Source organism: Photobacterium makurazakiensis, assembly GCF_050336715.1.
GTDB classification, from domain to species: domain Bacteria; phylum Pseudomonadota; class Gammaproteobacteria; order Enterobacterales; family Vibrionaceae; genus Photobacterium; species Photobacterium makurazakiensis.
The window spans coordinates 57,672-115,342 of the sequence record NZ_JAKJSJ010000016.1 but is presented as its reverse complement, the minus strand read 5'-3'; the positions used below and the strand labels follow the sequence as shown (position 1 = coordinate 115,342).

The following is a 57,671-nucleotide window of genomic DNA, read 5'->3' as shown; positions in this document are numbered from 1 at the left end:
CATCTTCAACAAGCGGCTTAAAGCGGGTATCAACCCCGTGCTCAGGCAAACGGCCAAACGCTACAGGGAGACTAATTTTCTGGCCTGCAGACAAAGATTGGGATTGTTTAATAATCTCTTGAAGTTGATTTTTGCGGATCCCTTTTACGATATGATTATCTTTAAGGGCTTCCAATAAAGCGGGGCCTGTTATCTTTTTACCACCGAAAGGGGCGATTACTGTTAACGAAGCTTTCATTAAATCAGCTTCAGTTTTAACGACATAAATCGCATCGCGCCGCTCGGCAACAATGATAGGTTTTAGGGTTTCAATAACATCGGTTTGGCCAGCGTTTATCTGGTTAATGACAGCAAGCGCCGAATCAATCGCACCTTCAAATAAATAAAACTGCGACGCACCTAACTTATCTAATTCAGAAAGAATAGAGTCACGTGACAAGTCATTTCCGCAAAAATCGGATACTGCGAGTAAAACAGACTGGCAATCGTCAGAGATTCGCAAAAATGGTGCTGTCATATCGACTCCTTTCGATACAAAACAAAACAATAATTACTCAGTAAAATAGAGCTAATTACAGCAAAATCAAAGCTATTGCTACAATAGAGCATTGTATCTTAGGCATGGTGAAAATTAATGACAGAACACTCAAATCTAAGAATTACGGTAATATAAAGCGATTAATCCAACACTAATGAATGCAGTTGATCCACAGACAGCCAGTTATTGGTAAGGAAACGGTACTGATAGTACTCTGGATTCTTCTTATTCACCGATGTATTATCCACTAAAAGCCCTCCCTCAAGTATCCCCAAAGGCTGAACAATAAGTTGGCAAGATGCGGTTATCGGTAGAACCTGCGTTGACTCTAAATACAAACAATGGCGTTTCAAGCGGTTGATTGACACTTTAATGCCCACTTCATGCATATCTATAGTTTTCGCTTCTTCTGTCTGCTGATAATACAGCCGCCCAGCAATTCCACCTCGTCCGACAGAAAAGCTACAATCATCATCTGAGTAATCTGCGGTTGTTTTGCTCAAATCGCGTTGAAAAAGCACTTGTGTCCGAATTAACGCCATTACTTCCCCTTAGCCAGTGTAACCAGCCTCAGAGACTAGGTGCTGGTGTTATACTCATAAAAACTATTGATTATACTTAACTTTAGTCGAGTTAAATTATTTGTCCAAACCATCAAATAGAATGCTATTCCGTATAATTATTTAATGCTCTTTTACATCGCTATTAGACAATAAATTTCGATTTACAGTGTAAATATTCGTTTAGGTGTGTATAGAAGAGAGGTAGGTAATGCTTTTTAATCCCCTACGCTAGACTAGCCATAGGGGAAGTAAGAAGAGCGAATACGTGAATTTACAGTGTAAATGTTAAAGGGCAGAAAAAGCATCCAAGTTTGAATTATTGCGTAGCTTAAGAAACTCAACAAATCGATTCGCGTTTGTTGTAACCACTCTCTCTTCCGGAAATTGTATTTTACTTAGTAATTCGGAAACTTGATCAAACTTACCCACATCATGAGCGAAATGCGCATCCGATCCTGTCGTCAACATCGCTCCAACTTCTTTCGCAACCAATGCGATTTGTTCACAGCGCGGCTTGCTACCAGCTCGTGAACCGACAAGCGATGAATTATTTATTTCGATTAATACATTAGCCTCAGCAGCAGCCGTAATAACCGTTTCAAAATCAAAGTCAAAATTAGGATTACCCAAATGACCAAGTGCATGAACCCGCCCAGAGGCAATTACATTTAATAATGCCTTTGTATGAGTTTGACGATCTGACGGACGAAAAACAGGCTCATGAAGACTAGCAAGCACCCAGTCTAATTGTTCAGAAATATGTGGTTGAAGATCTATCTCTCCATCTGAATTCATGATGTTCACCTCGACTCCTCGCAAAATACCAACACCGTGTAAAAATCGGGGCAAGATTCGTTGATTTGCAAAATGCCAGAAATGAGGAGAGCCCGGCATAGATGGCGCATGATCGGTTACACACATTAATGTAAGACCATGCTCAGCGGCCGATTGGGCATTTTCAAGTAACGTACTATAAGCATGCCCACTCGATACAGTATGCGTATGCGTATCAACGACAAATTTCATTTGATGCTCCTTGCTAAAAAACCGAAATTAAAAATGTTTGAAAAACCACTGACGCAGATGCTGCTCCGCTTCTTTATGGCTAGACAAATTAAACTCTTCACTAATATCACACCAAGATTTTCGTTGAATTACCTTGGCTACAACTAAATGAATCATTGGATCTGGTTTAACTGTTGCCGTTTTTAAATATCTCATTAACGCTAACGTTAACGAAGGCAATGCCAATTCATAGCCCAACCCACCTTGGCAATACAAAGACAACTGCTGGGACCAAACAGACTCTGGTAACGATAATTGCGTATCAAGATCTCGCGCGACAAGCTGATAAAGAGGCATAAAGAACGTGGTCGGTAACACCCCAAAACACTCATTAGCGTTATAATGAAAATTAACCGCAAATAAGTTTTCTGCTATTTCTGCCCACACTTTACTTTGGGCATTTAACGCTAAGATACATTGCAACGACTGATAGCCACTTGAAGCATCTTTCTTAATACCAAGTCGAACTGGCTGGTAACCCGCCTTGAGCCAAAAAAGGAATAATTCGGGAACATAGCCAAAACTGGTACCTAGATAATCAAAATTATCTTTAGCCCATGCGGCAGTATATTGAAGCAGACTAACACCGATACCTTGTTGCTGTAATTGCGGGTGAACCGCAATTCGCATAATTCGACCACAACGCTGAGTCGCACCTTGCTTTATACCTAAATGTGCAGCAACAGATTGGGCAAGTAAATGCCCCTTAATACGTCGTGTACCAAGTTGAACTTGCTCAACCAAGACCCCATCAAGCCCTCCCTCAGCCACGACAATACAACAGCCAACAACTATCTCGCCGTGAAACGCAGCAATAATACTTAACGCTTCATCATCGAGAATATTAACCAGATCAGCAGGGGATGTTTGGTAATGCGCATTAACCAAAAGACTAAATATTTGTTTAAGTAATGGTTCACAAGAAATCAGTAACTGTTTATCTACCAGCTTAAAAGCCAATTCTTGTTCAACGTTACAACAGAATTTTTCATCAAGTTCAATTAGGTCAGCATCAAACAACAACGCTTTAAACGTCCAATCTTCCAGCGGATCATTGTCAGCCCAGCGGATAGGCTGGTTTAATTCAATGCTACGCCATTGTGGCATTTTACTATCAAGTAACTGACGAAACTTAATAGCAAACCCCCGGCCTGTACCTTCATAACCATGAACCGTACTCGAAAAAACAATCCGATTAAATCGAGAAAGCATTGCTGACAGTAAAGGAGCCGGTATGGCAGCGGCTTCGTCAACAATAACGAAGTCTGCAACAATATCATTTGCTAACAATTGATCAGGTGAAACAAAAGTGATTTGACCTGAGCCAAGTGCTAAATGATTCTGCTTAGTAAAGGGGACATTAAAACGAGCAACAACATGCCTAAATAACGTTTCCGCACAACCATAAGAAGGGGCAGTAACCACAATCCGAATGTTGCGTTCTTCTAATAAGCTGGCTGCCGCTAACCCCATCGCTGCAGATTTACCACGCCCTCTATCAGCAGTAATGACAACAGGCCGTTTTCGATGACCCGTTACAACTCGGCGAACTGCAGTAATAGCGGCAGACTGACAAGCTGTTAATGAGCCGTAATTATCCCCAGAAAATTCAATTAAACTCTGTTTAGGTAAAGCTGGCAGCGTAGGTAAATCTTCATTTTGCTTCAGATAGACAACATTCTTATCTGAAAAAAGTTTACTCAGGCGATTGCGAAAAGCAGAACATTGAGTAGCGTTGAACTCATCGCCGACCATCAACAATAGAATTCCCCCACCAATAATGGTGCCAGATAACGCACCAAAAGCTTCTGCATCAAAGCCATTATGCATATTAAATATTAAGCATTGACATTCTTGACCCAGTTTTTGTTTGGCTTTTTTAGTGGGTATAAAAGGTATCTGATCAATAGCTTCACCACCACAGACGAGACTATTTGGTAATAACGACGCAAAGTGACGGGAAAGCTCAATCCCCCATTCTTGGTTACCTTGTGCAATAACAAGGTAGCGAATATTAGCGGTGGTCGCTTGATGAATTAACTGAGAGCAATAATGATGGATAGGGCTCATGGGATCACTCGAAAAAACAAGACTTGCGAATAATACCAATTTGACGGGGATGATGGCGAAAAAAAACCACGCTAAATAGCGTGGTTTAGAGGGTTACTTAAGATAATCAGCGAGGTACGCCAGAATTTCATCGGCTTGACGCTCAGATAACTTCTTCAGCTTAAGCTGGAGCTTATCACCATCTCGAGTATAGGAAATTTTCCCTTTAACTAACTCTTGCGATTTTGGCTTCTCTATTTCAACCTTAGGCTGAAGTGTTTCTCCCATTTGCTCCAACTTATTGGTCACTTCACGAGTAATACGTGTAATGCCTGAAGCATTGATGGATTTCCACATTGCTTCATCAGTATTAACCAAATCAGTAACAAATGTTTGCTGCAATTCTGGCGGTAAACCGAAAAATAAACGGTGGAGTTTTACAATCGTTGGGCGACCCAATTCACCAACGCTCGGGTAAGCCATCAACACTTCCATTGGTAATGCAGCGGCTTTTAACGCGCCGCTAACCAAAGCTTCACTGCACTGACAGTATTTAGCCAGCTCTTTTTGGTCAGATACTTTGCCAGATTCAAGCAATGCCTGCATTTCTTTACCACGCTCAAATAATGAAAGTGGCTTGTGTGCATTCGCAACATCAGAAAGAAACTTCGCGTGCTCGCTATTAATCCCTTTACCGACGTAGATTAAAAAATCTTTCTCGGCCAAGATACAAGACATGCGACGACGGCTACCGTCTAGTACCTCGATTTTGCCATCGTCTAGCCAGCGACCTACAGCAGGGTATTGCTGCCCACGATCTTTTAATGTTGTTAAAATATCGGCTAGAGCATGTTCATTTAGGAAGGCTTGCTCACGGGCATTTTCAGCAAATACTCGTGTTTTTCCCGAGACGTCACCGGCTTTTATTTTAACCAATTCAAAAGCGACGGTATCTTCACCTGCAACAGCAAGTTCAATGACAGAGGCCTTATCTTTTGCCGCCGTTTGCGCTTCTGCAGGGGTTGTAGCACGGCGTTTATCAGCCTTGCCGAACAGACGTGCATTAAGATCTGTTGTTTTTATTGCCATCTGTTTTTACTCCCGATTAAGGTTAGCCCAGTGGCTGTGCATCACTCGCTCAAGCTCTAGACCAACGCGTTGTATAGCTTCTTGTGCCGTTGATAGGGTTTTTTTACCCCCTTCAAATTCGGCTGCCGTAAGATCGAACACTGTACTATAAGTATCAGCACAAGTTTCAAAAGCACGGCTACGTGGAACGGTAGCCATCATAACTTGCTCACGTAACAAATAATTCATTTCCGTTAAAACAGAAACCTGCTTTTTATTATCATCTTCAAACATAGTTGGCATTAAACGAATAAACTCTAAGCCATGCCAGTTTTCAGGGAACATTTCGTAGACTGTCGGTAAATGCTGGAAGAAGTTAACCGTTGATGCCCAGTCTAATCGCTTCGCGGCACAAGGAATAATAAGCGCATTTGACGCGTACATTGCGTTCCAAACAAGCGGATCAATGTGCGGACCGGTATCTATCATAATGACATCAAATTCATCAGAGATAGCGTCAATAACACGCTCTTTTAGCAAGCGGACTATATCTAAATCTTGATTTACCGCTAAATCTTGCCAAGCATCGGCGTTAAACATTGCATCTTCAGGGAATGCAGAAATCGTTTTAAGATTAGGATATTGTGTTGGCATAACCACATTACCCATCAAGAAATCTTTATCAATTTCCTGGCCTTCCGGCACATTTCCCAACATAACATCGACAGCAGAATAGATATTTTCCTGCACACCGACACTAATTTGTGGGTTCAAAAATAGACGTAAAGAACCTTGAGGATCAAGGTCAATAAGACAAATACGGTAGCGTTTATCAAGATCCAACGCCAAACATGCCGCCAAATGTACCGCAGTCATCGACTTACCAGTACCGCCTTTTTGGTTTTGAACATTAACGACCCAAGGCTTTCGACCCGCCCCTTCACGTTCATAAAACGCGGGCTTTTTCGCCGCATCCATTAACTGATGCGCTTCATCCAAAGTGATCGAGTAGTGGTTGGCATTGTTTTTTGTGAATTGATGCCCAGTGGCTTCCATGCGAGAAATAGCATCATCAAGTTTGCGTCGAGTTAAACCAGATCGCGTTTCCATTAATGCTTTAGACATAGGAGGAAAAAGTTCCTCACGACGTTCTTCAAGAACTATCTCAATACGATCAGCCTGTACCTGCTTGGTTTGCTCTGCGATATTGAGCAAATTTTCAATCGTCTGTTCCCTATTCATTATATTTATTCGCCATTAAATAATTTACTCACAATTGTACAGCATAAAAACACTATAACAATAAAAAGCTGAACAAATCGATAAAAATTGAATCCACATCAATCCGTGTAAAACATACGTGTTTTATTACGCCATAGATTCAAACGTAATTCCAAGTAATGATAACGACAGCCCACTAAGCCGTGCTTAAATTTATCCGCAAATAAAAAGAAGAGAAGAGAAAAAAGTCCAAGCGTTAAACCAAAAATCAGACCAGAATTCGTTTATTTTTAGCCTCTATTTACCTTAATCAGGCCACAGATTTAAAGTGTTACAGCGTCACTATTTTACAATGTAAATTTCAATCCAGCCTTAAATCCTCGGAAGCGTGAAAAAAACGGATAGATTACGGGTTGTGTATTTTCAATAAAACAACGCTAGATCAATCAAAAAAAACAAAAGTAGGGTGAAAACCAATTTTTCATCAATTTCACTATGATCGAGCAACGATGATATCTTAATCATTTCAAAGATCAGCCTGAAACTAGTTAAACAACCATAAAATAATCGTTTTTCATTGAATAGAGCCAACAGTAGCTTGATCATTGTTCTGGGCACTACACAGAAACATCGAAACAATGATCAAGGTAATTATCAATGTAAATGGCGGATAGTCAGACTCAATAGAATCGAAAAATGAAAGGAAGAATGATCAAGGTGATGATCTGAATTCTAATTTTAAACCTGATCCTCACGGAAGCATGATGAAAAGCTGATAAATTACAGAGAATGCAGGTTCAATAAGGCTTTAGGCTGATTAAAAAGATAAAAAAATCACTGAAATCGACGATTCCAGGCCCCATAGTCAAAATATCAATCCTACAATCAATCACTTGATCATTGTTCCAAACCGGACACATGATAATAAGCCCTCGATATACGGGCAGTGTCATTCTCACTAAGATTAAAAAACAAACAATACTAGAAACTTAAATTAGTGCTTTTTGCCGAAAACGAGCGAAATAGAATGAAAAGTCACAATCATGATCATCGTTCTGGGAGAAAAAAGGCCAAATAACAGTTAAAACATCACCAAACATGAAGAAAAACGAATGATTTCACATACGCCTGTGGATAACTCTGTGATTAAACCGTGCATCAACCATGATCATGCTTTCAATCTTTCAATGATCATGGTTTCAGAGAATTGATGATCATGTTTCCAATGTGCTAATGATCATAGTTTCGGATGCGTTATGATCATCGTTCCTTGCTTTTCTTGATCATACTTCCGTTTACCTCTATTTTTATTTCTTTTATAATTAGTAACTTACACGATTATTTTCAACCAGATCATTAGATCAGTTAATCATATAGATCACTTTAATCAAAAAGATCAGTTAATAAAATCAATAACAAAAAGAGCTTTCTTTCTTGATCTTTTTCTATTAATCTTTCTCGGAAAAATGATGCATCTACGGCTAATGACAAATGAATTCAGCAATCATGCCCAATAAAAAACTGACAGAAAAAATACTGATCTCAGCGCCACGATCACACAAAGACGGGCACCTTTTTGCGATCCCTGCAAATTTGATTGATTGGTTACCCCAGTACCAGCATTTCAAAGGGGTAACGAAAAGTATTATTGAATTGCTGAATTTAATTTCATTACGAGGCCTTTCTTGCCAAGACGGCATGGTATCAACCACAGAGCTAGTAGAAGCGACTGAAGGTCAGCTCACTCGTGCTGCAATTCAGCAACGACTTCGCGCTGCGGTTGGTGTTGGGTTATTCCAGCAACAGCCTGTACGCTTTGAACATGGCTTAGCAGGCAAGACGATGCTGCATCACTTTATTAATCCAGCGTTGCTCATTTCGCAGTTAGGTACTGGTAGCCTCAACTCAGAACAAAGCAAAGCCAAAGAAAAACAAAAGCGTTCCAAAGCATTAGCTCAAAACCATGTTAACCGGCAATTGCTAAACGAATATGGTTTGGGTACGCCACCAACAATGCCTGATGAAGCGGATCAAATTGTTGTTTCTCCCACTAGCTGGGCTGGGATCATTGATCAAGCTTTAGCACCACCACGTACCAAGAAAAGCTACCAAAAATCAATGGTGGCGATCAGTGGCACAAAAGCGATCATTGAAACACGATCATCAAAGTCGATCATGACTGTTGATGATCTGATGACCTTATTCGCGTTATTTACCCTGACTGTGCAATATCATGATCATCATATTGCTGATTATGAAATTCAGACCCGTAGTATGACCAATAAAACCCCGGTCTATATCACCGATATTCTGGCGCTTCGGGGGAAAAAAGACAGTGGCCCTGCTCGTGATTCAATTCGAGAAAGTATTGATCGTATTGAATTTACAGACTTCCAACTGCATGAACTGACTGGTCGTTGGATGAGTGAGAACATGCCTGAAGGGTTTAAAAGTGATCGTTTTCGTTTTCTTGCGAGAACGATCACCGCTTCTGAAGAAGCACCGAAAGAAGGGGATGATGGTGAGATCCGGATCAAACCGAATCTTTATATTTTGGTATGGGAGCCGTCATTTTTTGATGAGCTACTTACTCGTGACTATTTCTTCTTGTTCCCACCAGAGATTTTGCGCCAGCATACGTTGGTCTTCCAACTTTACACGTTCTTCAGAAGCCGAATGTCTCGTCGTGTAAATGACTCAATGTTATTGAGTGAGCTAAACCAAAAGCTGGCGCGTAATATTGAATGGCGCCGCTTTTCTAGCGATTTGATCCGAGAGCTGCGTAAGCTAGCAGAAGGGAAACTTACCGATAATATATTCGCGGTAAACTTATGGGGTTATCACTTAACGATCGCGCCCCATGAGGAAGATAAGCGTTATTGTGATTACCAAATAGACATCAAGTGTGATGCAGATGAAGTGATCCGCTACTCGCGCGCTAAAACGACCAATGAAGGCAAGCGTTCGATGGCACCGACCATGCCTAACCCTCTTCGTAATGAAATTATGCCGAAGCGAGAGCTTGATCAGCTTTCCGAGATCATTGATGGTGAGTTCGAACCCATTCAACGCAAAGAAGGGCGAACGAAAGGCCGATTAGGCCGTCGGGTAAAGCTGCGTAAGCACTTGGTTGAGATCAATGCCGATGAATTAACAATAACATTATCAAAATATACCTCACCAGAGGCTCTACAACGCAGTATCACGGCGTTATCGGCCATGACGGGCCATTCTGTCGCAGCAATCAACGATGAGTGCCAAGCGCTGTTAGAGAAGCTTGATTGGCTTCGAGTGAGTGGCGAAGTTTTATCTTATGATACGTTGAGTAAAACCATTGAACTCTATAACAGCCAGCACGAAGAGCGTCATCTTTCTATTGAGCGCTTAATTTCGGGTCTCGCAGTACGCCGCAAAGTGTGTAAATTGGTGTTTGAAGGCCATATCAACGAACAAGTAATGAATGCATTAGACGATGTTGCTCGCGGTATATAATCACACCGAATTCTAATGATAATGAAGCTGATCTTGGTTAATACCGGGTTCAGCTTTTTTTATGCTTAGTGATTAATTGTTTACCATTTTTTGCTTCGCTGTGTCTGTTATTATCTTGCTAGTTTGCTTTGTTTTTTCTAAAGGAATAGTCATGAATAGCTCTGCGCTTTGGCACAAGTTTTCCTGTGTGATTGTGTTTACCACACTTTGTTTCCCGCTAACTAATGTGCAGGCTAAGACCGTCGATAGGCCCCAAATTGGGGTTGTGCTTAGCGGCGGTGGTGCCAAGGGGGCAGCGCATATTGGCGTGTTGTCAGTCCTTGAGGAATATCGCATCCCCGTTGATGTTATTACCGGTACCAGTATGGGCGCTTATGTCGGTGGAATGTATGCGATGGGATTTTCAGCACAAGAAGTCCACCAGCGGACACTACAAGCTAATTGGCAAAGCGGTTATAACGACAGGGTTGGGCGTAATGATCTTGTTTTACGGCGTAAAAAACAAAACGATAACTATCAAATCTATTCTGATATCGGCATCAGCCTTGAAGGAGAATACCAATCTAAACCGGGGGCGTTTCAAGGGCAAGGGATGGCGACCTTACTGGGACAATTAACTGACAACCTTCCAACGCTTAACAGTTTTGACGATCTGGCTATTCCATATCGCTCGGTGGCAACAGACATTGTATCTGTACAACCTGCGGTATTGTCCTCTGGGCACCTTGCCACTGCAATGCAAGCTTCCATGACTGTGCCGGGGGCGTTGCAGCCTGTACGGATCAATGATCAAGTATTAGTCGATGGCGGGGTAGTTAATAACATGCCTGTTGACGCCGCGCAGGCATTGGGGGCCGATGTTATTATTGCGGTTGACCTTCGTGATGCGTTGTTTCAAGAAGAGGAGCTAAATAGTGCGTTGAATATTATCGGTCAGCTCACCACATTTATGACCAATAGCAGTGCTGATCAGCAAAAAGGGTTAATGGGGGAGGGGGATATTTACCTTCAGCCAGATGTTTCTTTCATGCTAGCGCCTGATTTTGGCAAAATGGATCAAGCTTATGTCGCAGGGCGTAAAGTGGCGCTGGATGCGTTACCAAAACTGCTTCATTATCAGTTATCGGAAGACGCTTATCGACAATATCTCACTGCCAAACTCGACCGCCGTAGCCAATTGCTTGCTAGCTCTGCTTATTACATTGACCGTATTGAGATAGAGAATAATACTCGGCGACCCGATCAAGCCTTACTCGCGTTGTTGGAACTCGAGACCAAAAAAGTGATCACTAATTCAGAGTTGGATGAGGCGGTAAAGCGGTTAAACAGCCAAGATATCTTTGAGCGTGTTACGTATCAAATCGACAACCAAGATACTGAAAATGTGCTGAAGGTGGAAGTCCGAGAAAAAAGCTGGGGGCCTGGTTACTTAAATTTAAAGTTTTCGTTTGAAGATGATTTTGCCAATCGCTCAGACTTTTCGTTTGGTGCGCAGTATATCTATACCGATCTCACGGAAAAAGGTGGGGAATGGCAATTTGAATGGTTACTGGGAAGCTGGAAACAGGTTAATACGAGTTTCTATATTCCGCTGGATTACAAAAAAGAGATTTTTGTTTCAACCGGGGTTGGCTGGAGTCGAGAAGTGCGTGAATTTCAACTATCCCAAGAGCAGGCTGATTTGGTTGATCTCCCGAAAGGCTCAGTCGTTGAAACTGAGTATGAACAATTTAATGGGTTTGCCGAATTGGGTTGGAATTTACAGCCGTGGAGTGCCATCGCCATGGGCTACAAAGTGGATAGCGGGCAAGTAAACGAAATTAATGGAGCAAGTGATAGCAACGGGCAAGACTATACCGCTCATGGTCCCTATATTTCTTTTGCTTACGATAACCTAGATAACTTCTATTTTCCGCGAGAAGGCTTTCTGTTTGATGCCGAACTCGGCTTTGGTATGAGCAAAAGTAAGTTTAATGACGAAGAGAAAATATCCAATGAAAATCTATTCTATAGCATGGAGTTGATGAAGCCATTAAGTTATGAAAACCACACGGTAACGGCAGTGGCAAAAGTCTCGGGTGATGATTCCGATGATTTATTGCCTATCTATGTTCAGGATCTCGGTGGTTTATTTAATATGTCAGGCTACCACCGCTATGAGTTAAATGGTCGATATCGCTTGTTTGGCGCGTTGGTATATAGCTACCGATTGATGGAAAATAATTTTGGCGCGGTTTCTGTGCCTGTTTATATCGGTGGATCGCTAGAGCGTGGCAATGTATGGGATCAAAAGTCCGATGTGAGCTGGGGAAGCAGTATGGGAGCGGCAAGTGTCTTTATTGGGCTTGATACACCCGTCGGCCCTGCTTATTTGGCTTACGGACAAGCTGAAGGCGGACAAAGCTCGTTTTATCTGACACTGGGTAGCTCATTTAATTGACAGTAAATGGAACGATGAGCACGATCTCTGTCGATGTTATTCCTTTTTGACATAGCCCTGACAAAGCGTTGTTTTGTTTGGGCAATATTGGAGACGGATATAACCTTTGTCCCCTTTCGATGAGAGAGGCCACTCTCCGCCATGGATGTCGGGAATGGTCTTGTCACCCTCTCGAAATGCAATATATGAGTTTTCGCGAGCCATCGACTGGCTCGCTTTTTTTTGCCTAAAATTTGGCATTTACCCCCGCTATTTTTCGACACGCTTCCTTGCCGTGTTTTCTCCCTTAGTTCCTAACCGCTACCTATACTGACAATATTGCTGTGGATTGATGTGGCTCGGTTTTAGCTAGGAGCAATTTGTGCAAATAAAAGGACGCTTGATCATTGTTGCCATTTTTTCCGCTTTGGCTGCCGGCATTTGGTACAAGGAGTTTTTGGGTGATGTGGCAAAAGTATTTCCACGTCAGGGGGTAATGACTGTTGTGGTGTCAGCCGTTGAACGTAAATCTGTTCGCTGGGAAATCGAAGCGTTAGGGACGGTAAAATCACGAGAGTCGGTTGTGCTTACCGCCAAAGTAACCGAAAAAGTGGAGCAGGTACATTTTACGGATGGACAAGAGATAAAAGCAGGGCAAATACTAATCTCGCTGGCTTCCGACGAACAAAAAGCAAAAGTGCGAGCAGCCAAAGCAAACCTAAAAGAGCAACAGCGAGAACATAAGCGGATTGAAGGCTTGGTTAGGCGTAATACGATTGCCAGCTCAGAACTCGATAAACTATTTACCGATATCGAGGTCGCACGTGCTGTACTGGCGCAAAATCAAGCCGAACTAGATGCCCGTGCTATTCATGCGCCGTTCACTGGACTACTTGGCTTTCGACAAATCAGCCCCGGCGCCTTGATAACACCAGGCACTGTGATCACGACCTTAGATGATATTGCTCGAGTAAAGCTGGATTTTTCTATTCCTGAATCTTTTATTGGCTACCTCAAAAAAAACACCACGATTGAAGGCCAAGTTGCCGCTTTTCCTGAATACCTGTTTTCTGGTGTCGTTACCAGTATTGATAGCCGTGTTGACCCAGAAACGCGGACTATTTTGGTACGAGCTGAGATAGACAACCAACAATACCAACTTCGCCCCGGCATGCTAATGACTGTCCGGCTCATTGTGCGAGAAAGATTAGGACTGGTTGTGCCGGAAGAAGCTTTGGTACCACGTCAGCGTGATAATTATTTGTTTGTGGTCAATGCCGAAGGTGTTGTTGAACAACGCTTGGTTAAAACGGGATTTAGTCGTCGTGGAGAGATCGAGATCTTAACGGGGGTTGAGGAAGGAGAGTTTGTTATCAGCCGCGGTATTCAACGTGTCCGCCCTGGGCAACACGTAGAAACTCAAAGGAGTGAGCGTTTTACACACCGGGAGGTTAACTGATGTGGCTATCCGATATTTCTGTAAAGCGCCCAGTTTTAGGGGCGGTGATCAGCATGTTGCTAATTGTTTTTGGCTTAGTTGCATTGGAACGGCTACCACTCCGAGAGTACCCAGATATTGATCCCCCTGTGGTAACCATTTCGACAAGCTATCGAGGTGCATCTGCTGCGATTGTGGAATCAAGGATCACTCAGCTTATCGAGGACAGGGTGTCTGGGCTCGAAGGGATCAGAAATATTCGCTCACAAAGCCGTGATGGCCGTTCAAGTGTGACACTTGAGTTTGGTATTAGCCGAGATATAGATGCAGCAGCGAATGATGTTAGAGACCGCATAGCTGGGATTGCTAATAACCTTCCTGAAGAAGCTGAACCTCCTGAAGTACAGAAAGCATCTGGTAGCTCTGAAGTGATCATGTGGCTGAATCTGGTGTCAGACAGAATGGACACATTAGCCCTTACCGATTATGCACGTCGGTATTTGGTCGATCGTTTTTCGGTTATTGATGGTGTTGCCAATATTCGCCTTGGTGGTGGTAAGGAATATGCGCTACGTATCTGGATTGATAGGCAAAAACTCGCCGCCAGGGGTTTAACGGTGACTGATGTCGAAGATGCACTGCGTGATGATAATGTTGAATTGCCCGCAGGCTCCGTCGAATCGAAAAACCGCCAGTTTACCGTTCGAACTCAAAGGTCGTTTGTGAGCCCTGCTGATTTTTCATCGTTGGTTGTCGGGTCTGGACGTGATGGTTATTTGATCCGGCTGGGGGATGTGGCAAACGTTGAGCTGGCTGCAGAAGAAGAGCGGATCACCTTTCGAGGTAATACGCAGGACATGATTGGGTTGGGGATCTCTCGGCAATCAACTGCTAACACGTTAGCGGTTGCCAATGCGGTGAATGACTTAGTTGATGAGCTTAATCCAACTTTGCCACAGGGGATGGAAATTAAGCGCTCTTATGATTCTTCTGTATTTATTCAAGCTTCTATCAAGGAAGTCTATAAAACGTTGTCGATAGCCCTGCTGCTTGTTGTCATGGTTATCTATGTGTTCCTTGGTAGCATGCGTACCATGTTGATCCCTGCTCTCACTTTACCGGTGTCGCTAATTGGCTCGTTTATTGTTCTGTATGCGCTGGGGTTCAGTATTAACTTACTTACCTTATTGGCGCTGATCTTGGCCATTGGTATTGTGGTTGATGATGCGATAGTGATGCTGGAAAACATTCACCGCCGTATCGCCTTGGGGGAGCCGCCATTGAAAGCGGCCTTTCTGGGGGCAAAGCAGGTGAGCTTTGCCATTATTGCGACGACGGTAGTCTTGGTGGCTGTATTTTTACCCGTAGGGTTTCTTGATGGCGATCTTGGTAAATTGTTCCGTGAGTTTTCAATAGCCATTAGTGCCGCAGTGATCCTGTCATCGTTAGTGGCATTGACGCTCAGCCCAATGCTGGCCTCTAAGCTAATGAAACCAGCAGCGGCCGAGTCTTTACCTTGGCTGGCGAAAAAAATGGGCCGGTGGTTGTCTGCCTGTACCCAGCACTACGTAAACATATTGAAAGTATGGGTTAATCATCCGGCATGGGTGGTTGCTTTGTTGCTAGTCACCTTACTGGGCAGTAGTTGGTTAATGACTCGGATCCCGTCAGAATTTGCACCAAAAGAAGATCGCGGTGTAATGTTCCTTATTGTTAATGGGCCGCAAGGTGCAAGCTTTGAATTCATGCAGCCTTATATGGACGAAATTGAGCACCGGTTGATGCCTTTGGTGGCGACTGGTGAAATCAAACGTCTACTTATTCGAGCACCTCGTGGATGGGGGCGTATCTCCAATTTTTCGAATGGTTTTGCTATCGTCGTCTTAGAAGACTGGTCATCCCGTCGTGGCGCCAATGCCATTATTGGTGATATTCACGGTCGCTTGTCTGACTTGGCAGGGATCACTGCTTTTCCTGTTATGCGGCAACCATTTGGCCGCGGCGTCGGGAAGCCGGTGCAGTTTGTGCTTGGTGGGGGCAGCTATGAAGAGTTAGCACAATGGCGTGATGTCATTCTTGAGGCTGTTGCTGAGAATCCCCGTCTTACGGGAGTTGATCATGACTACAAAGAAACTAAGCCACAATACCGGGTTGTCATTGATCGCGATAGGGCGGGTGATCTTGGCGTTTCAGTTAAAGAGATAGGTCAGACGTTAGAATCAATGTTGGGTTCACGGCAAGTTACCACTTATACGTGGCGTGGCGAAGAATACGATGTGGTGATTGAGGGGCAGCGAGAGCATCAGAATACGCCTGCGGATCTGGCTAATTTATATGTGCGCTCCGATACCGACCATCATTTAATTCCACTCTCAAGCCTAATCCAGGTTGATGAGTATGCTGGTGCCCCGCAGCTTAATCGTTACAACCGAGTACGTTCAATTACGATTGAAGCGAATTTGGCCGAAGGATATACATTGGGAGAGGCGTTAGCCTACCTCAATGGTTTGGTTCGTGACAACTTACCCCCTGATGCTGTCGTGAATTACAAAGGGGCATCACAAGACTACCAAGATTCGAGCGCATCAATCTTGTTCGTTTTTGTACTCGCATTGCTGGTGGTCTATTTGGTTTTGGCGGCGCAGTTTGAAAGCTATATTCACCCGTTTGTGATTATGCTTACAGTGCCATTAGCCAGTTTTGGCGCATTGCTTGGGCTGTACTTTACCGATCAGAGTCTAAATATATATTCTCAGATAGGTGGGATCATGCTCATTGGGCTCGCGGCAAAAAATGGTATTTTGATTGTTGAATTTGCCAATCAGTTACGCGATCAAGGGCGGTCATTTGATGATGCCATACTGGAAGCATCAGCAGAGCGTTTTCGACCTATCCTGATGACGGCAATAACGACGATTGTTGGGGCGGTGCCTCTCATTCTGGCGAGTGGCGCTGGGGCTGAAACACGAATGGTTATAGGGATTGTTGTATTATGCGGTATTGCGGTCGCGACCCTATTCACCTTGTTAGTGATCCCTGTGATGTATCGGTTGCTGGCGCTACACACGAAAAGTCCGGAATTTGTTGCCAATCAATTGACCGAACAGCTTGCTGAAGAGCCAAGTAAGAAAATGAGCCAACGTTAGCTCAAGTACTCAAGTAAAAAAGAAGAGCTGAATTTGTGGTAAGTGAATGCTGTAACACCATTATATCGTGTTTGGTGCTGAGCTAGGTCAACGACAGTGCCGACTTTTTTAGCTACTATCATTCACAATTCAAATAACAGGTTAGATTTGCTATGAAAATTTCCGTTGATGGTGGTTCATTTAAAGTCGCAATTGAGACTGAATATGATGGTTTGATTGAAGAGTCGACCGCTATTTTTCATGAAACGCTTGAGCAGGCGAAATCAAACGACAAGGCAATTTTACGTTTTCTGCAAATCATTCTTGAGCATCGAGACGAAAACGATGCGATTGGTTATGCCACTATGGGATTGTTAGGCTGGTATAACGAAGTCATTAACCCTGTAGAAGATAAAGATATCGAACTGAATTTGGCCAAGATCCTGCCGCACCTAATCAACCCAGCAGGTGATTTGACAGCAACCAGTGAAAACGAAACGAATACGTTTAAGCACTAATTTGCCGCTTTTGATATCGTTGTTTTCGCGAGTATTTCAAGGGTAAATAATGAAACCTGATTACGTTGAAGTAGTCAGGTTTTTTATATTTAAGAACAGGTTGTTATGGTTAATAACTGGAACGATGATCAAGGTAATTAACTAAGTTCAAAACTGCTGCCAAGTTCAACATCAAGCTCAAATTTTCTTTTTCTTTTGATGTGTAAGGAAGATCCTGACTGGGGTAATGCAAATGGATCACTGGTTACAACAAGGCGCTGATTAATTAGTCCGTGATAGGAATGGTTGGAAAATAAGCCTTTATCAAACGTGACTAGGGGTAATTTAGCACTATTATGCTGGTGTTTTAAATTTGCTAAATCAATCCAGCAAACCCCTGTTGTACGCGCATTGTCGAAATAGTACATCAGTTCATTATGACTCGAAATTGTAGACCAAAGTGTCGGCGCTATATTGGGGCTATTGGCGACACCAAAATCAAACCCAATAGGGACAGAAGCATTTGCGGCAACAGATTTTGATTGCGCCAACGATTCAGCACTACTTGTCGGTTTACTTAAATGGTGCATGTTAAAGGCAGCGCGTTCGAAACGATCTGTCGGGAATGGACCACCAGGAATGGTATGACTTGGGAATTGGTTTTTATCGCTCCACTGCCATTTCCAATATTGGTTAATTTTAATTTGTTTGGTAAAACTGGGCTCATTGGTCATCACTTGATATGAAGGCTTACTGTGGACATGATATTCGCCTTTAATGACCTCAATAATCGCGGAATCACCAAAAATGTCAGAGACGGACAAATGCAATGAAGCGGGTTTGCCACTACTTGGGACCAATGAGGCATTAATTTGAATGCCACTATTATGATTAAATTTTTCAACGACTTCTTCAACTGAACAGCAAGTATCTAATACATATTGTACCCATCTAAGTACATCTAAATTTTTGCATGAACTACCATCTTTCCGCTGGTATTGCGCGCCACTGTCATACAATACATTAGCAACTAGCCCCGCGGTATTCATTCCATCTGAGGCTCCACAGTGCTCGACACCACCTTCATCTCCTACGACCATTGTTACGACGCTGTCATAAAGTGATGTCCATGTGAGCGTCGAGTCGTCAGTGTCTGCCATTCCCGATTTTTCAAGGTTTTTATTGAAGGTATATAGAGTTGTCGGTAATTGAGTCGCCCAATCCATATTTCTTGCTGTTGTTAGAAATGCGTCATTGAGGTTATTAAAAACACGAGTACACATAATATTCCCTTAGTCATTTATGTTTAATCATTATTAATGTATTTAGCTGAAACTATTAGAGACTTAGTATTTACATTCACTTGGCAAGTTACTTTGTAAATACAGTAGCTGCTTATTTAATTGAGCTTTATTTGAGTATTAGCGAAGGGATAGCGGAGTGCTATTACAGGTTATTACAGACACTCCATCATCAACGTAATTTTATTCTTTAATAAAGTTTCGAGACCCCCATAAGCACTCCGTTATATAAGTTATTTATGAGGGAGGGGGGGCTGTCCAATGTATGCCTATTACTTAAATACACAGTTTGAAAGCGGTAGAAACGCAGCGCCGTAGGCTGGGGTATGGCGCTCTGTGTCAGATTGAAAAACTGGTGTTGAATAGACAATGGCCTTTTTCTTTGAATCGGAGCTTAAGGCCAAGTGATTAATGATTGGTTGGATTAGGGATGGGCCTAGTGTGCCCCCTATTACGATAGCGGGTGGATCCATAAGGGCGATGATAATTTCAATCATGGACGATAATTCTTGAGCACAAAATGATACCCATCGGTCAAAACCCGATGATGACATTTGTTCATAAGTGAGAGGAGAGGTGCCATCCCAGTCAATGCCTGCTTCGAAGAGGAACTGTTTTAATGTATTGGTGTTGGGCATCAGGCCTTTGAATAACATGGATAACTCACCAGCATGCCCATTTGCCCCTATTCGAGGCACTCCATTTTCAATTGCGACACTGCCAATACCATGGCCGATGAATATGAAGTAAAAGTCACCGGAACACTTTCCATAACCTTGAAAACTCTCGCCAACGGCTGCGTTAACCGCATCGTTGCCTATGTATACTGGCACGGAGAATCGTGAAGCAAAGAGTGCTTGAATATCAATGCGATCCCACTCTTGGAACTTGGCAGCAAAGATATATTGGCCTGCTTCTCCCTTTATACGTGCTGGTATCGAAACGCCTAACCCCAACAGATTGTCTTGAGGTATGTTGGTTTCCAATAGTAGCTGGTGGAGTAGTTGATAGCTTCTGGTTGCAATTGTGCCAGGATCACTGAAGGTAATTAGCTCTTGAGCGGCCTTGATCAGTTGGCCTTGCATATCGATAAGGCAAACTGCAATGGAGCCATTATCAAAGATCACCCCAGCACTGAAGCCGAAATGAGCATTGATTTGATAGCAAACCCGAGGTTTTCCTCGCCCTTCTGATTGAATGCCAACTTCGATTAATATTCCTTGGGCATGTAGCCCTTTTACGATGCGGGAGACAGATTGAAACGTCAGCGTGGACACTTCCGCAATCTCTGGACGACTGATTGGCTTTCCTGCTCGGTGAATAACCCCGAGCAGGTATTTTTCATTATTAGTTAAATTTACTCTCATGGCTTTAGTAGGCATTGGTAGCATGATTTCTGGAGACATTGCTTTTGGGTATATTGCTCTGTTGAGTTTCTAGATAGCGCATTTTGCTCTCTTTGATGATCCAATCCAGAGGGTGGCGCACCCATGGCTGTGGGTCGTTTGGGGCAAAAGAATCCAAGCTACGCGCGGCTTGGCAGCGCCAGCCAACAATTTCGGCATGACGTATACATCTTGATAGATGCCATGACTGAGCCACGATGGTCACATCATGGTTTGTTGTCATAGCCATCGCTTTTCGAGCAACCTCAATGGTTGACATATACGCTTGGCCTTCATCCAGCGTTACCGGTTTGATAAATGGATTCAAAGCTGGTTGAACCGTGCTAATTAGGTTCGCGATTTCCCATTGAACTAATACGGTGCCTATTGGGTATTTATTCAATAATTGGCAGATTTTAAGAGCAATAAGGCGATTTACTTCATGCCCTTCACCATATGAGAAGGCAAGTAAAGTGTGATTCGCCTTTACCTTTCCCCAAGAAGCCATATAAGGCTGAAAATTATCGAGGTAATGCGGAATTTCAGTCGCCAGATCTTTTGTTATCGGGACAAATCGATCGCTGTATGGTCGCGGTGAGGTAAGCTGAATTTTTTCGCCGCCTACGACTAACTGATTCGGTTGCCCAGAGCGAAAGCGTACTTTATCAGGCATTAATTAATGCCTCTGCATAGTCAATGTATTCATTGAGTGTTCCGATTCGATTACCAGTGTTTGTGTCGAAGAGTTGAACCTGATGTTCGTCTATCATGATGTTTACCGACTCACCAATGGTGAAGCTGTTATTTGCATAGGGTACAACTGCTTTCAATTCACCTAAAGGTGTCGCTAAGGTGAGGAACCATTCGCGACCAATGGGGGACGCACTTTTGATGTTAGCGAGATATTGGCCGTTTTCACAGATGGTAATTGACTCTGGACGAATACCAACATCGACTTTACTGCTCAACAACGATGAAGCTGGATATGTTGTACTACCGAGGCTTAACTGACCTTGAACCACTTTACCTTCAAGAATATTGATCGCAGGATTACCGACAAACTGGGCGACAAAACGTGTTGCTGGGCGATGGTAGATATCATCGGGTGTGCCGACTTGTTCTATAACCCCATGGTTCATACATATAATTTTGTCCGCCATGGTGGTTGCTTCAAGTTGATCATGGGTGACCATAACGGTAGTCACCCCCAGCTCGCTCTGTAATCGCTTCATCTCGTCACGCATTGAATGGCGAAGAGTGGCATCGAGGTTAGAGAGCGGTTCATCGAGCAATAAAAGCCCAGGTTGTTTTATTAGCCCCCGAGCTAGTGCGACACGTTGTTGTTGTCCGCCAGACAGCTCGGAAGGCATCCGTTCAAGAAGGTGATCAACTTGTACTTTGGCTGCAACCTGTTTGGCCATTTTTAAGGCCGTGTGCTTATCTACTTTGGGTTTACGGTATTTTATTGGAAACAGAATATTCTCTAACACCGTTTTATGGGGGTAAAGCGCATAAGATTGGAATACGACACTTAAATTTCGATGTCTGGCGGCCACTTTATTGATAACTTTTTCATCGAAGTAGATTTCACCGCCATTACATTCATAAATACCAGCCATTAACATCAGTGTTGTCGATTTCCCACAGCCGGAAGGGCCGAGGATGGCGACAAACTCACCGTCTTCAATGGTGAAGTTAATACTGTCTAATGTGGTAACGCTGCCCCATGATTTGGTAACGTGTTTGAATTCTATTTTCATAATTTATCCTTTCGTGCCGCCGACAGAGATTTGTGACAAGTATTTTTGGCAAGTGATGTAGAGAATGAGGCTAGGAAGCAGATATATCACTGCCACAGCGGTTAAAAGGCCGTAATCGGCGCCCATTGAATCTTCAGCAAAAAAATACAAGAACTGGCTCATTACCCAGTGCTGGCTATCAAATATGAATGAAGTGACAAAGACATATTCTTCCCAACCTTTCAAAAAGGAAAAGACACCGATAGCGATAATGCCATTCTTTACTTGAGGTAACACCACGCTAAAGAATGCCTGTATACGTGATGCGCCATCTGTCATGGCACTCATTTCAATATCCCAGGGTACGCTGTCAAAGAACCCTTTCATCAAGAAAATGGCGAATGGTAATTCCAGTGCAGCAATCACCAGAATAACGCCAGTTAGGGAGTCGAGCAGGTTGCTCCAATACAGCAATAGAAAAATAGGGATGATCAAGGTTAATGCCGGAAATGCGTGGAGGATAACCAAGGCTTTCATATAGCCACTTCGGCCTCGAAAATTAAAACGTGACAGATAATAACCCGCTCCCGTTGCTGCAATACAAACTAACAGGGTTTGTCCACCAGCCAACAGAAACGAGTTCCATAAACTGGCATAAACGGAAGGGAGCGTATTTTCTTCAAATAAGAAGCGGTAACTGTATAGACTGATAGCCTCTCCAGTTCTTGCATAGGCAAGCACCATAAAGGTCACGATGACCGAGATGGATAACATTATTCGGAGGGGCTGATGATCGATAAGAAATTGGATCGTGAAAAAAACCAGCATGAGCGGAATAAAAGCGGTCATTATTGCCGATAGGCTGTGAGTGTCGACACTGCCAGTTACCCCTGATGTGAGAGAGACAAACAGCATCCAGAAATACGGCAAGACCACAGGCAAGGTAATGACAGACATCAGCAACACTATGATCCATTGTCCCAATGATAATTGGGTAAGGGCTGAACGCCGAAGCGATAAGAGTAACTGGCTCATTGGTTAACCTCTATTTTAGGTGTTTGTAGCAAGCTCTTCATGTCCGTAAATCGCCACATCAACATTGAATAGACGATACCCACGACGACTAAGAGCAAGGCCAAGGCAGCACCATAGCCATATTGTCCAGATTCAAAGGCCTGCTTATAGACGTACAGTGAATACACGGTGGAATCATAAAAAGGGCCACCATTGGTAATTAGCAATGCGTATTCAAAAGTAACCAGTAGGGACAAGGACTGGAAAATAGTGACGAAGCTTAATGGCCAGCGAATAGCGGGTAAAATGATGTGCCAGACGGTTGCCATTGCAGGAGCACCATCGACTTTGGCGGCGTGAAACAGGTGAGGGGGGATCGACTTTATTGCCGAAGTGAAAATTAGCATCCCCATTGAGGCACCAATGATCCCGTTAGCTAAAATGATCGTCATCATCGGGGAGTTCTGGCGTAAATCCAGCAACTGAGTGCCACCTATGCTGGTCCATGCTTGGTTAATCAAGCCATATTCATTGGGATCTGCTGCCCATATCCATAACAGGGCATAAATTACACTTGGTGCCATGCGAGGCAACAACCACAAAGTGGTGAACATCTTCCCTATTCGTTCTGGTAAGGCTGAAATGGCTAAAGAGAGCAGTAGAGCAAGGCCAACATTGAAGAAGGTGAGTGTACAAACAACAAACAAGATGGTTTGCAGAAAGATTTCCCAAAGTAGTCGATCACTAAACAATTGATAAAAATTGTCGAAACTAAATTGATTAATGGATAGATCACGTCCCATATCAGAAAACGCAATGACAATGTTGACGCCAATGGGCAATACAAACAAGAGGAGCAACAAGAGTGTTGCCGGCCCTAAAAATAGAAGGCCATTTTTATTAATGATGTGGTGGTTCATTGAATATGAAGGGGGCTATCCCCCCTTCCTCCAAGCAGACTGAGTATTATTTAATGATGACGTCATCGGCCATTTCGATACGCATACGTTCAACCACAAAGTCGGTTGCCTTATCTGCTGTTAGCCTGCCGGTTTCAACACCTTGGATACCTCTGAATAGGATATCGTTATATTTAGCCAGCGAGGGGTGAATTGGCATTGAAAGCACGTCGGAATTGGTCAGTAGCTCAGAGCCATTTCGGCTAATCCAAGCTTCTTTGTATTCAGGTGAAGTGAGTTCTTTATTATGGATTGCTAGATAGCCAGCGCCTGTTGCCATTGGAGTGTAGTTTTCCGCTTTAAGGATTTCCCCTATCAAGCGTATTGCGAGCTCTTTGTCTTCTGCTTTAGGATTGACTGACATCGTTAGCGGGTGAGACATGTTAAATGGGCGTGCTCCTTGCTCTGCTGACGGAATATTCATCCAGCCGACATTTTCAAAATAGCTCTGTTCTGAATTGTCAGAAATACCCATATCGATCATCTGAGGAACGCCCCAGATACCGTGAATTTTGACAAAAGCATCGCCTTCACCAAAAGCACGATGAATGGCATCCCAGCTCATGGTGGTGTTGTTTGAAGGAGTGATGTTGTTTTGGCTGTTTGCTTTAATCCAAGTTAAAAAACGGGTGAGTGCGTTTGTGTTTACGACTAATTTACCGGTTTCTGGATCTTGCGCTTCATAGCCGAAACTGCGCATGTTCATTAGGAAGTCAGGGCCGGTGTTTGGACGATGTAAAATACCGTACTTAGCTTTACCTGCATCCATCACCTCTTTTGTTAATGCTGATAGGTCGTAAATGGTGAATTCACCACGATCAACACGTTCAGGTAGGGCGGCAATAAACTCTTCACTTTTGCCTATGCTACGCAGCATGTTTTTATTGAAAAACACCATGCGAGCTTCTGGTAGGAAAGGGATTCCCCAGCGTTGTTGCTTATAGGTCACGGTTGGCCAGACCCAATCGATCATATCTCCAAATAAACTGGGATGCTGGCTGATATATTCATCCAGCGCCATGACGGAATTTGCTTCAGCGAGAGAAGCCAACCATTCGTGTGCTCCGACATAGATGTCAGCCCCGCGATTGACCGAGTCGGAACGCAGGTACTGAAGTACGTCTTCATCCCACCCCCGTGAGCGGTTGAAGTGAATCTCAACATTTAATTGTCTGTCATCACCCGCTTGCTTTAATTGTGCATTCAAGCTTTCAGTAGCACGATGAACTGACGGCTCCATATCAGTGAGGTACTTATCCGCACGCATCCAGAGTTTTAGATCAACAGCCTCAGCTGAAACGTTTGGTATGTAAATACAGGTAGCAAGTAAAGCAGCCAATAGCGGTTTTTTCATTTTAGTCCCTTAAATAGCTTCATGGTTGAAGGCATCTATATGCTCAAGGATAAAAATTACACATTTATTAACTTGAGTTAATAAATGTGTTGAATACATGGAAATGTGGTTGATTGCTTTATTTTTGAGCATGTTGTAGCAGGGATTTACTTTGCCAAACAGGGGGTAACGTTGTTTAGCAAATAATAAAAAAGCCTGTTCACAATGTCGTGATCAGGCTTTTTTGTTTACAGGTTATCGTTTGATTAGTTGTGCTTTTCTTGGAATTGCTGGAGCTCATCGAGTGTTGGGGCACCGTCAGAGCCTGATCGGCTTACCACAATGGCTGCGACCATGTTGCCGAGTGTTGTTGCAGTTTCAAGCGTCCAATCTGCCGCAAGGCCAGCAAGTACGCCCGCGCAATGGCTGTCGCCTGCGGCGATAGTATCAGCAACCTCAACCTTAAAAGCCGGTATTACTTGCGGTGGTGTATCGGGCTGGCAGATCTGCGCTCCATCTTTATCAAAGCGACAAATAAGCTTGAGCTGGTGGTGAGTCGCAAATGCAGCGGCATCATCAATATTGCTCGTCGGTTGCTTGGTGAGCAGTGCCAGTTCATCCCGGTTTAGGGTTAAGATTGGCTTCTTCGCGAGTAGCCCCTTAACAAATTCTGGATTAATATCAGCCAAGCGAGGGCCAAAATCGACAAACAAGGTGTAGTCATCCGGCAAGTTAAGTAACCACTGACGAAGCGGCTCGCTTTGCTGGCTAACAAGCTCATAGCCCGAAACATAGACGAGTGCTTTTTCTGGCATTGGAATTTGTGCCAGTAGCGCATTTGTCCAATGTTGTTCACAACCATCAATCGTGATGAAGGTACGCTCCTTGCTCGCTTCGACCATTGCGAGACACCAGCCATTGTCATGGGTTGGGTGCCTTAGTAATCGAGGGAGCTTTTCTCGTACCATCGCTGCTTCAACATGCTGGCCCCAACTACCGTTACCAACGGGGATCGCGTTAATCGGTGTTACCCCCAAGCGAGCCAAGGCTCTGGCGACATTGAATGCACAGCCGCCAATATGCCGACCAAGCTCTTCTGCGATGACATCGCCACCACTTTGAGGCAATTGGTCAAGCCCAAGCATCACATCACCAAAAGCTGCACCAATAACAATCACTGGTCGCTTTGTTCTTAGGCTTTGTTGAGCAATCATGATTATTCCTTAGCGGGTCTTCTTAAGGGTAATACGGTAAAGCACCATACTGACAATGAAAGAGACAAATAGCCCTAAGCTTGAGTCAGCAAAAATACCCACGGCAAACGGACCATCAATAAAGCCGGTATTGGTCACCATCAAGCCCGAAACTGAACCTGCGATCCAGCACCATAATGTAGGCTTAATCGTACCTGTTTCACCATATAGCTCCTCTTCACTGTAACCTGCGCTCTGGTGTTTAGTGTAAAAATCGGTGATGAAAATAGCGGCCCATGCTGCTAAGAAAACACCACAGAAAACCAAGAACGAGATAAATGGACCAAGGAAGTCACCGGATACAAACAGGACATACAGCGCGACACCAAGCACTAATACCGCATCAAGGGCGACAGCGGTGCGTTGTTTTAATTGAATGCCCATGCTAAGTAAATTAAGACTGGCAGAATAGAGACTTAATACCGCAATCGTTACGATCCCCGCAGTTGCTGCGGCAAGGTAAGGGATTGCCATCCAAGATGGAAGCAGACGCCCGATGGCTGAAATTGGGTTTTCATGAGAAGCCAAATCAGGGATTTGTGCTGTCAGTAGAATGCCCGTTAGCATTAGTAGTATTAAAGGCAGTGCAGCCCCACCCACAACAGAGGTGAAAATGCCTTGCTTGCTTGATGATGGACTTTGATCACGGCTGTAATCAGCGCCTGCGATCGCCCAGCTGATCCCAGTACCTGCCGCAATGATCGAAACGGCTGGTAGGAATCCGGTGATCCAGCTACCCGACGGCAATGCCATGATCACTTCCCAATCAGCGGTCGCCATTAGATAAAGCACGACAAGCAAAGTCATTGCACCAAACGTACGGGTGATCCACTTTTGCATCAACAAAACAGTGTTTTGCCCTAACATACTGACGAGTACGGTTAAGCCGCCGAATAAAACAAGCGAAATAGCGGTGATAACGGTGCCCTCGGCAAAACCGAGTGCGGCGAATAAGGCGGCTAAGGTTAGGGTGCCGGTAATGATATTGACCGCCTCCCAACCCATAAGGTTAACCCAGCAAAAAGCGGTTGGTGCGATATTTCCTTTTTTACCAAAGCTTGAGCGTGAAAGCGTGAGTGTGGTGGTTCGGCCAATTTTTCCGGCAATGCTAGAGATACCAACCAATGTAAAAGAAGCGACACCGACAATCGCAGCAAGTACTGATTGGAAGAACGAAAGCCCAAACGACACAATGATCGCACCGTAAACGACGCCAAGAACGCCGATATTCGCTGCACACCAAACGAAGAACAATTCAGCGGGCTGTTTCGTTTGCTGGCTAGGCGGTACAAGGCCAATGCCGAGATCTTCAATGCTGGTATCATTGCCACCTGTCTGATGGCTATAGGCTGAAACGGTGTCTTTATTGCTCATTGTACTGTCCTTCCTGTTGGATTCGGTTTAGACGGAATGTCGCAAGTGTTTGGGCATAAGGGGTGAAGTTAATTTGGTTAGCAGTATTTATCAGTTCGATATGTTCATCAGAAAAAGCATCCACACCATGTAGCGCGCCACAAATAGCAGTTGCCATTGCACCAATGGTGTCGGTATCGCCGCCTAAATTCGCCGCGAGTTCAGCACATAACATCGGATCTGTGCCTGCGAGGTCGACCAAGGCAATGGCGGTTGGGACAGATTCCAGGATATCCATCCCTGAACCTACCATTTCATACAGATCGGTGAGTGCAGTTTGGCGATCATGCTGGCTTTCAACGACATATAGCGCGTAACGAATACGGCGGCCTAATAGTGGACTGAAGGTGGACTCATATTGACGTTGAGTGTCATTGGCTAGCGGGATAATTTCATCTTTGATTTGTTGCCAGCTTCCCCCTTCTATTGCTCGGCTAATCGCCCAACTGATAACAGCGGCTCCCGCGATAGCAATGTCAGATTTGTGAGTGGGTAGGCAAGACAGCCTCACTCCGGCAATAAAGTCTTCTTGGTTGTGAGTGGGTAGCAGACAGCCCATTGGGGCAACACGCATGGCTGATCCATTGGTGACGCCATTGGCTTCTATCTGTTCAAATGGGATCCCTTGGGTAATGGCCGTAAGGGCAGATTTCGATGTTGGGCCAAGTATGTTTTTTTCAAAGGCGTTGATGCGAATAGCCCAATCAATAATGTGTTTGGCAATCGTACCGGGATCAATGTGACCATTGTTTTCGATAATGGCATCCATTAAAGCAACGCATTGACTGGTGTCGTCAGTAAACTCTCCTGCTTTAAATTCGTTGGCTGCAATATTTTCTTCTGGACCTGGCAGAAAGTCATTGATCCAGCCAAAGTAGCTGATCACTTTTGTTTTGGTCCAAAGTTCAGAAGGCATGCCCATGGCATCGCCAATAGCTTGGCCATAGAGGCAGCCCAGTATTTTCTTTTCAAGCATGGACTGCTGAAGATGAGAAGAGGATGACATTGTATTTGCTCCGGCATGAGGATCATTTCTGTCGCCATGATAAGTCCACTTAGAGTCCAGTTAAATTCCTTTTGTATACCAATGTGATTTACACCTCACTATTTGGTATTATTTCTGGGTTTTCTTTTTTGCATGTAAAAAGTACTCGGACGGTTATCAGTGGAACAGAAATTCCTCAATCAGGTGAAGGATCAACTGGACTTTGATTCATCAACACCGCTGTATATTCAGTTAAAACAAAGCATTGAACAAGCTATCGCCAGTAAGTTGCTTGTACATGGCAGCATCCTCCCATCAGAGCGAAAACTTTCTGTCGCATTGGGGGTATCTCGGGTCACGATTGTTAAGGCATTGGCTGAGTTACTTGAGCAAGGCATGGTGGTGAAAAAGCATGGCAAAGGCACCATGGTCAATTTGCCCATCCATTATAATTTATCGGGGGGCGGCTTTTCATCTCAGCTGCAGCAGCAAGGGGCTGTGTCCAATCGCTGGCTGGTTCGTGAATTGATTGAGTGTAGTGCAGAGCTAAGCCACCAACTCGAACTATCAGAAGATGCCTGCATCGCTAAAATTAAGCGGGTTCGCCTTGCTGATGATGTGCCGGTATCAATCGAGACGATGTATATCCCTAAAGACTTCTTGCCTCGTCCCGATTTACTGGAAGGCTCATTGTATGCTTATTGGCGTGAGCAAGGGATCGAGCCCCATACGCAAGACTACTCGTTAAGTGTGTATGAGCCGACCGAAGAAGAAGCAAGAATGCTCGACGTGCCCCATGGTTTACCCCTGATGAAAATTATTCTGAAAAGTGTCGATAAGTCGGACAGGGTATTGGAATACGGATCGGCAATTTGCCGTAGTGATTATTATAAGTTCGAATTTAAAGTGCAGGTCGGCACATCGTAAGGTCAGTGTGATTCAGTTTCATTGTGTATCGATGAGATAATAAAAAGCCAGTCATTCGATGAGTGGCTTTTTAGTACCGCGAATAAATATAATTATGCGGTTTGTATTTCTAGTTTCGTTTCTTGTTTATCTTCGACAGTGTCTGAAGGGTCACGCTCAAGCATGTCGAGTGAATGCTGCTCAACCTGATTTGGCTCAAGGTGGCCAAACTCGCTTTGGATGTATTTCAGCGCTTTAATCGCAGTAATAGTGAAAATCGGCACCATCAGCACAATGATAAGCACTGGGAATGATTTCAAAATATTTAGATCTGCATTAATTAGCAAGAATATAATCGGCAGTACTGTTAGCAGTAGGCACCAGAACAAGCGGAACAGTGGTGAAACATTGGCGTTTTCATCCAAGCGCTTCGTTGCGATACCAGCCAGAGAGTAAGACGTACCGTCAAGCGTTGTTACGGTGAAAAGCACCATGGTAACAAGGTATACCGCAGTCAGAACTACTGGAATAGGACTTTGATTAAATACTTCACGCACAAGTTCTGTTGGTTGGTTGGCCTGAATCAAGCTGACGCCATCAATGACACCTGTGTTGATGAAGTTCATGGTGTACGTGCCAAAAACACCGAAGATCACGGCACTTCCAAGTGTACCTGCACCAACAAGGATTAAGACAACATCACGAACACGATGACCTTGCGAGATCTTGGTAATAAACACGCCAACACCCGGTGAGTATGAAATCCAGTTAGCAAGGAAGAATACGGTCCAGTATTGCGGGAAAAGGGTACTACCAAACGGGTCGGTATTGGTGCTCATACGTAGGTAGTCACTGAGCATGATACCTAAACCATTCGTCGTATTGTTCAAAATTAGCGCCGATGGGCCAATTATGAAAATGATACCAATGAAACCGGCACAGATATAGATGGTCGCGCTGCTTAGGCGAGCCATGCCTTTTTCAATACCAATGTATGAACTTAATGAGAATACGACCGAAAGGGCCAAGATAACGCCAATACCTAAGAACAAGTTATCTGGAATACCAGTCAGTGCACTGAGGTTAGAAGAAATCATCGGGATCCCCAGACCGAGTGTTAGCGCGGTGGCTGCGAGGGTAGTAATGATGAAGAGTAAATCAATGAGTTTTTGTACCCATACTGGTAGGCGGTCGTTGAATAGACTATTGAGTACTCCGCTTAGACTCATACGGCGATTTTTTTTCAGGTAAAATACGATGCTAAATGGGATCGCTACGATCAGGTAGCAGAACCAGCCTGCTGCTCCCCAATGGAACATGTTATAGGCTGATGCATATTCCATAGCCATGGCTTTATCAACGATGCCAAATTGTGGATCCATAAAGTAATAGGTACTTTCAATAAAGCCCCAATACATAGTACTGGCACCCATGCCTGCAGAAAGTGCCATGGCAAACAATTGGAATTTGGTGAACTTTGGCTTATCACCACCAAGGCGGATTGTGCCGTATTTAGAAAAAGCTAAGTATAGTAAAAAAGCAGTTGCAAACAGGGTGTACCATAAAAAGCCAGAACCAAGGTTAACCACAGTAAAGTCCAGCATACTCCCCATCGTGGTCTTAACTGATTCAGGATAGAGTACAGCCAGTACACCGAGAAGGAGCACTGAGGTGAAGCTGATGAAAGTCAGCTGCAAGTCGAGTTCAGAGGTTTTTAGTTTCATCTTCTAACGCCTTTATTATTTTTATTATTCGAATGTATAAGAGGCGATTGAGGCTGCTTTAACGGCGTCCCAATCCATTTCGACACCAAGCCCATTACCTTCAGGGGCGTGTACAAAGCCATCCTTGTCTGTACGGATCTGAGTGTTTGATGCAAGTTCAAAGCTTTCGTAAGGGTAGAATTGCTCGAAGTACTTGCAGTTGTAGTGAGCGAGTGCCACATGGAGGTTCGCAGCCTGAGTAATGGTGTAACCCATGCTCTGGATTTCAACGTTCTTCGAGTGTCCTTCAGCAATAGCAAAGCACTTGTTCAGAGGGGTGATACCACCGCACACTGTGGCGTCTTGGCGTACATCAGACCAGAAATTATTACCAAGGGCATAAGTTACTTCCTGTAGAGTAAGTAAGCAGTTGCCGTGACTTGATATTTCAAGATCTGTTTTATCGACTAAGCGTTTGTAAGTGTTGTAGTCATAGTCAGAAACTGGCGCCTCCAGCCATTCCCAATCGTGCTTTTCTAGCAACTTCGCCATGCGCATGGCTTCATCAGGGGTATAGAACGTCGCGGTATCCAGCATGAAGCGGATGCCTGTATTGCCATAGCGTTCTTGGATAGCGTTAACCAGTGCGACGTCTTTTTTGTATACACAATAGCAATGTAGCTTTATGGCAGTGAAGCCATGCTCGATGCACTCGTCGACATACGGGAAGTACTCTTCGATAGTGTCGAACATTGGGGTAGAGGCATACGACAGCATTTTATGGCGGGCACCGCCCAATAGCATGTAAAGTGGCATGTTGGCTTTCTTCGCCTTGATGTCCCATGCCGCAATATCAATCGGGGATTTTGCTGGTAGGCCGCCCCAAGTACAGCGGGCTTGTAACCAAGAATACAATTCTTCGGTCATCAGTGGGTTTTTGCCGATCAGCCCCGGTACGATCGTGCGCATCGCTTCGATGATGCAGCGGTCAAAGTCGTTTTCGGTATAGCTGATAGTGGCACCGACACCTTCAGTACCATCATCACAGATGATACGGACAATATTATTGGTATAGAGCAACGGCTCCTGGTTATCAGCCCAAGGGATTGGTGGTGCATCACGATCGGCAACGGCATACAGTTCTACACGCTTGATTGTTGTGTTTTTCATTTCTAACTCCTTAAAGTGCGCTGCCATTTTCAATCATGACGGCTCGAATCGATTGGCTGTCCAAATCGCGAATACGGCTGTTTTCGTCAATCGCTTTCACTACAGCAATGCCAGCAGCATGACCATATTCAAAACATTGAGCGGTGACTCGTGCTGAAGCTAGTGCTTCGTGCTCTGCACTTAAGCAGCGACCAGCCACAATAATATTTTCGCCAACAGCGGGGATTAGGGTGCTAAACGGCACGTCATAGTAATCGTTTAACAGCCAATGTAATTTAGGTTTATCACCGGAATGAAGCTCGATAGGCCAAGGCGTGCGGCAGATCCCATCCTGACGTTTACGGCAGTTGACAACATCGTCATTAGTTAGGGTTTCCACACCGACAATTGAACGAGTTTGGCGAATGCCCACCTCGACACCAGTATCAACGACATAGGCATTTTCACAGCCCGGTACAAAGTTATTTAAGAAGCGGGCATAGCTACGTACTTGACGGCGGCCGAAGACTTCGGCTTCGGTAAAGTCGACCGGATCAATCACGTTGAGAATACGACCGTCTTGGCCTGCCAAGCGGGTGGCGTTAACCATAAGCTCGCCATCACGGGTGGTCGGGAAGATCCAAATTTTATGACGTGGTAAGTCGTATTCGCCTGAGGCGTTGGCCGCGAGGATGTTTTCCGTCACTTTTGGCGGACAGATAGTGTCGTCACCGTAGTAAGACAGGTACTTGTCGAGATCAACGCCTGCAATACGGAAGAACATGGTCGGATTCTGGATGCGGCCTTCGTCACCGAAGTAATAGTCAAAGCCTGCACGGGCGATGCCTGCTGCATCGCCTGATGCATCGATAAATTGTTTGGCAAGAATGATGCTTTGTCCGGCATTGGATTCAAGTACCACCCCTTTGAATGTATCGCCTTCCATGATCACACCCGTAACTGCGGTGTGAAATAGCACATTCACACCTGCTTCTTCGAGCAAATCATCGGCGACTTCACGCCATACAAGTGGATCGTGGGTAACGGTGTAAGTTTTACCATAACGTTGTGGATCGGTGACGCCACCTTTGTCAGCCAGCGCTTGGCGAAATTTTTCGGTAAAGCCAAAAACCACTTGCTCTGGTTCGGCGTCTTGCTCATCACTTGCCATGTACATGCCACAAATGGTGCCAGATAAACCAGCCACGGCTGCGCCACCGCAAAAGCCGTATTTTTCGATAAGCCATGTGTTCTTTGTCATGTTGCCAGCTGTAACGGCGGCAGCCACACCTGCTGCACCTCCGCCAATAACCAGTACATCGATCTCGGCTAGGATCGGAAGATCGGGTAGATGATCGAAACGGTTGACTGTTTGCCAATTTTTCATGGTGCTCTCTCTGATGAACTATTGATGTTCAACTGATATATCAGTTGTGTGTTTGTAATATATACCTTGTTTTTTGTATGGTACAATCCGATGTAGGTTAAATGTGAGGCTGCTCACTTATGGAATTGGACGGAAGAAATCAATGACAGAAATAAAAGAAGCCATAAACAAAACCGAAATTGCTTATAACGAATTGGAAAAAAAGATTATTTTCCGAGAACTAGAGCCGGGGACTATGGTGAGCGAGAAGCAATTGGCCGAATCTCTGGATTTAGGTCGTACACCGGTACGGGAGGCATTACAGCGGCTGTCTTATGAACGAATGGTGGAAATTCATCCACGTCGTGGCATTCAGATCCCCCTTATCTCGATAGAAAGCCAGCTGAAAATTTTGGAAGTGCGCCGCGATATTGAAGCCTTGTGTGTACGTTATGCTGCTTCAAGGGCATCGACGGAAGAAAAGCAGCGTATGCAGGAGTTGGCTGAGCAGCTTGAAGTATGTGCTCTGCAGAAAGATGAGGTGCAATACGCTTTGTTACTGAAGAATATTCACCGCTTGTTGGTAAAAGCGGCTGATAACGAATACCTGCAGCTGGCAATGGCTCCTCTACAAGGCTTATCCCGCCGTTTTTGGTTTGCCTTTAAGAACGAGAATTCTGACCTTAAAGATGCGTCATCATTACATGCGGCAGTACTGCGCGCGGTGATCCATACCGACGCTGAAGAAGCGGTGACTGCTTCACATAGGTTAAATGATTATCTGACTGATTTTGCTTACCGCAGTATCAAATCGCGCTGATTTATCCTTCTCGCTAAAAATAATAAAGTCGCCCTTAAAGGCGACTTTACAGTGTAAAAGTTACCTACCTCACCCGTACGTAATGGCTCTTAACTATCGCATCAACCAATACCTCACTTTTTTCCAGCTTGAAGTTAAGTGGCGAGGCTAAATCCCCAAACAATGGTGAGCCGCCGCCCAGTAATACCGGAATGGTGGTAATAATCATCTCGTCGATCAGATCTTCTTTGAGGAAGTTTTGCACCGTAATGCCGCCGTCAATGTAAAGGTTGTTGAAACCTTTGCTGTTCAAATCTGCCACGATGTCTTGCAATGGGCCATTCACCAAGGTGATTTTATTCTCAAAGCCGACAGGTACGCTGGTCATGCTGTTGCTCATGACAAAAACGGGTTTCGGGTATGGCCAATCGCAATCGAAGCTGCGCACCATATCAAAGGTATTACGGCCCATTACCAGTGCATCAATACGATCCATAAACTCAGCAAAGCCAAAGTCACTGCCGTCTGGGTTTGGCACACTGTGTAGCCAGTCGAGTCCTTCGTTCTTATCGGCAATGTAACCGTCTAAGCTGGTGGCGATGTAGACAATGTTCGACATAATGCGTCCTCTGGTTGGCTTGTTGGTCATATTCATTTAAAATATTCTACACTGTAGAAATTAAGTTTAGTTTAAAGAGATCCGTCAATGACAGTCAAGGAAAAAAAACGTGGTCGCCCCAAAGGAAAAAGCAGTCAACTCAGTGGTGAAGCGATAGTTGCGGGGGCCAAAGCCCTGATGAAACTAGAGGGAAAAGTGCCGAGTATCCGCAAGTTAGCGGCTAGTTTAGATGTCGATGCGATGGCGATTTACCACTACTTCACCAATAAAAATGCCTTGCTTGAAGCAGTAACTGTTTCATTGGTGGGAGAGATCTATCGTCCAGATCCTGAAGCTGAATGGCAGCAGGAGCTGACTAAATTGTGTGAAAGTTACTTGAGCTTACTTGCGCTGTATCCAGGTTTGCTCGAAATCCTTCTGGGGATGACTTCGCACGGGCCTGCCACAGTCTTTATTGAGCGTTTTGATTTGGCAATTGCTAGCCTGCCGCTAACGGATGATTTGCGTTGTAACGCATTATCTATGCTGGTTGATTATCTTCATGGTTACGCTTTGGCACTGAACTGTCAGGCTGGAAATGAACTGCAGGTGGGGATGCTGTCGGGCCCATTAGACTTTTATATGCAGGCACTGCAGCAGATGGCAGACTAGCTGTCAGTATGAACACGCTTTGGCCGAGTTTAGTGATTTAATGGCAATACAACTAAATATTTCCCTCGTGAGGCATGCTAACTTATGCCCACAAAATGATATGAAACTTAACAGGGGAGTGGAGCATGTTGCCATCATCTACCGTCACAGAGATACGAGTCGGTAAAGTTAAGCCTATGTTTGAAGAGACATTTGGCGGCAGTCTGAAGACAGGTATCGATAAACAGCCTCTTGATCATGTTTCCGTGAATGTACTGGGGATGAATGGTGATCAGCAGGAAGAGAGCTTTCACGGTGGGGCCGACCGTGCCTTGTTGCAATATGACAGTGCCCATTATGCCCAATTGAAGGGGATGTTCCCGCAGTCGGCAGTACATTTTGTCGCAGGCGGCTTTGGTGAGAATATTGTGGCAGCAGGCATTAATGAGCACACCATGTGTATCGGCGATATTGTTAAAATCGGTACGGTGATGGCACAGGTTAGCCAGACTCGTTCACCGTGTTTTAAACTCAATGCGCGTTTTGAACTGCCGGGTATGGCGGAATATGTCCAAAATCATGCGATGACAGGGTGGTTTTATCGGGTGCTAGAAGCTGGAGAAATTCACGTCGGTGATAGCATTAAGATGGTTGAGCGTCCGTATCCTCAGTGGTCGATTGCCAAGGTGATGGACTGTCTGTATCACGACACAGAAAACAAGCAAGCTGCAACTGAACTTGCCCAGCTGCCTGAATTGGGGAAAGAGATCACCCAGATATTCGCTCGTCGCTTGGCAACGGGAAAAATAGAAAATTGGGCAGGGCGACTAACTGGCAAAAAGAGTAATTAGCGGATTTTTGAAACACGCCAGCGAGGCTAGCGTGTTTTCATTTATGCTCAAGATCTGTGTTTAGGCGTTATTCATTACGTTATCAAGGTGCAAGCGCATCTCGTGTTCCGCTAAATCAGGATCTCCCTGTTTAATAGCATCGAAAATTTTAACGTGATGATCACAGCTGTCTTTGTGTAGGGCTGCGAAGGTTTCAGGGTTACGCGAGCGGATCAACCATTGAATCAGAGATTCATAAATAGTGGTCAGCATTGGGTTATCGAGGATCCCAATGATTGCCATGTGGAAGGCAATATCGGTTTCGATAAAGCGATCATAGTTATTGACCTGAGCAAGGTTATTTTCTAACGCCTGAGAAAGGCTCTCGATATCAGCATCTGTGCGAATTCTGGCAGCTTCGCGAATAATTGCTATCTCAAAGAGTTGGCGCAAATGTTCAAATTGCATCTTTTCTTTGTCTTGAGATAGTAAGCCAATCGCAATGCCGGACAGGCCACTGACGATGGTTTGGGTGCAAGGGCGGGTGACTCGTGTTTTTTCCCCGCTTTTTATTTCGACCAGTCCTCTTTGCGCAAGGTTTTGTAGTGCTTCCCTTACTGACGGGCGACCAACATCAAAGGCGGCCATCAGTTCGCGCTCAGACGGTAAGGCATCACCTTCTTTGAAGGTATTGTCCAGAATTAGCCTTTCGATTTCTTCAGTGACAAAATCAGATAGTTTTACTTTTTTTAATGGTTTCAATATGGCAGTACTAGGGCTTGACATAACCTATCCCTTAATCCGTATGTGCGCTTTACGCTCATAGTATAATGCTTAAATTAGTTCGTAAAATCAGGAATTAGCTCTTTTTGTGCCGCTCTGGCTTTTTCCAAGCAATGAGCAGGGATTCCTTCAAATGGAAAACGCATGTCAGGGGTGATACCGCTCCAATTTCCCATCGATGCCATGAATTTATCGGCGGCTGCATTGCAATAGCCCTGCTCGGTAATGAATGGGGCTATTTCTTCATTCATGAATTGCTGTATTTTTGCTTCAACCTCTAATGCCTCTGGTTTTAGGGCGAGGCAATCATTGGTCCATAGCTGCGTGGCTTTCGGCCCTAAGCAACAAACATTCGAATAAGCGCCTAAAGCACCTTTGTAGGCATCGGTCGCAAGAAAATGCCCCGCTACAAAAATAGAAGCTTGATCCTGTAATCCGGTTTTAACTATTTCATCGGTTAGCCTCGGTAGTTTGAAGCCGACAAGTGTTTTAACCTGTTCAAACAGGTATTTAAGTTGCTTAGCGCTAAGGCTGACTTTGGCGTGCGGAGGATTATAAAGGATCAAGGGGACCCCCTGACACTGTGATTCCACTTTTTTTAAATAGGTAAGGGCTGTGTTGGTATTACATGGAAACCAGTTAGGTAAGATGACTTGAATGGCCGTGGGCTTTAGGTTTGCGGCAAAAGCAGCCCTAGTAACGCCTTCATTCGGATGGCAATGAGAAGCACCGATTTGGAATGGCATGTTGGCATTGTGGCACTTTTTCGCCAATAGCTGACTAATCGTTTGGAATTCAGTTTCGGATTGAGTATAAAACTCTCCCGCAGTGCCGTTTGAATAGATCCCGTCTACACCAACTTCAATAAAGTAATCAATCTGTTGTGCTAACCGTGTGTAATCAATGGTTTCACCGTCAAGAGGTAGCAGCAGTGTTGCCCAATTGCCTTTAATTGTCATAGCAAGTCTGCCTTTACTTTTATTACGATCTTATCAACTTTATTGGGTTCGCCATCGGCCAGCATTGGCCTGTGCCACTCGCCAGGAAAGAAGGTAACACATTGATCTTTTGTTAATTTAAAATGTTGTTCGTTCTCAATAGTGCAGCAAAGGGCTGCATCATTTTCCGAGTTATAGTCGGCGATTTCTGCAGAGGCTGCCGGTGTAATCGGCGCTGCATAACCTTCATGACCTGTTAGCACGATGTGGACATCGATATAGGATTGATGGATCTCAGATAATGAGTCGCTGTAGGTTTTTGTATCGGCTGAAATGCGGTTAACAAAAATATTCTCACCGTCGATGGGGTTAATCCCAGTTTGGAAAGATAACGGTGACCGGCTCATAACATCAAGGATAATTTGATCGAGTCGAGATGGAGAATCAAGTGACTGTAGGGCGGTAATGGTCGTGATATTCATGGTGTTAATTTGGGCAGCCTTGCGGCTGCCATCCTTATAATAAACGCTATAGCAGCATATTGGGTAAGAAGAGTACGAGCTGCGGGAAGAAGATGATTAGCAGTAAGACCGCAATCAACGGTATTAGGAATACTATGACTGAGCGTGCAAGGGTCTCATAAGGTATGTTACCGACCTTGGATACGACGAAGAGCGATACGCCCATCGGTGGGGTTAGGATCCCTAGCATCATATTCAATACAACAACGACACCAAAATGTACGGGGTCAATGCCTAATTGAACGGTAATTGGCAGTAGGATCGGGATCAGAATCAGTAGCAGAGCTAACGTTTCAATAAATGCGCCTAGGATAAACAGCATGACTGAAACCATTAGCAAGAAGACGATTGGCGACTCAGTAACCTGCAGGAACATTTCCGCGGCTTTCATTGGGATGTCTTCTTTGATGATCAAAAAGCCAAATAAGCTTACACCGCCAATCAGGAAACCAATTACCGCTGATGTGTTGACCGTTTCATGGATCAGCTCAACTAATTTTTTGACCGTTAGTTTTTTATAAACAAAGAATCCAAGGAACATGGCATACAGTGACGCAACGACAGCGGCTTCTGTTGGTGTCACGATACCAGAGAAAATCCCACCAATAATAATGACTGGTGTCAGCAAAGCGAGTGCGGCATCTTTGAATGACAGCCAGATAGTTTTCATTGAAGCACGAGGGTAGACGCTGTACTTTTTCTTTTTGGCTATGACATAAACCATGATCATCAATGCAACGCTGCACAACAACGCAGGAACGACGCCAGCCAAGAACAGGGCACCAACCGAGGCGCCTGACATCACACCGTAGATAACCATTGGGATACTGGGTGGCATTAATGGACCGATAACACTGGATGCAGCAGTAATCGCGCCAGAGAAACCGTCATCATAGCCTTCATCTCGCATGGCCTTGATTTCGAGTTGGCCAAGACCTCCGGCATCTGCATGGGCCGATCCCGACATGCCAGAAAACAGCAAGCTAGCAAGGATGTTGACGTGCCCCAAAGAGCCGGTGAAATGACCTGTTAGGTTCCGAGCAAAGTTGAACATCTTGTCGGTGATACCTGCCGAGTTCATTAACAAGCCACTGAAAATGAAAAAGGGAACGGCGAGTAATGGGAATGAGTTTAGCCCCGAAATAATTTTCTGTGGGGATAGTGCAATACCGGTATTGAGTAACAAGTAGATGATAGAAACGACATATAGGGTGAAGGCAACCGGCATGCCGACAGCAAGTAAGGTCCCCCAGCCTGCAAAAATTCCAAACATAATAGTGACCTATTTTTCTGCTGTTTTCATTAGAGGGGGAAGGTTATCTTTATTCTTCGTCAGCGCCATTAGCTCGGATGTCGAGGTGCACACATTCAGAAGCGATTTGATACCTATCATGGTGAAGCCGATTGGAACCGCCATGTAAAGCCACGACATTTGCACATCCATGGTGATTGAGCCCAGTCGATCCATACGCAATGCAAACAAATACCCGCGATATACAATGACTGCGGCAGTTGCTGTAAACACCAAGTGAATAGCGATATCAAGCAGGTAGTTGGCTTTTTTGCTTAGGCGGTTGGGGACAATATCGATAGCAATATGGTCGCGTCGGGATACTGCTTCGCTGGCCCCGACAAACACAATGTAGATGTATAGCCACCGTGATAGCTCTTCGGTCCAAGGGATCGCGAAAGAGAAAAAATAGCGGCTAACAATCTGAACTGTCAGCACCAACAGCATTGCAATAAAGAGTGAAACTGAAAGGTATTTCTCGCACAGTTCCATCTTTTGGATAAAGTTTTTCATTTTCCGTCACCGTAAAATCGGCGGCAAAGACAGAACTTTGCCGCCAGTGGGATTATTGAACGTCCATTAAGTTCTGGGTGAAGCCTTTACCAAATTCCTTATCCAAATCTGCGTAGTAAGGTTTCATTGCAGTACGGAAATCTGCGAGATCTGGGTGAGTGACTGTTACACCTGCTTCTTTGAAGGTCGCTAAGTGTTTTTCAGTATTTTCGATAATTCGTTTTTCGGCTTCCTTACCACCTGCGGCCAGAGCTTGAGTCAGCCAGCCTTGCTCCTGCTCGCTCAAATCAGCCCAGCGTTCTGCAGAAATAGAGATTGTTTGGTCTTGTACCACATGGTTAGTCATTGCCAGATAAGGCTGTACTTCATAGAACTTCATCGCTTCAATTGAAGAAATTGGGTTCTCTTGACCATCAACGGCATTCGTTTGCAGGGCGAGATATACTTCGGCATAAGCAATCGGTGATGGGATAGCACCAACGCCTTTGGCATAGTTGATGAGTGCCTTAGCATTAGGGGTGCGTAGTTTCATGCCGCGCATGTCAGCCAAAGCGTTAATTGGTTTGTTTGATGAAGTTTGGCGAACGCCAAAGAACCAGCTGTCGATAGGTTTCAGGCTGAAAACGGTTTCTAACTCATTACGTGCTTCCATGCCCCAAGGGCTATTGAAAATGGCGTTGAGGTGGTTGTAGTCGCGAACCAAATAAGGTGTTTCTAGTGCACCTAGGCGTGGAAGGTACTGAGCATAGCCACCGAAGACTTGCATCGACATATCCAGTTCACCCAGTGAAACTTGCTCTAGCATGTCGTGTACATTGCCCATTTGACCACCTTCATATAGGCGTAGGGTCATCTCACCACCTGAAACGGCTTTTAGTTCGTCTGCCGCTTTTACCATCCCGTGGTAGATTGGGCTGTTATAAGCTTCGTTAAATCCCACTTTTAATTGAGTTGCAGCAGAAACATTAGCAGCAAAAACAGCAGAGGCGATCATGCTCAGCGTGAGTAATTTTTTCATCGTTATATCCTTATTATATAGGGTCGTACTTGTCGATATTATTGGTAAGTCCGTGGTTAAAATGACACGGTATTTTGTAATGGTTCACCGACTAATAAGCGGTGAATTTGTTTGATGTAAACATCAATTTTCTTATTGTTTTCATTACTCGAGCCTCCACCAGTATGCTGGGTTAAGTAGATATTGGGTGTTGCCCACAGCAAAGAGGATGGTGGTAGAGGTTCTTGTTTAGTGACGTCGAGACAGGCTGAAAAATGGCGGTCAGACTGAGCTTTAGCAACGAGATCATCTTCGTTAATCACCTGGCCACGCCCCACATTGACTAGCGTAGCGCCCTCAGGCATAGCTGCCAGCACGTGACGGTCAATCAAATCGGTTGATGCTGCTGTCGCGGGGATGGTTGAGACTAGAATGTCGTGGTTTGCTACTGCTTCAATCAGCCCTTGTTTACCTTTCTTTTGCATATCACTGGCGTCAAAGGCATTGACGGTTGCTCCGAATGCTGACAGTAGGCTAGCGGCTTGCTGGCCGATACTACCGAAACCCAATACAAGAACACGTGATTCAGCAATGAGGCGCTTGTTAAAGCGGATCGTGTCTTTTGCCCAAATAGCTTGTTCTTTGGCTGCATGAAGGGCTGGTAGTTGGCGGTACACGCTCATGATGCTTGCCAGTATTTCCTCTGCAACAGCAACGGAGAAAAAGCCGTGGAGGTTGCAGACTGTCACCGAGCTGTTGTCGGGCCATTGATAGTGATTAAAGTTATCGGTACCGACAGAATCCAGTAATATGGTTTTAAGGTTTGGCATATCAGCGATCCAGTCGGTACTGAAATTACCTATGGCTATGTCAGCATCTTTAGCCAGGTTGAAATCGTGACTACCATTATTGAAATAGCAAGTGACATGCTCTGGCAGCTGTTGCTGGAGGTATTCTGCTTCTTTGGCGTCTAATACAGGATGTACATAAATGTTCATGGTGACCTTGAGAAACTAGTTATTAGAATTTAATTATTGCGATTGTTATTTTTATTGTTTTTATTCACAGCTACGCCAATTTTGATGGCTTTTTTCCAGTTGCTTTAAGCCATCTTCGACAGGGAAGCAGTGGTAGAGTGCTGTTTCTTCATAGGTGTACTTCGCTTCTAATTCGGGTGTCAGTGTTACCCCTAGGCCAATGTCGTCTCCGAGGTGGAAGTGGCCATCAATAATACGAGTCTCGAGATCACACATTGCATGGCGAAGCGCGAAGTGCGGCATTGGGTACTCAATGAGTGAGCAGCCTGTCGCAAAGGCTGCGATATAGTTAGCCATCATAGCTACTGGCCCGCCCCAGGAATGCACCACTGGATTGATACCCTGCTGGTGGGCTGCGTTGCAAACGGCAATGGTGTCCTCTATTCCCCCCAGCACCGAGGCATCAGGCTGGATGATGTTGTAGTAGCCTTTATCTATTCGCTGGAACAGCTCTTCCTTGGTTGTGACAATTTCTCCTCCGGCAACCACAATGTTTTTGTTTTCGGCAAGCTGTGGCAGCTGTTCAAGTTTGTCTAGCCCTAAGCATTCTTCGACAAACACCAGTTGTTCGCCGGTTTGTTGCTGAACCTGGTGACAAAACGCCAGTACCTGCTCAGCCGTTTGCCCTGCAACAGCCAGGTTTTGAGTCATATCAACAGCGACTCGGATGCCATGTTTTTTCGCTGCGTTGATGGTCCAAACGGTTTTGTCTACTTGGTTATGACGAGCACGAATTTTGATAATCCCAATTCCACGCTGTGCAAGTTGAGCGAGTTCCTCGGCCATATAAGTTGGGTGTAGCGAATCTCCCCCCGAACCATACATGGCAATGCTATCAACTTGCTTGCCGCCAAATAGCTCGACGGCAGGAATGTCACGGCTACGTGATAAGGCGTCTACTAATGCAATTTCAATGGCTGAAATTGCATGCTGAGCAGCCCCTTGTAATGACCAGTAGGCGGTGACAGTTTTGGCTTTCGCCAGTGTGGCTTGGTAACCATTGGCGATGTCATCACCCGTTATGGCTTTGCTAATTAGGTGAACAATGCTGGTAAATACTTCAGGGGCAAAGACACCCAAATACCCCTCACCTAAGCCTTTAATCCCGTTTGAAAGGGTAATTTCAACCATTGAGCAGCCACGAGTGCCATGCGGTAGATGGAGCACGTTCTCTGCACAGCCTTCAAAGCCGTAGGGAGCACTTAATAGGACAGGGCGGACATTGATGATTTTACTCATGATACTAATCCTTTAAGTGCGGGGAGGATGGCTGCGCCTCTAACACCGCTAGAGTCCCCATGTACCGCCTTAACAACTTGAGTTTTGGCGGTCTTACTGAAGGTATATTGATTGAGTTTGTCTTGTACCCGAGGGTAAATTGATTCTTGATTCGACATACCACCACCGAGCACGATGATCTCAGGATCAATTACATTGATAATACTGGCGAGGCTACGAGCTAATTGGTCGCAATATAAGTCGATATGAGCAAGAGCATTTGCATCGTTGTCTGCCGCAAGGTCGAATATTGCCTTGGCTTGTAATGGTGAAAATTTGTTGGCATAGGTTCTTTCAAATCCAGTACCTGAGCAGAATGATTCGATACAGTTGATCGAGCCACAGTAGCAAGTTGTATTTTCGCCATCGGTGTCTGTTTGGTATCCAGGCAGTGGGTTATGTCCCATTTCACCGCCGAGATTGTTGAGCCCCGTAACGATATCCCCATTGATGATCACCCCTGAACCACAACCAGTGCCAATGATCACGGCAATACAGGAATTGTCGGCGCCTTTTGCCGCACCCGATTTGAATTCGGAGATCGCCAAACAGTCAGCATCGTTAGCCACAGCGATGGGTAAGGCATAATGCTTTTTTAAATCACCGATAAAGTCTTGCCCGTTGAGGTAGAGCAGATTGGAGCCTTGCATCTTCCCCGAGTCTTTGTTGATTGAACCACAACAACCGATGCCAATAGACAGTGGTTGGGCTTCTTCACAGAGTCGGTCAATCGTTGTGATGACCGCATCAAGGAAAGCGCTATATCCCTCTTTAGGTGTTGGCGTTCTGAATTTTTCTAGCAGCTCAAAAGAAGCGGGAGCAAGGCTGACCCCTTCAATCTTAGTGCCGCCTATATCTAGGCCAATTAACATAGACCAGCCTCGATAAGCTGATTAAGTTTTGCTTTATTGGTTTCTGATACGGTATTTAGCGGGCGACGACAATGTGCATTGGCAATGATCCCTTTTTGCTGCAATACATACTTCAATCCAGGAATGACGCCAGCTTCAACCAATGTATCAATTACGATATTGGCTTCGCGTTGAAGCGCTGTAGCTCGTGAGGCATCGTTTGATTGGATTGCGGACTGAATGGCAATGACTCGCTCAGCCTGAACATTGTAAGTAGAGCCGATCCCGCCATTGGCACCAGCAACGAGGCCAGACGCAAGGATCTCATCAAAACCATTAAATACGGTTTTATCTGGGTTTTGGCGAGTGACCTGCTCCATCTGGTACAGGTTGGCTGATGTCTGTTTTAAAGCAACAACCCCTTCAATATTAAGCAGCTCGCTGATCTGTTCACCAGAGAGGTTCATGCCTGCAAATGCAGGGAAGTTATAGACGATCATTGGCTTGCCTGCAGCCTGAATCACATCGCTGTAGTGTTTTTTAAGTTCAGTGAAAGCGACAGGGTAGTAAAATGGCGTTACTGCTGAGATAGCATCATAGGGCATGGCGCTAGCCGCTCGCGCTAACGTTTCACTCTTACGGGTTGAAATATCACCAACATGGGCGATGAGCTTGACGTTCTCTGTTGCAGCTTCCGCTGTTAGTGCAAGTGTTTCGATGCGCTCTTCTGTCGAGCAGAGGAAAGCCTCTGCTGTTGAACCGCCAACATAGAGACCGTCAAGACCGCTGGCACAGTTGTATTTAATCAATGATTGAAGATCGGCGGTATTAATTGATTCGTCGTGATTGAAAGGTGTCAGTGTTGCTGCGTATAAACCAGAGAAGTTCATTTTATTCCTACATGTCATGGCTAAGTTGGTGTGGTAAGTATCCTGTTATACCAGTATGCCAGCTGTGATTGATTTCACAGCTCGTAAAAAACAGGAGCAAAAAAAAGCCAATGTGTGATCTATTAACGTATTAAATGTGCTTTTACTGATGAGTGTGAAATTTTTGCACGCACTTGTTTGATGGATGTCATATTTTTGCTGAGGGTTAATTGATATGTGTGTTAGTTACTATGAGGAAGGTTACAGAAGTTTATACCGATTTTTTGAGCGCAGGACAGAATATAATTGATGCCCGTTTAAGGCATAAAAAAGCAGCCAATGGCTGCTTTTTTATCTCGATAAATATTATCGCTGTTCAAGCGGGTATGAACGGTAACTCCACATACCATAGGTACGCAGGGCATCACGGTAAATACCAAGTAGCTCACCGTCTGTTGGGACTTTTAGCTCTTCCAGCGGCTTGTCGGCTGCTGAAACGGTATCGAACGTAATGCCTTTTGGCCCAGTTTGCCAACTAGCGATTTCAAAGAGAGCTTGGCCGCGACGGACATGGCTAGCCGAGCTGATCAACGTGGCGTGAGCGATGTCATGACGTGCCAATGCATAGCTGCTGTATAGCGCGTTCTCAACAGTGCTACGGGCATAGTTGTCTTCGATGATGCGATCGCGAGCAATGCCGTTTTCCACTAACCAATCGGCCATTAACTTACCTTCGGTCTTATGGTTTCTTGGCACTCCACCTGTTAGCACGATCAGCGAATCAGGTGACTTTTGAGCCATCGCCAGTGTCATTTCTAGACGTTCAATCAAAATATCATGCATGCTGCCATCTGGGTTTAGCGCATAGCCAAGGGTAATGATTGCGGTGTTGCCCTTGTATTCTTTAGCTTGTTTGTCTTTTAGCGGGGTTGCGACAATACGGTTAACAGTGTCAAAAATACGCTGGATGTCATCGGCACGACCTTGGTTTAGCGCTTTAAGCGTCGTCATGTGCTTGGTTGATTCAGCTTGGTTGCCTTTAAAGTGTTGCCATACTGCAAGGTAAGCGTGTGCATCTACGTCTTGTGGAGCGACTTCTAGCAACTCAATTGCCCGGTCGACATTTTTGTTATAAATCTGGGCGTTGGCCGCAGAGATCAGTAGATCGGTACGATAAGGTTCAAGTTCATAATCTTCCAGCAGGCGGTTAGTCACGATTTCCATATTACTTGGCATTTTAGCGGTAAAGCCAGCGTGGGAAATACGCGCGGGTGACTTAAATGCGGTTACTGCGTCAGCCAGTAGTTGATCAATAACTTGGCGCTTCGAGGTAAATTGGCTGTACTCTGCCGTAGACTGAATGCTCTGCTGCGGAGCACTATCTGCAAGCAGGGAAGTTGATGAAAAGCTAAGCAGGCCACCTAGAGCTAGGGCTAAAATTGTTTTTTTATTTTGATGCACCATGGTGTTGGATCACAATTAGTGCGTACTATAGATAAATCACATAGTTATTTTTGTGAACTGATAGCATTTTTTTTGTGTTCATTTTTAAATACTTAGATTACTTGTTAGCCTGCTTCCATTGTTTTTGCTTTTTCCTATTTGTGCTTTGATGGAAAAATTCGCTCCATTTCGTCGTTTCATTTCGTCTTTTTATTTTAAGTGGCGTCTTATAGGTACAAAACGCATTGAAATGTGCTGTTCCGTAAAGAAAAGGCGAAAGTAATGATTAAAATAATTAGTTTTAAAATTTGTCCGTTTGTTCAACGTGTCACTGCTCGTCTGGAAGCACAGAATATTCCTTATGAGATAGAATTTATCAGTTTGAAAGATAAGCCACAGTGGTTCTTGGATCTTTCGCCAAACGGTCAAGTGCCTATTCTTGTGACCGAGTCGGGCACTGCGCTATTTGAATCTGATGCCATCATTGAATATATCGATGAGGTGTATCCAACCTTAGAGCAAGATGTCAGTCCTGAACAACGTGCGATTGATCGAGCTTGGAGCTATCAAGCATCTAAACATTATTTGGTGCAGTGCAGCACCATGCGCAGCTCTGATGAGGACACGTTGACTGAGCGTAGCGAAAAACTAGCAAAAGCCTTTGCTAAGGCTGAATCAGCATTAGGTAATGGTCCATATTTCAAGGGCGAGTCATTGAGTAATGTTGATATTGCATGGTTACCGTTATTGCATCGAGCGGCGATCATCAAATCTTATACATGTCACGATTTGCTCGCTGGCTTCCCGAAAGTGCAGAAATGGCAGGCAGCCTTGATGGCAACGGGGCTTGCTGACAAGTCAGGGCCAGAAGACTTCGAAGAGGCATTTAGCCGTTTTTACCTATCGGAACAGACCTTCCTTGGTCAGAGCAAATGTTGTGATGGGGGAAACAGCCTGTAAAGTGGGCTGTTGCTAAATTTATTCCTGATGTTAGTGCTAATTAGATGTAAATAAATTGGCGATAGAGTCCATCGAGTTGATGGCGGATCGCCTTTATTTGTTGCTCATCATTTTGATCGACAGCTGCTAAAAGGTATTGCTCTTTCGCGGTGATTTGTTGACATAATATCGCAATGTTTTCACAAAACGCTTCAGGGTGAGTCATCGGTTCTCTTGCGTCACCTTGTTCTGAGGAATGCTTGCGCACCGATGACATTGGTGTAATACCGTGTGCTTGGTTGAAAGCCATTTGTCGTTGGCGGCGGCTGGTAGATTGATGGGTGGCTTGTTTCATTGCTGGCGTCATTTTATTTGCATATAAAATGGCTTTGCCATTAGCGTTACGTGCGGCGCGGCCGATGATTTGGATCAATGCCTGTACTGAGCGTAAAAATCCCGCATGGTCCGCATCTAGAATTGCCACTAATGACGCTTCTGGAATATCTAGCCCTTCGCGCAATAGGTTAATCCCAATCAACACATCAAATTCACCAGCGCGCAAGCCATTTATGATGTCGACGCGTTCGGCTGTTTTTATATCCGAATGTAAGTAGCGAACTCGAATGTTTCTCTCTGACATAAAATCATTGAGGGCTTCTGCGCTAACTTTGGTGAGTGTTGTGACTAAAACTCGTTCATTCTTTTTGGTGCGTTGAGATATTTCAGCAAGTAAATCATCAATATAGTTATCAGATGGCCTGATTTCTACATCTGGGTCAAGCAACCCAGTTGGACGTATAATTTGTTCAATGGCTTCTCCTTGTGAACGATTTAGCTCATATTCCCCTGGGGTGGCAGAAACAAAAATAGTTTGAGGTTTTATTTTTTCAAACTCAGCAAAGCTCAATGGACGGTTATTCTTCGCTGATGGCAAACGGAAGCCATAATCAATTAAGGTCTCTTTACGGCTCCTATCACCTCGATACATGGCTGAAATTTGCGGCACCATTACATGAGATTCATCAATAAATAGCAGGCCGTCTTTAGGTAGGTAATCAAGTAGCGTGGTGGGCGGTAGGGCAGGATCACGGTCATTGAGGTAACAAGAATAATTTTCTATCCCTGAAAAATAGCCTCGCTGTTGCATCATTTCCACATCAAACATGGTGCGTTCATACAAACGTGCTGCCTCAACAAGTCGGTTCTCACTATTCAGTTCGGCGACCCGTTTCTCCATATCACGAATAATCTCGATACTGGCTGCTTGTATTTTTTCTTTTGGGGTTGCGTAAAGGGTTTTGGGAGAAACAAAGTAGTGCTCAATATCATCGAGAACTTTTTTCGTGATCGGGTCTATCCATTGCAAGCGCGTTATTGTGTTATTAACCAGCTCAACTTGTATGGCTTTGTGTTCTGAGTCGGCAGGAAAAATGTCGATTACATTAGCATGAGGAAGAAACGTTGCTCGCTCCAAGGCGCCTTGACTCTCGGTATATTGCAAACGGGTTAACCGCTGAATAAAGTCAGGTTGTTCCATATGCATATCCACCGCGAGTGGAATTTGTAATGCACGATAGTCATTTGGGTCACCCAAGCCGTACACTGAGGAAACTGACGCAACGACAATTACATCACGTCGTTCAATTAAAGATTTTGTAGTGGATAGACGAAGTCGTTCAAGTTGCTCATTAATGGCAGAATCTTTTCTAATAAAGCGATCACTTCCAGGGATATAGACCTCAGGCTGGTAATAATCGTAATAAGAAACGAAGTATTCCACGGCATTTTCAGGGAAAAAATGCTTCATTTCACTATATAGTTGAGCGGCTAAGGTTTTATTGTGGGCAAGAATCAAGGTTGGCTTCTGTAGGCGATGGACTACATTAGCCATCGTAAACGTTTTTCCTGAGCCAGTGATACCTTGCAAAGTTTGGTGTGTAGCCCCCTTTTTTATCCCTGATATTAACCGTGCGATTGCTTCGGGCTGATCACCTGATGGTGAATACTTGGAGTGCAGGATGAATGATCCCTTAGCCATGAAAATACCCCTTTTAAGTACGTCTTTTGTTTGTGTGAGTTAGCTGAACGAACGTATTAAGTGTAGTGAATCAGCGTTACTTGTACCATTGACAGTACTCGGCATAAGAGCTCATTTCTTATTTGTAATGCTTAATGGATAATTAGAATTTTTTCTTATTTTCTAATTAGCTGTAATGTTCCATTGATTATTCAGTATTCGATTTTATTTTCAGGTCACTATCTAGGTGGTGAGTCCTATAAATGTTATTGTTATCGCGTACCTATTTAGAGTTAAACTGTAATAATAGTTAATATAATAAAGTTTTATATTTCATTAATTATTGTTGCATTCGTTTCATTTGTTTTTGGGAATAATGTATCTCTCCTTTTGAACTGTTTATTTTCAAGGTTTCATGATGAATTAAATTTAGAGAGGTACTAATTGGTTGACTAGTCTTAACCGTATAAGTTTATTTTTTGGAATACGGGAAATGGATATCTCAAATATATCACTTCGTGGACGTTTGTTTGCGAGCAATTCTATTCTTTCACTATTACTACTTGGATTGATGGTTGTCGTTTTTAATGCCATTTCGACTATGGGGAAAACATCTCACTGGGTTGAGCATACTCATAATGTTATTCGACAGAGTAAAGGGCTGGTGAGCGCGATGGTTGATCAGGAAACTGGCTTGCGTGGGTTTACCATAGCCGGGCAGGAAGATTATTTGGAGCCGTATTTTCAGGGCAAGAAAGACTTTCAGCAATATTTGACGATGGCAAAACAGCTAACGAGTGATAACCCCGCTCAACAGGGGCGCTTTAATGACGTTGCAGAGCAGGCCGAGCGCTGGCAGGTCTATGCAGAAGAGATCATTGCATTGCGAAATGATATACGAAATGGGGAAGCGGTAAATAGTGAGCTTAACGAATTGATCGCTTCAGGTATCGGTAAGCAAAAAATGGATGGGTTACGCGGTGAAATTGTCTTAATGACGCTAGGAGCTACCGGTGATGAGATCCTCAATGCAATGATTAATATGGAAACTGGGCTTCGGGGATTTATGTTGAATCACCAAGAGTCGTTTCTTGAACCCTATCAAGCTGGAAAAGTTGTAATTGGACAATACCGCTCAATTATTACAGGTACTCAGTTGATTGCTAATATTGATTCATGGATTGAAAGCTACGCCGAAATTGCGATTAACCTCGTTCGAAAAGCCAATCAATATAGAGTAATGGCTGATCTTTATACCCAATTAGAGGGTAAAAAAGGCAAGCTATATATGGATAGTTTGCGTCAGCAAGTTAATGACATTATCGCGGTTGAGCAGGCGTTGATGGTGAGTAGAGAAACCGCTTCTCGTTCTTCTGCTTTACTGGCGAATAATGCCATTCTATACGGTGGTGGTGTGACCCTGCTGTTGACCTTCTTGCTTGCTTACCTGGTTTCAAGAAGCATTACTCAGCCGATTGATCAGGCCGTGGTATATGCTAAAAAATTGGCGGAAGGGGATCTCAGTCTTCAAATCGGTAAAACAGGCAAAAATGAAATTGGTACATTGCTTGAAGCGATGCAAACAATTACCGATAACCTAAAACAGATGATTGGCAATATAGCGACGACGAGTTATCAATTGAGCGAGTCTGCGGCTCAGCTAAGCCAGACGCTTGATAAAACAGGTAATGGTGCGAAAGAGCAACTGAGTATGACCGATCAAATAGCGGTTGCAATGAACCAAATGTCGATCTCTGTACAAGAGGTTGCTCAGAATGCCATTACCGCTGCAGAGGTAGCTAATGAGGCAGATCAGGAAGCAGAAACAGGAAGTGGTGTGATTGACGGTACTGTGCGTAATATCGATAAGTTAGATGGTGAGATTAATCATACGTCCAGCCAGTTATCGCACCTTGTCGATGAAACCAATAATATCGGCAAGATCCTTGATGTTATTGGTGGGATAGCTGAACAAACCAACCTTTTGGCCTTGAATGCGGCGATTGAAGCTGCTCGAGCTGGGGACCAAGGTCGGGGGTTTGCCGTTGTTGCTGATGAAGTGCGAGTGCTAGCGCAACGAACACAAGAGTCTACTACCGAGATTCAAAATTTGATAGAACGGATTCAGCAAGGAACACAGGAGGTGGTGAGTAGTATGGCACAAAGTACTGATCTGCTTCAATCAACCATTACCTCTGCGGCTCAATCAGGCGATGCTTTCGGTGCGATTTCGAATTCCATATCTAAAATCAACGATATGAACACTCAAAGTGCCAGTGCGTCAGAGGAGCAGAGCGTGACGGCAGAGCAAGTGAACAAAAACATGCTTACAGTCAATACGATTTCACAAGAAAGCTACGATATAACAATGCGTGCAGTAGAGTCTTGCCAGGAACTAGCCCATTTATCAGAAACGCTTAATGCAACGGTGAAGCAATTTAAGGTGTAAGCGAATCGGATTAAATCGATAGCAGTGTACTGTTTATGAAGCCAATGATTATGGTTGATTTATTCCATAATCATTGGCTTTTTTATGCATTTATCTTGCAGCGCTGCTCCTGCATTCTTGCCTCATCAATTCGAGACAGGATTAACGACAATGAAAGATCAAAACCAACAGCTAGCAATTCAGAACCAAATTATTGATGCTTTCGAGCTTCGCCATGCGACTAAAGTATTTAATCCTGAAGCGAAAATAAGTAACGACGAATTTAATACAATTTTGGAAGCTGCGCGCTTATCACCAAGCTCGTTTGGCTTTGAACCTTGGCAGATCCTTGTTGTGCAATCGCCAGAAAAGCGTGAGTTGTTCCGTGAGTTTACGTGGGGTGCAAACGGTGCATTTAATGGTTCGGCTGGTCAGCTTGGCACTGCGAGCCACTTTGTGATCCTGCTAGCACACACTGAGGCGACCATGAAGCACAACTCAGATTATCAGCAAAACTTTATGAAAGAAGTGAAGCAGTTGCCAGAAGAGGTGATTGGTTTTATCAACCAAGCATTCCAGAAGTTCCAAGAGCATGACTTTAAGATTGAAGATGAGCAGATCACCGAATGGTCTGCACGTCAGTCTTACATTGCGCTAGGGAATATGATGACAGCTGCGGCCCTGATGGGGGTAGATTCTTGTCCAATCGAGGGTTTTGAGATCGATAAGACAATGGCGGTATTGGAAGAACATTTCGGTGTCGATTCGAAAAATTATAAGCCAGCAGTCATGGTTGCTTTCGGTTACCGTGCCGATGAACCAGCGTTTGCTAAAACTCGCCGCGACATGGAGCAGATTGTTTCTTGGCACTAAGCCCGGAGTGTTTGCTTTTTGGGCTTACAACATCATGCTTGGTCGTCTTGGCCAGCCTGAAGAAGTTGCATCTGCAATCTCTTTCCTTGTTAGTAAAGACGCATCATTCATCACTGCTGAAACACTTCAAATCGGTGGCGGTCAAGCACTAGGTATCTAATCCCTGTGACTTGTAAAGCTAGGTTTTAGCTTTATATTTTTGATGTATATAAAGCACGGCAGTTATTCTACCCGAATCGCTGCCGTGTTTTTTTATAGCTGATTTTCGGACGAATAAACGTGTTTAAACTATATATTGGGTGAGCAGGGGCACGTTATGACAAGCGACGGATATGTGTTATTTCATCGTCATCAATCCCCAGCGATTCTAAGAATTGTTGATGGGCGTTGGGCTCCATTTTCTCAAATTGGATATGCCAATTGGTCATATCGTCCTCATTCATACCAGAGGCTGCGAGTAAGGCTACCCAGCGTTCTTTCGTGAGCATTCCCGGTGCCAACAGTGACGGCTGGTTCAGCGTTGCAACGATGGCATGCTGTTGTTTGCGTAACCGCTGTATTTCGCCTTCCAATGCATTGAATTGATCATGTAGTAGCTGCTGCTGGCTTTGTTCGCATTGGGTCTCAAGTAATGGCACGATTTCTTCGACCGATACACCGAACGAGCGGTAGGATAAGATTGTTTCTAACCGTTTGATCTCCTTATCACCATAGTAGCGGTATCCGTTGCCAGCACGATGGGCTGGCTGCAATAATCCCGCCCTTTCGTAATAGAGTACTGTGGTACGCGATACCTTGCACCGTTTTGCTAGTGCAGTCACTGTTAGCATGGTATTGAGTCCTTTTTCATTAGCGCGAACATTTGGTTTTCACAGTATTGTATAGGTGAGGGACGATAACGCTGATGATAAGCACTGCAGCTCCCAAAAATGCTAAAGAATTAGGCGTTTCTGAAAATAGCAGATATCCAAGCGTAATAGAGTAAAGAATACTGATGTATTCAACATTGGCAATGACATTTGCCGCTCCCCATTTGTATGCCGAGACGCCGAACCATTGAGCAACCGATGATATCACTCCCACCAGTATTAATAGGTATAGCTCATGCCCTGTCGGCCATTGCCAGCTATAAAGGCTTGGCAATAACGCTAACAACCCGACAAAGATGGCTTGATAAGCCAATAAGGTAATTCTAGGCTCGGTTAGGGCGACTTTCCTGACACACACCACAGCCGTTGCGGCACCCAATGAGCCAAGTGCGCCAAGGGTGATATAACGAAAGGATGCATCGGAAAAGTTGGGCTGAACGATGAGCATCACACCAATAAAGCCAACTAATATCGTAAACCAGCGCGATGCCGTGACGACTTCTGAGAGGAATACTCTCGAAATCAAAGCAACAAAAAGTACCTGCAGGAAGCCAATTGCCTTGGCATCTGCAAGCGGGATATTACTGACGGTCACAAAGCCTAGGTATAAGGCGAAGAAGGCACCAGTGATCCGCAGCAAGTGCAGCTTGACCTTCTTGGGCTTTAGCAATATTGGGATATTGGCCTTAATCGCTGGCATTAAAATTGCGAGGAATACGACTTGGCGAAACAGTAATATTTGAAAGGTGCTGATGGTGTCACTGAGCATCCTCACCAGTACCCCGACGACGACAAAGAGCCCAGTCGAAACTAAAGCAAGTAAGATCCCTTTAAGATGGTTAGGGATAGCGTCAAAAGCTGCCATTGCCGGTTTGAATACTGGCTGGATGGTCGCTTTGAACGTCGATAGTATAGAATGTGACATATGAGCCCTCCTTTAAAGCGGCGGGTATTATCAACCCTACACTTGTAGACGGGTCAAGGGTGTCTAACATTCTTCGCTTTGAGACAGGAAGCGACCAACAGCCTTTAATTAATCAACTTCAAAAACTCAGTTTCGGTGACATAGTCTTTTGAATCGGCGCGGTCGAGAAATACTATGCCGTTGAGGTGGTCGAGCTCGTGTTGGAAGATACGAGCAATAAAACCTTCCATTCTGCTGTTGATCACGCTGCCGTCTAGGGCGTGGTAGCGCACATCGATATGGGTGGAGCGGCTGACTTTGGCACGCATGCCAGGAATACTTAAGCACCCTTCCCAGTCTTTTTCAGTCTCTTCGCTTTGCCATATGATTTCAGGGTTGAGCATCAGGGTCGGTGCCATCATTGGCGCGCTGGGGTAGCGCGGGTTTGGTCTTGAGGCCACAATGAAAGCACGGACAGACTCGCTCACCTGCGGCGCCGCAATTCCTACACCGTTATGGTCAAGCATGGTCTTTTCAAGTTCGGCAAAGAATGGCGCGTAGTTTTGGTATTGGCTTGGTGTTAATGTTGCGGCCTGTTGACGCAGTATGGGATTGCCAAGTTGGGCAATAGTGAGAGCATCCATGATGTATTTCCTTCATCGGTTGATATCTTAAGGTTACATATATTTGCCCGGTGTTTCTCCTGTTTGTTGGCGGAAAAATGCCACAAACGCGCTATCGCTTGAAAACGCTAAATAAGAAGCGATATCTGCCACGCTTTTGCCTTCAGATAACAGTTTAACAGCCACAAATAGCCGCCATTGTTGACGCCATGACTGATAAGGCATCCCTGTTTCTTTATTGAAAATTCGGGTAATGGTTTTTTCACTGGCACCTACTTGGGTGGCGACTTCCTTTAGTGGTGGGGGAAGCTCATCTTCATCTATGATCCCGGACAACCACCTACTGAGTCGACGGTCTTGCGGAAACGGCAACGTCATAGGGACTTGCTGGGCACTTTGTAACTCTTCAATGAATAGGGCAAGGGTGGTGGTTTGTTGGTGTTTAGGCTTATCCCATCGCCAAAACGCCATGCGTTCAATCAACTCGCGTAGCAATGGGTTGATGGTAAAGATGGTTACCGTATCCGGCAATGCATGGCACAGCTTGGTATCGAAGTAGAGAGAACGGTAAGCCACTACATTGCTCATTTTTGCATAATGGTTTGTTCCCGCAGGGATCCATGCTGCACGGGTTGGTGGCAAAATCGATCTGGCTCCTTCCAATGATATCGACATACAACCCGAGGCGGCAAAGAGTAGCTGGCCTTTTTGATGACAGTGCATACCTGAGTCATGGGAACCAATTGTTGCGGCAATGCCGACAACATCGTTGTCGATGTCATCGGCATTGAATTGGGTTGATCTGTCGATAACCGCCATAAGTGCCTCTTTTTAATGCCTAGATGCGAGCTTAGGGTTAGGGTATCACTAACTAAGCAGTAAAGGCATTTACTCAGCAGGCAAGGCATCGGAGTAGATGCTGAGTTGGTGGTGCCTATTTTTGAGCTCAGCGAAAGCGGTTTGTACCATTTCATAACGCCCGCAAATGTACGTATCGGGTAACGTGCTAAAGTCACATTCCTTGTTGACGATATCGAGTAGCTTCCCTTGACGAATTTGCTGGGTGACAGATTTGGTCTCCGTGACTGGAATATACGTAAAGCCAGTGTGTGATGCTGCCAGCTCGTTTAGGTAGTCGTTTTCATATAAGTCATCCTCACTATATGCGCCCCAGTATAGTGTAATGTCACTATCTGGTGCGTGTTTCAATGCTTCTTGAAGCAGGCTACGGGTATAGGTGTAGCCTGATCCTCCAGCGATAAATACCGTTTTATCACTAACTGGTCGGAGCCAAGCATGGCCTGCAGGTTCATCGACACGGATACTTTCACCCTTCTTAAAGCACTGCTGTAACCAGCCCACATGGCTGGCGAGCTCACTTTGTGCGGTGATACCACCGAGGTGAATTTCAAATTCGTGGTTAGGTGTCGGCGCACAAGCTATGGAAAAGGGAAGTTTTTGCCCTTTATCCAGCTCAAGCATGACATATTGCCCTGCAAGAAACTTAAAATCGCTTGTTGCTTGCAGAGTTAGGCAAAGTGTTCTGGTGTTGAGATAAGCGAGCTCTAAGATCTTACAGTCAATCGACATAATGCCGCCCTTATTGTTCATGGCTTAAAGCGATAACATCACAGCGCT

General features: G+C 44.7%; 52 protein-coding genes (2 of these 52 cut by a window edge). 13 read left to right on the top strand and 39 right to left on the bottom strand.

The features are described 5' to 3' along the window. The 6 genes from L4D09_RS08320 to L4D09_RS08295 all read right to left on the bottom strand — a co-directional run. A protein-coding gene (locus L4D09_RS08320; RefSeq protein WP_428457026.1) for a flagellar assembly protein A crosses the window boundary here: on the bottom strand, window positions 1–517 show its start. 1,139 nt of this gene lie to the left of the window's left edge; 517 of the gene's 1,656 nt are visible here — the first part of the coding sequence; the start codon lies at window positions 515–517; its stop codon lies off the left edge, out of view. A gap of 161 nt (window positions 518–678) precedes the next feature. Continuing rightward, complete coding sequence (locus tag L4D09_RS08315) at window positions 679–1,080, bottom strand: hypothetical protein (RefSeq protein ID WP_428457025.1); 402 nt, start codon at window positions 1,078–1,080, stop codon at window positions 679–681. Window positions 1,081–1,386: 306 nt separating this feature from the next. Further along, on the bottom strand, window positions 1,387–2,127 hold the full coding sequence (locus L4D09_RS08310) for a phosphatase (RefSeq protein ID WP_428457024.1): 741 nt from the start codon (window positions 2,125–2,127) through the stop codon (window positions 1,387–1,389). Between the two features lie 27 nt (window positions 2,128–2,154). Beyond that, the gene (locus L4D09_RS08305) at window positions 2,155–4,236 is read right to left on the bottom strand and encodes a tRNA(Met) cytidine acetyltransferase TmcA (protein WP_428457023.1); all 2,082 of its coding nucleotides are present in this window, start codon (window positions 4,234–4,236) and stop codon (window positions 2,155–2,157) included. Between the two features lie 93 nt (window positions 4,237–4,329). Further along, a complete protein-coding gene (locus L4D09_RS08300; protein WP_428457022.1) occupies window positions 4,330–5,304 on the bottom strand; it encodes a ParB/RepB/Spo0J family partition protein in 975 nt (324 codons plus the stop codon). A 6-nt stretch (window positions 5,305–5,310) separates the two neighbouring features. Next, the gene (locus L4D09_RS08295; protein ID WP_428457021.1) at window positions 5,311–6,525 is read right to left on the bottom strand and encodes an AAA family ATPase; all 1,215 of its coding nucleotides are present in this window, start codon (window positions 6,523–6,525) and stop codon (window positions 5,311–5,313) included. Between the two features lie 1,470 nt (window positions 6,526–7,995). Between L4D09_RS08295 and L4D09_RS08290 the strand changes: the two genes are divergently transcribed. Both L4D09_RS08290 and L4D09_RS08285 read left to right on the top strand, forming a co-directional pair. Continuing rightward, window positions 7,996–9,996, top strand: coding sequence for a replication initiator protein RctB domain-containing protein (locus L4D09_RS08290; RefSeq protein WP_428457020.1), 2,001 nt, complete (start codon window positions 7,996–7,998; stop codon window positions 9,994–9,996). A gap of 151 nt (window positions 9,997–10,147) precedes the next feature. Next, the gene (locus L4D09_RS08285) at window positions 10,148–12,436 is read left to right on the top strand and encodes a patatin-like phospholipase family protein (RefSeq protein ID WP_428457019.1); all 2,289 of its coding nucleotides are present in this window, start codon (window positions 10,148–10,150) and stop codon (window positions 12,434–12,436) included. 36 nt (window positions 12,437–12,472) lie between these two features. Here L4D09_RS08285 and L4D09_RS08280 read toward each other — a convergent pair whose 3' ends face one another. After that, window positions 12,473–12,676 (bottom strand): hypothetical protein, encoded by a 204-nt coding sequence (locus L4D09_RS08280; protein ID WP_428457018.1) that lies wholly within the window; start codon window positions 12,674–12,676, stop codon window positions 12,473–12,475. A 121-nt stretch (window positions 12,677–12,797) separates the two neighbouring features. On the opposite strand from L4D09_RS08280, the gene L4D09_RS08275 reads away from it, so the two are divergent. The 3 genes from L4D09_RS08275 (at window position 12,798) to L4D09_RS08265 (ending at window position 17,496) form a co-directional block, all read left to right on the top strand. Beyond that, complete coding sequence (locus L4D09_RS08275) at window positions 12,798–13,874, top strand: efflux RND transporter periplasmic adaptor subunit (protein ID WP_428457017.1); 1,077 nt, start codon at window positions 12,798–12,800, stop codon at window positions 13,872–13,874. Continuing rightward, window positions 13,874–16,999 carry an efflux RND transporter permease subunit gene (locus L4D09_RS08270; RefSeq protein ID WP_428457016.1) on the top strand — a complete coding sequence of 1,042 codons (3,126 nt, stop codon included), beginning with the start codon at window positions 13,874–13,876 and terminating at the stop codon, window positions 16,997–16,999. Before L4D09_RS08275 ends, L4D09_RS08270 begins: the two co-directional genes overlap by 1 nt. 152 nt (window positions 17,000–17,151) lie before the next feature. Continuing rightward, on the top strand, window positions 17,152–17,496 hold the full coding sequence (locus tag L4D09_RS08265; RefSeq protein ID WP_428457015.1) for a hypothetical protein: 345 nt from the start codon (window positions 17,152–17,154) through the stop codon (window positions 17,494–17,496). A gap of 137 nt (window positions 17,497–17,633) precedes the next feature. Here L4D09_RS08265 and L4D09_RS08260 read toward each other — a convergent pair whose 3' ends face one another. From L4D09_RS08260 to L4D09_RS08215, 10 genes are all read right to left on the bottom strand, one after another. Further along, window positions 17,634–18,758, bottom strand: a complete 1,125-nt coding sequence (locus L4D09_RS08260; protein WP_428457014.1) for a linear amide C-N hydrolase — start codon at window positions 18,756–18,758, stop codon at window positions 17,634–17,636. A gap of 290 nt (window positions 18,759–19,048) precedes the next feature. Then, on the bottom strand, window positions 19,049–20,182 hold the full coding sequence (locus tag L4D09_RS08255) for an ROK family transcriptional regulator (RefSeq protein WP_428457013.1): 1,134 nt from the start codon (window positions 20,180–20,182) through the stop codon (window positions 19,049–19,051). Next, complete coding sequence (locus tag L4D09_RS08250; RefSeq protein WP_428457012.1) at window positions 20,148–20,834, bottom strand: hypothetical protein; 687 nt, start codon at window positions 20,832–20,834, stop codon at window positions 20,148–20,150. Before L4D09_RS08250 ends, L4D09_RS08255 begins: the two co-directional genes overlap by 35 nt. Beyond that, on the bottom strand, window positions 20,827–21,921 hold the full coding sequence (locus tag L4D09_RS08245) for an ABC transporter ATP-binding protein (protein WP_428457011.1): 1,095 nt from the start codon (window positions 21,919–21,921) through the stop codon (window positions 20,827–20,829). The genes L4D09_RS08250 and L4D09_RS08245 overlap by 8 nt, the downstream gene beginning before the upstream one ends. Window positions 21,922–21,924: 3 nt before the next feature. Continuing rightward, a complete protein-coding gene (locus L4D09_RS08240; protein ID WP_428457010.1) occupies window positions 21,925–22,935 on the bottom strand; it encodes a carbohydrate ABC transporter permease in 1,011 nt (336 codons plus the stop codon). After that, on the bottom strand, window positions 22,932–23,777 hold the full coding sequence (locus L4D09_RS08235) for a carbohydrate ABC transporter permease (RefSeq protein WP_428457009.1): 846 nt from the start codon (window positions 23,775–23,777) through the stop codon (window positions 22,932–22,934). Before L4D09_RS08235 ends, L4D09_RS08240 begins: the two co-directional genes overlap by 4 nt. Window positions 23,778–23,880: 103 nt before the next feature. Further along, window positions 23,881–25,227 carry a sugar ABC transporter substrate-binding protein gene (locus L4D09_RS08230; protein ID WP_428457008.1) on the bottom strand — a complete coding sequence of 449 codons (1,347 nt, stop codon included), beginning with the start codon at window positions 25,225–25,227 and terminating at the stop codon, window positions 23,881–23,883. A 245-nt stretch (window positions 25,228–25,472) separates the two neighbouring features. Next, the gene (locus L4D09_RS08225; RefSeq protein ID WP_428457007.1) at window positions 25,473–26,420 is read right to left on the bottom strand and encodes a PfkB family carbohydrate kinase; all 948 of its coding nucleotides are present in this window, start codon (window positions 26,418–26,420) and stop codon (window positions 25,473–25,475) included. A gap of 9 nt (window positions 26,421–26,429) precedes the next feature. After that, on the bottom strand, window positions 26,430–27,833 hold the full coding sequence (locus L4D09_RS08220) for a purine-cytosine permease family protein (RefSeq protein WP_428457006.1): 1,404 nt from the start codon (window positions 27,831–27,833) through the stop codon (window positions 26,430–26,432). After that, window positions 27,823–28,878: an ADP-ribosylglycohydrolase family protein gene (locus L4D09_RS08215; protein ID WP_428457005.1), complete on the bottom strand. Its 1,056-nt coding sequence runs from the start codon at window positions 28,876–28,878 to the stop codon at window positions 27,823–27,825. The genes L4D09_RS08220 and L4D09_RS08215 overlap by 11 nt, the downstream gene beginning before the upstream one ends. 159 nt (window positions 28,879–29,037) lie before the next feature. On the opposite strand from L4D09_RS08215, the gene L4D09_RS08210 reads away from it, so the two are divergent. Beyond that, window positions 29,038–29,784: a GntR family transcriptional regulator gene (locus tag L4D09_RS08210; RefSeq protein WP_428457004.1), complete on the top strand. Its 747-nt coding sequence runs from the start codon at window positions 29,038–29,040 to the stop codon at window positions 29,782–29,784. Between the two features lie 92 nt (window positions 29,785–29,876). Here the strand turns inward: L4D09_RS08210 and L4D09_RS08205 are convergent, their stop codons facing one another. Genes L4D09_RS08205 through L4D09_RS08195 form a run of 3 tightly spaced genes read right to left on the bottom strand, consistent with a single transcriptional unit; the run spans window position 29,877 to window position 34,002 of the window. After that, window positions 29,877–31,487 carry a BCCT family transporter gene (locus L4D09_RS08205; protein WP_428457003.1) on the bottom strand — a complete coding sequence of 537 codons (1,611 nt, stop codon included), beginning with the start codon at window positions 31,485–31,487 and terminating at the stop codon, window positions 29,877–29,879. Between the two features lie 24 nt (window positions 31,488–31,511). Then, complete coding sequence (locus tag L4D09_RS08200; RefSeq protein ID WP_428457002.1) at window positions 31,512–32,636, bottom strand: mandelate racemase/muconate lactonizing enzyme family protein; 1,125 nt, start codon at window positions 32,634–32,636, stop codon at window positions 31,512–31,514. Window positions 32,637–32,646: 10 nt separating this feature from the next. Further along, window positions 32,647–34,002 carry an FAD-dependent oxidoreductase gene (locus L4D09_RS08195; RefSeq protein WP_428457001.1) on the bottom strand — a complete coding sequence of 452 codons (1,356 nt, stop codon included), beginning with the start codon at window positions 34,000–34,002 and terminating at the stop codon, window positions 32,647–32,649. A 142-nt stretch (window positions 34,003–34,144) separates the two neighbouring features. Here L4D09_RS08195 and L4D09_RS08190 point away from each other — a divergent pair, with 142 nt between their 5' ends. Continuing rightward, complete coding sequence (locus tag L4D09_RS08190) at window positions 34,145–34,801, top strand: GntR family transcriptional regulator (RefSeq protein WP_428457000.1); 657 nt, start codon at window positions 34,145–34,147, stop codon at window positions 34,799–34,801. A 64-nt stretch (window positions 34,802–34,865) separates the two neighbouring features. Here L4D09_RS08190 and L4D09_RS08185 read toward each other — a convergent pair whose 3' ends face one another. After that, the gene (locus L4D09_RS08185; protein WP_428456999.1) at window positions 34,866–35,399 is read right to left on the bottom strand and encodes a dihydrofolate reductase family protein; all 534 of its coding nucleotides are present in this window, start codon (window positions 35,397–35,399) and stop codon (window positions 34,866–34,868) included. An 87-nt stretch (window positions 35,400–35,486) separates the two neighbouring features. On the opposite strand from L4D09_RS08185, the gene L4D09_RS08180 reads away from it, so the two are divergent. Both L4D09_RS08180 and L4D09_RS08175 read left to right on the top strand, forming a co-directional pair. Then, the gene (locus L4D09_RS08180; RefSeq protein WP_428456998.1) at window positions 35,487–36,050 is read left to right on the top strand and encodes a TetR/AcrR family transcriptional regulator; all 564 of its coding nucleotides are present in this window, start codon (window positions 35,487–35,489) and stop codon (window positions 36,048–36,050) included. Window positions 36,051–36,175: 125 nt separating this feature from the next. Continuing rightward, the gene (locus tag L4D09_RS08175; RefSeq protein WP_428456997.1) at window positions 36,176–36,880 is read left to right on the top strand and encodes an MOSC domain-containing protein; all 705 of its coding nucleotides are present in this window, start codon (window positions 36,176–36,178) and stop codon (window positions 36,878–36,880) included. Between the two features lie 60 nt (window positions 36,881–36,940). On the opposite strand, the gene L4D09_RS08170 is transcribed toward L4D09_RS08175, so the two are convergent. The 11 genes from L4D09_RS08170 to L4D09_RS08120 all read right to left on the bottom strand — a co-directional run bounded on the left by L4D09_RS08170 (window position 36,941) and on the right by L4D09_RS08120 (window position 47,401). Next, window positions 36,941–37,645 (bottom strand): FCD domain-containing protein, encoded by a 705-nt coding sequence (locus L4D09_RS08170; protein ID WP_428456996.1) that lies wholly within the window; start codon window positions 37,643–37,645, stop codon window positions 36,941–36,943. Window positions 37,646–37,698: 53 nt separating this feature from the next. Further along, a complete protein-coding gene (locus tag L4D09_RS08165) occupies window positions 37,699–38,601 on the bottom strand; it encodes a dihydrodipicolinate synthase family protein (RefSeq protein ID WP_428456995.1) in 903 nt (300 codons plus the stop codon). After that, window positions 38,598–39,062: a NanQ anomerase/TabA/YiaL family protein gene (locus L4D09_RS08160; protein ID WP_428456994.1), complete on the bottom strand. Its 465-nt coding sequence runs from the start codon at window positions 39,060–39,062 to the stop codon at window positions 38,598–38,600. Before L4D09_RS08160 ends, L4D09_RS08165 begins: the two co-directional genes overlap by 4 nt. 46 nt (window positions 39,063–39,108) lie before the next feature. Then, window positions 39,109–40,374: a TRAP transporter large permease gene (locus tag L4D09_RS08155; protein WP_428456993.1), complete on the bottom strand. Its 1,266-nt coding sequence runs from the start codon at window positions 40,372–40,374 to the stop codon at window positions 39,109–39,111. Window positions 40,375–40,383: 9 nt separating this feature from the next. After that, window positions 40,384–40,905: a TRAP transporter small permease gene (locus L4D09_RS08150; protein ID WP_428456992.1), complete on the bottom strand. Its 522-nt coding sequence runs from the start codon at window positions 40,903–40,905 to the stop codon at window positions 40,384–40,386. Window positions 40,906–40,957: 52 nt separating this feature from the next. Next, on the bottom strand, window positions 40,958–41,923 hold the full coding sequence (locus tag L4D09_RS08145; protein ID WP_428456991.1) for a sialic acid TRAP transporter substrate-binding protein SiaP: 966 nt from the start codon (window positions 41,921–41,923) through the stop codon (window positions 40,958–40,960). A gap of 56 nt (window positions 41,924–41,979) precedes the next feature. After that, a complete protein-coding gene (locus L4D09_RS08140; protein WP_428456990.1) occupies window positions 41,980–42,900 on the bottom strand; it encodes an NAD(P)-dependent oxidoreductase in 921 nt (306 codons plus the stop codon). Window positions 42,901–42,960: 60 nt separating this feature from the next. Next, complete coding sequence (locus L4D09_RS08135) at window positions 42,961–44,178, bottom strand: enolase C-terminal domain-like protein (protein ID WP_428456989.1); 1,218 nt, start codon at window positions 44,176–44,178, stop codon at window positions 42,961–42,963. Beyond that, window positions 44,175–45,089, bottom strand: coding sequence for an ROK family protein (locus L4D09_RS08130; protein WP_428456988.1), 915 nt, complete (start codon window positions 45,087–45,089; stop codon window positions 44,175–44,177). The genes L4D09_RS08135 and L4D09_RS08130 overlap by 4 nt, the downstream gene beginning before the upstream one ends. Then, entirely contained in the window at window positions 45,083–45,958 is an 876-nt protein-coding gene (locus tag L4D09_RS08125) for an N-acetylneuraminate lyase (RefSeq protein WP_428456987.1), read from the bottom strand. Before L4D09_RS08125 ends, L4D09_RS08130 begins: the two co-directional genes overlap by 7 nt. Before the next feature lie 345 nt (window positions 45,959–46,303). Next, window positions 46,304–47,401: an ElyC/SanA/YdcF family protein gene (locus L4D09_RS08120; RefSeq protein ID WP_428456986.1), complete on the bottom strand. Its 1,098-nt coding sequence runs from the start codon at window positions 47,399–47,401 to the stop codon at window positions 46,304–46,306. A gap of 261 nt (window positions 47,402–47,662) precedes the next feature. Here L4D09_RS08120 and L4D09_RS08115 point away from each other — a divergent pair, with 261 nt between their 5' ends. Then, window positions 47,663–48,340 carry a glutathione S-transferase family protein gene (locus tag L4D09_RS08115; protein WP_428456985.1) on the top strand — a complete coding sequence of 226 codons (678 nt, stop codon included), beginning with the start codon at window positions 47,663–47,665 and terminating at the stop codon, window positions 48,338–48,340. 40 nt (window positions 48,341–48,380) lie between these two features. Here L4D09_RS08115 and uvrB read toward each other — a convergent pair whose 3' ends face one another. Further along, on the bottom strand, window positions 48,381–50,357 hold the full coding sequence (gene uvrB / locus L4D09_RS08110) for an excinuclease ABC subunit UvrB (protein WP_428456984.1): 1,977 nt from the start codon (window positions 50,355–50,357) through the stop codon (window positions 48,381–48,383). Between the two features lie 472 nt (window positions 50,358–50,829). Between uvrB and L4D09_RS08105 the strand changes: the two genes are divergently transcribed. From L4D09_RS08105 to L4D09_RS08095, 3 genes are all read left to right on the top strand, one after another. Continuing rightward, on the top strand, window positions 50,830–52,785 hold the full coding sequence (locus tag L4D09_RS08105) for a CHASE3 domain-containing protein (protein WP_428456983.1): 1,956 nt from the start codon (window positions 50,830–50,832) through the stop codon (window positions 52,783–52,785). A 150-nt stretch (window positions 52,786–52,935) separates the two neighbouring features. Then, window positions 52,936–53,637 (top strand): NAD(P)H-dependent oxidoreductase, encoded by a 702-nt coding sequence (locus tag L4D09_RS08100; RefSeq protein ID WP_428456982.1) that lies wholly within the window; start codon window positions 52,936–52,938, stop codon window positions 53,635–53,637. After that, window positions 53,621–53,797: an SDR family oxidoreductase gene (locus L4D09_RS08095; protein ID WP_428456981.1), complete on the top strand. Its 177-nt coding sequence runs from the start codon at window positions 53,621–53,623 to the stop codon at window positions 53,795–53,797. The genes L4D09_RS08100 and L4D09_RS08095 overlap by 17 nt, the downstream gene beginning before the upstream one ends. A gap of 154 nt (window positions 53,798–53,951) precedes the next feature. Here L4D09_RS08095 and L4D09_RS08090 read toward each other — a convergent pair whose 3' ends face one another. The 6 genes from L4D09_RS08090 to L4D09_RS08065 form a co-directional block, all read right to left on the bottom strand. Then, window positions 53,952–54,467 carry a MerR family transcriptional regulator gene (locus L4D09_RS08090; protein WP_428456980.1) on the bottom strand — a complete coding sequence of 172 codons (516 nt, stop codon included), beginning with the start codon at window positions 54,465–54,467 and terminating at the stop codon, window positions 53,952–53,954. 19 nt (window positions 54,468–54,486) lie between these two features. Further along, window positions 54,487–55,371 carry a DMT family transporter gene (locus L4D09_RS08085; RefSeq protein ID WP_428457042.1) on the bottom strand — a complete coding sequence of 295 codons (885 nt, stop codon included), beginning with the start codon at window positions 55,369–55,371 and terminating at the stop codon, window positions 54,487–54,489. Between the two features lie 164 nt (window positions 55,372–55,535). After that, on the bottom strand, window positions 55,536–56,054 hold the full coding sequence (def, locus tag L4D09_RS08080) for a peptide deformylase (protein WP_428456979.1): 519 nt from the start codon (window positions 56,052–56,054) through the stop codon (window positions 55,536–55,538). 33 nt (window positions 56,055–56,087) lie between these two features. After that, complete coding sequence (locus tag L4D09_RS08075) at window positions 56,088–56,852, bottom strand: AraC family transcriptional regulator (protein ID WP_428456978.1); 765 nt, start codon at window positions 56,850–56,852, stop codon at window positions 56,088–56,090. A gap of 69 nt (window positions 56,853–56,921) precedes the next feature. Further along, window positions 56,922–57,623: a ferredoxin reductase domain-containing protein gene (locus L4D09_RS08070; protein ID WP_428456977.1), complete on the bottom strand. Its 702-nt coding sequence runs from the start codon at window positions 57,621–57,623 to the stop codon at window positions 56,922–56,924. 10 nt (window positions 57,624–57,633) lie between these two features. Beyond that, window positions 57,634–57,671, bottom strand: partial view of a hypothetical protein gene (locus tag L4D09_RS08065; RefSeq protein ID WP_428456976.1) — the 3' end only. Its footprint extends 526 nt past the window's final position; only the last 38 of its 564 coding nucleotides appear in the window; its start codon lies beyond the right edge, outside the window; the stop codon is at window positions 57,634–57,636.

Bases quoted from the DNA above. Each gene is read 5' to 3' on its own strand.
- L4D09_RS08315 (WP_428457025.1), bottom strand. From the start codon at position 1,080: ATGGCGTTAATTCGGACACAAGTGCTTTTTCAACGCGATTTGAGCAAA.
- L4D09_RS08310 (WP_428457024.1), bottom strand. From the start codon at position 2,127: ATGAAATTTGTCGTTGATACGCATACGCATACTGTATCGAGTGGGCAT.
- L4D09_RS08305 (WP_428457023.1), bottom strand. From the start codon at position 4,236: ATGAGCCCTATCCATCATTATTGCTCTCAGTTAATTCATCAAGCGACC.
- L4D09_RS08300 (WP_428457022.1), bottom strand. From the start codon at position 5,304: ATGGCAATAAAAACAACAGATCTTAATGCACGTCTGTTCGGCAAGGCT.
- L4D09_RS08295 (WP_428457021.1), bottom strand. From the start codon at position 6,525: ATGAATAGGGAACAGACGATTGAAAATTTGCTCAATATCGCAGAGCAA.
- L4D09_RS08290 (WP_428457020.1), top strand. From the start codon at position 7,996: ATGAATTCAGCAATCATGCCCAATAAAAAACTGACAGAAAAAATACTG.
- L4D09_RS08285 (WP_428457019.1), top strand. From the start codon at position 10,148: ATGAATAGCTCTGCGCTTTGGCACAAGTTTTCCTGTGTGATTGTGTTT.
- L4D09_RS08280 (WP_428457018.1), bottom strand. From the start codon at position 12,676: ATGCCAAATTTTAGGCAAAAAAAAGCGAGCCAGTCGATGGCTCGCGAA.
- L4D09_RS08270 (WP_428457016.1), top strand. From the start codon at position 13,874: ATGTGGCTATCCGATATTTCTGTAAAGCGCCCAGTTTTAGGGGCGGTG.
- L4D09_RS08265 (WP_428457015.1), top strand. From the start codon at position 17,152: ATGAAAATTTCCGTTGATGGTGGTTCATTTAAAGTCGCAATTGAGACT.
- L4D09_RS08260 (WP_428457014.1), bottom strand. From the start codon at position 18,758: ATGTGTACTCGTGTTTTTAATAACCTCAATGACGCATTTCTAACAACA.
- L4D09_RS08255 (WP_428457013.1), bottom strand. From the start codon at position 20,182: ATGTCTCCAGAAATCATGCTACCAATGCCTACTAAAGCCATGAGAGTA.
- L4D09_RS08250 (WP_428457012.1), bottom strand. From the start codon at position 20,834: ATGCCTGATAAAGTACGCTTTCGCTCTGGGCAACCGAATCAGTTAGTC.
- L4D09_RS08245 (WP_428457011.1), bottom strand. From the start codon at position 21,921: ATGAAAATAGAATTCAAACACGTTACCAAATCATGGGGCAGCGTTACC.
- L4D09_RS08240 (WP_428457010.1), bottom strand. From the start codon at position 22,935: ATGAGCCAGTTACTCTTATCGCTTCGGCGTTCAGCCCTTACCCAATTA.
- L4D09_RS08230 (WP_428457008.1), bottom strand. From the start codon at position 25,227: ATGAAAAAACCGCTATTGGCTGCTTTACTTGCTACCTGTATTTACATA.
- L4D09_RS08225 (WP_428457007.1), bottom strand. From the start codon at position 26,420: ATGATTGCTCAACAAAGCCTAAGAACAAAGCGACCAGTGATTGTTATT.
- L4D09_RS08220 (WP_428457006.1), bottom strand. From the start codon at position 27,833: ATGAGCAATAAAGACACCGTTTCAGCCTATAGCCATCAGACAGGTGGC.
- L4D09_RS08215 (WP_428457005.1), bottom strand. From the start codon at position 28,878: ATGTCATCCTCTTCTCATCTTCAGCAGTCCATGCTTGAAAAGAAAATA.
- L4D09_RS08205 (WP_428457003.1), bottom strand. From the start codon at position 31,487: ATGAAACTAAAAACCTCTGAACTCGACTTGCAGCTGACTTTCATCAGC.
- L4D09_RS08200 (WP_428457002.1), bottom strand. From the start codon at position 32,636: ATGAAAAACACAACAATCAAGCGTGTAGAACTGTATGCCGTTGCCGAT.
- L4D09_RS08195 (WP_428457001.1), bottom strand. From the start codon at position 34,002: ATGAAAAATTGGCAAACAGTCAACCGTTTCGATCATCTACCCGATCTT.
- L4D09_RS08190 (WP_428457000.1), top strand. From the start codon at position 34,145: ATGACAGAAATAAAAGAAGCCATAAACAAAACCGAAATTGCTTATAAC.
- L4D09_RS08185 (WP_428456999.1), bottom strand. From the start codon at position 35,399: ATGTCGAACATTGTCTACATCGCCACCAGCTTAGACGGTTACATTGCC.
- L4D09_RS08180 (WP_428456998.1), top strand. From the start codon at position 35,487: ATGACAGTCAAGGAAAAAAAACGTGGTCGCCCCAAAGGAAAAAGCAGT.
- L4D09_RS08175 (WP_428456997.1), top strand. From the start codon at position 36,176: ATGTTGCCATCATCTACCGTCACAGAGATACGAGTCGGTAAAGTTAAG.
- L4D09_RS08170 (WP_428456996.1), bottom strand. From the start codon at position 37,645: ATGTCAAGCCCTAGTACTGCCATATTGAAACCATTAAAAAAAGTAAAA.
- L4D09_RS08165 (WP_428456995.1), bottom strand. From the start codon at position 38,601: ATGACAATTAAAGGCAATTGGGCAACACTGCTGCTACCTCTTGACGGT.
- L4D09_RS08160 (WP_428456994.1), bottom strand. From the start codon at position 39,062: ATGAATATCACGACCATTACCGCCCTACAGTCACTTGATTCTCCATCT.
- L4D09_RS08155 (WP_428456993.1), bottom strand. From the start codon at position 40,374: ATGTTTGGAATTTTTGCAGGCTGGGGGACCTTACTTGCTGTCGGCATG.
- L4D09_RS08150 (WP_428456992.1), bottom strand. From the start codon at position 40,905: ATGAAAAACTTTATCCAAAAGATGGAACTGTGCGAGAAATACCTTTCA.
- L4D09_RS08145 (WP_428456991.1), bottom strand. From the start codon at position 41,923: ATGAAAAAATTACTCACGCTGAGCATGATCGCCTCTGCTGTTTTTGCT.
- L4D09_RS08140 (WP_428456990.1), bottom strand. From the start codon at position 42,900: ATGAACATTTATGTACATCCTGTATTAGACGCCAAAGAAGCAGAATAC.
- L4D09_RS08135 (WP_428456989.1), bottom strand. From the start codon at position 44,178: ATGAGTAAAATCATCAATGTCCGCCCTGTCCTATTAAGTGCTCCCTAC.
- L4D09_RS08130 (WP_428456988.1), bottom strand. From the start codon at position 45,089: ATGTTAATTGGCCTAGATATAGGCGGCACTAAGATTGAAGGGGTCAGC.
- L4D09_RS08125 (WP_428456987.1), bottom strand. From the start codon at position 45,958: ATGAACTTCTCTGGTTTATACGCAGCAACACTGACACCTTTCAATCAC.
- L4D09_RS08120 (WP_428456986.1), bottom strand. From the start codon at position 47,401: ATGGTGCATCAAAATAAAAAAACAATTTTAGCCCTAGCTCTAGGTGGC.
- L4D09_RS08115 (WP_428456985.1), top strand. From the start codon at position 47,663: ATGATTAAAATAATTAGTTTTAAAATTTGTCCGTTTGTTCAACGTGTC.
- uvrB (WP_428456984.1), bottom strand. From the start codon at position 50,357: ATGGCTAAGGGATCATTCATCCTGCACTCCAAGTATTCACCATCAGGT.
- L4D09_RS08105 (WP_428456983.1), top strand. From the start codon at position 50,830: ATGGATATCTCAAATATATCACTTCGTGGACGTTTGTTTGCGAGCAAT.
- L4D09_RS08100 (WP_428456982.1), top strand. From the start codon at position 52,936: ATGAAAGATCAAAACCAACAGCTAGCAATTCAGAACCAAATTATTGAT.
- L4D09_RS08090 (WP_428456980.1), bottom strand. From the start codon at position 54,467: ATGCTAACAGTGACTGCACTAGCAAAACGGTGCAAGGTATCGCGTACC.
- L4D09_RS08085 (WP_428457042.1), bottom strand. From the start codon at position 55,371: ATGGCAGCTTTTGACGCTATCCCTAACCATCTTAAAGGGATCTTACTT.
- def (WP_428456979.1), bottom strand. From the start codon at position 56,054: ATGGATGCTCTCACTATTGCCCAACTTGGCAATCCCATACTGCGTCAA.
- L4D09_RS08075 (WP_428456978.1), bottom strand. From the start codon at position 56,852: ATGGCGGTTATCGACAGATCAACCCAATTCAATGCCGATGACATCGAC.
- L4D09_RS08070 (WP_428456977.1), bottom strand. From the start codon at position 57,623: ATGTCGATTGACTGTAAGATCTTAGAGCTCGCTTATCTCAACACCAGA.